Genomic DNA, 56,529 nt, shown 5'->3' with positions numbered 1-56,529 from the left:
CGCTTAAACGCGGTAACGGCGCGGATACCGGACCGGCTTACTCCTGCTTCAGCCGGCCAGCGAATCAAGCTACCAGGCGCCTTCCGGTCTCTCAGCTTAAATGACCTTTCTCTGTCATGAAGCGCCACCTCTTGATCTTGGCTTTGTCACAAAGTATAGCATAATTTTTTCAGCCATTAAAGGGAAACTTGCTCTAAGGCCGCCAGCTCTTCTTTCGTCAAAGGCCGGTAGGAGCCAGCCGCCAAATCAGCCGGCAAAGTCAAGGGACCCATGCTGAGCCTTTTGAGCTTTAAAACCTTCATCCCCTGGGAGGCAAACATCCGCTTGACCTGGTGATATTTGCCTTCCGTAATGGTGATCTCGATTTCTGACTGCTCTTGGTCTCTGTCTTGCCTCAAGATCTTCAGATTGCCCGGCTTTAGCTTTGTTCCGTCTTTTAAAGTGAGGCCTGCCGCAATTGCCTTGGCCGTTTCTTCATCAGCCAGTCCGGCCAAAAGAGCGTAGTAGGTCTTGGCCACATGGTATTCCGGAGCCAGGAGCTGGTGGGCCAATTGCCCGTCATTGGTTAAAAGCAAGAGACCAGTTGTGTCCTTGTCCAAACGGCCAACTGGGGCAATTTTTTGATAGCGGTCCTGGTCTTTTAATAGGTCCAGGACGGTCTTTTGCCGGGAGTCTTCCGTTGCTGACAAGACGCCAGCTGGCTTATTGAGCAAAAAGTAGTGGTACTGCTGGTAGACAATGGCCTGGCCCTTGACCAGGACTTCAGCGTCTTCTTTCACCTTCTGCTTGGCTGACCGGCAGACCTTCCCGTTGACCGTCACCTGGCCAGCTTTAATGATCTCATGAACCTGGGACCTTGATCCCACCTTCATGTTGGCCAAAAATTTGTCCAGGCGCAGCATTAAAGCAGGTCCGCGTCTTCTTCAGCCAGGTCATCCAGGAAGCTTTGGCCTGGGTAGATCGGAGTGACCTTGACTCCGGCCAAGGCCCGCTCAATCAAGCCGTCAACGTCCAGGCGGCTTTCGTATTCCCGGGCCTTGTCGATCTTCGGCTTGGTCTTTGGCCGCGGCGGGGCAAAAATGGTGCAGCAGTCTTCAAATGGCTGGATGGACAGGTCAAAAGTCCCGATTTCTTCAGCCTTGGCGATAATTTCGGTCTTGTCCATGGTGGCAACTGGCCGCAATACAGGAGTGGTCGTCACGTCATTGATAGCTGCCATGGATTCCAAGGTCTGGGAAGCAACTTGGCCAACTGATTCCCCGTTGAAGATGGCCAAAGCATGCCGCTTTTCTCTGATGATGTCAGCCAGCCGCAGCATGAAGCGGCGCTGAACGGTCATCAAGTAGCCCTCTGGCAGCTTTTCCTTGATCGTTTCCTGGATTTCAGCAAAAGGCACTTCGATAAAATTGATCCGGCCGCTGTACTTGGCCAAAATGCTGGTCAATTCCTTGGCCTTGGCCAGGGCCTTTTCAGAAGTGTATGGCGGTGAGAAGAAGTGGACCATTTCAATGTTCACGCCCCGCTTCATGGCCAGGTAGGAAGCTACCGGGGAGTCGATCCCGCCGGACAGCATCATCACTGCCTTGCCGGCCGTGCCAACCGGCATCCCGCCTGCCCCATGCAAGAGCTGGTTGGAGATGTAGGCCCCGTCCTGGCGGATTTCCAAAAGCAGGACCATGTCCGGGTGCTTCATTTCCGCCTGCAGGCCTTCCATGTGGTTGTAAAGGTAGTCGGCCACCATTTGGTTCAGCTGATTGGTGTCGTAGATAAACTTGTGGTCGCTTCTTCTGGTGTTGACCTTGAAGGTCATGCCTGGCTTGTAAGTTGCCTGCATCAGTTCCAGGGCAGTTTTTTCAATGGCTTCCAGGCTCTTTTCAGTCTTGATGACTGGTGAGTAGGTCTGGATCCCGAAAACGACCTTCAAGCGGTCATTTACTGGTTCAAAAGGCGTCCCGTTCAAAAGGATGTGCATCCGGTCGTGGTGGGTCTGGATCTTCAAGTCCGGGAAGTCGCGGAGCACCTTTTGGACATTGCTGGCCAGGCGGTTGATAAAGTCCTTCCGGTTCTTGCCCTTAGTGGACAGTTCGCCGTAGCGAATCATGATTTCTGTGTATTGCAAATTTTATTCTCCTAAGTGGTTGATCTTGGCAAAGTGCTGGTAAATCTTGTCAAAAGCCGCGATGAATTCGTCTGCTTCTTCTAAAGTATTGCTTTCATCAAAGCTGAGGCGGACGGCGCTGGTCGCGATTTCATCTGGCGTCTTCATCGCCACCAAAGTGCTGGCTTCGTCCGCCTTTTTTGAGGCGCAGGCGGAAGTGGTGGAAATAAAGATGTCTTGGTCTTCCAAAGTGTGGACCAAAGTCTCGCCCCGGATCCCTTCCAAGGCAAAGCAAAGGATGTGGGGAGCGAAGTCAGCCTGCAAAGGAGAGAAGATGTGGATGCCCGGCTTATCTGCCAGGTACTTGCTGATCTTCTCCTTAATGGCGTATTCTCTGTCAGCCTTTTCCTTTTCATCTGTCAAAAGCAGGCGGGTGGCCTTGGCCATGGCCGCGATGGCCGCCAGGTTTTCCGTCCCGCTTCTTAAGCCTTTTTCCTGGCCGCCGCCTTCACACAAAGGCATCAGCATCCGGCCCCGCTTTTTGTACAAAATACCGATGCCGCGTGGACCATGGAATTTGTGGGAAGAGAAGCTCATCATGTCGACCCGGGAGGTGAAGACCTGGTCCCAGATCCCCTTGCCCAGGGCCTGGACATTGTCGACGTGGAAGTGAACGTTCGGGTAGTCTTCCAGGATTTCAGAAATTTCCTTGATCGGCTGGATAGTCCCGATTTCGTTGTTGACGCCCATGATAGAAACCAAAGTCGTGTCCTTGTCCAGAGCGGCCTTTAAGTCTTCTGGATTGACCCGGCCTTCCTTGTCAACTGGCAGGCGGGTAACCCGGAAGCCCAGGTTTTCCAGTTCGGTGAAGGTATTGGCCACTGAGGCATGCTCAACGGATGAGGTGATGATGTGCTTGCCGAATTCCCGCTTGGCCCAGGCCGTCCCCTTGATGGCCGTGTTGTTGGATTCCGTCCCGCCGGAAGTAAAGTAGATTTCATCGGTATTTACTCCCAGCAAATCCGCGATCTGCTTACGGGAAGCTTCCAGCAAGCCGTGGGCCCGGTCGCCTAACTTGTGCAGGCTGGAAGGGTTGCCCCAGATTTTGGTCACGACCTGGCTGTAGGTCTCTAATGCTTCAGGTGCCATTTTCGTCGTGGCACTGTTGTCAAAATAAATCACTCTTCTTGCTCCTTGAAAAAAGCGGCCATTTAAATGACCGCTTAGTTTTAAATGATATTTTATTTTAGTCCAAAAGCCGCTTGACTTCAATCAATCAGCTCTTTTTGTTCTTGATAGTAGGAATTTTCAATCCGCTGGTAGCTGCCTGGTTCAACCCGCTCCACCGCCGTAGCGATCGTGTCCAGGGCATCCTTGTAGTTGTAGTCCCTGTCATACAGCTTCATAGCGTTTCTGCGGGCCCGTACTACGCCTTCATTGTCCAGGAACTTGTTAGAGTACTGCATGGTCAGCTCAAAAAGATTGGCTGAGCTGATAATATCTTCTGCTTCTCTTTGCAGGCGGTCAACGTCATCTGAGATCTGCACCAGTTCTTCAGAGATCTTTTCCATATTGATCCGGACTTGGTTGAGTTCCCCGCTGGTCTTGCTGATTTCATTGATGACCAGAGTGTACATTTGCAAAAAGCCTTCCGGAATCCCCGGCAGATTCTGCCGGCTGAGGTGGCGGTAGACCAGGGAGACCTGCTGCTTGAATTCCTTGATTGACCGCTGGGCAACTTCTTCAGCCTCGTAAAGGCCGTCAACCGCTTCAGAGAGCTCTTGCTGGCGCTTGCCGATTTCCTGCAGGCGGCCAAGAATTCTGATCCAGTCATCCTGGACTTCAGAGTAAACCGCCCGGCCATCAGCGATCCGCTGGCTGGCCCGGATGTAGTCAGAATCCATCTTATGGACTTCTCTTTCCAGCTCCCGGCTTTCGTCCAGTTCCCCGTGGGTCAGCTCATAGCTTTCGTCGATGTGGCGCAATTTCTTGATCAGCTGCTGGCTGACGGTCTGCTGGTGGGTCAAGAGCCGCTGCAGCTTGTCCTGGTTCTTTTCAACAAAAGGCCGGGCCTTGTATTCCTTCTCCAGGATCCCGTAAAGGGTCTTGATCTCCTTTTCGACCTTCTTCATCCCCTTGCTGGTTTCTTCCAAATCCAGCTGGGCCAAAGAAGCCAGGGACCGGTCAATCTGGTCGTTGCTCTGCTTGATTTCCAGCAAGACGTCCAGGCTGCCGAAACCGTACTTGGCATCCCGCATCTGCTTGTAGCCAGCCGCGATTTCGTCCAGCTGTTCGGCAAAAACGGTCTGCAGGTTGTGCTGGTCTTCCTTAACTTCAGGCAGCTTGGTCTTCAAGGCCGTCAGATCGTCGCGTATTTTCGCCAAAACCCGCTTGGCTTCAACATGGTCGCCTTGAGCCGACAGATTCTTGGCCTGGGCAAAGTCTTCTTCCATGGCGGACAAGTGGTTTTCTATCTCTTCTAACGCCACGCTGTAGTCAAAAGAATCAGCCAGGATTTCCTTGCGGATTTCCCGGTAGCTCTGCATCAATTCGTCATATTGGGCCTTGTTTTCCCGGTTCGACTCCAAAAGTTGGGTAAAGACATCCGATGAATTCTTGACGTCTTCAGAGATGGAGTCGACTAATTCTCTGGCCTGCTTGATGCTTTGGTGGGATTTGACCAGGCGGTAGCGGGCATTTTCGTCTGCCCCGTCTTCAATCAAGCGCTGGATTTCAGGAAAAAGTTCCGCTGCCTTCTGGTAGCTCTTCTTCCAGGTATTGAGGGTGGCCAGGCTTTCCCCGGCCAGTTCCATCTGGTCCAGTTTGCCGATAGCGCGCTCTAAGTGCAAGTCTTCCATATTGCCCAGTTCATTGTCGAGCTCTTCGATCTCGCGCAATTGCCGGCGGTTGATCAAAAGCATGGCCATGACCAGGACGATGATCGTGATAATTAAAGTGATGAGTAGTAGAGATTGTGTTGATGACATATCTTTCTCCTCCGAACTAAAGTTAATTATACCAAACTAGCCTCTGAAATATTTCGACTTTGTCAGACTTTCTGCGTTTTTTTCTTGCTTTCCGGGCCCAAAGCCCTTATAATGGTCAACGTGTAAAATATTTGCAGCCATAAGCGACAAGAACGTCAACATCCCGGGACGTTTAGTGAACGAGTAACCCACGCTGCACGGGCGAAAATGTAAACTCGGGATGCACGAATGTTGAGCCTATATTGTGATTATTTTACTCCAACAATTTTTATTATTTTTATTGGAGGAATTTTAATATGTCAAGATACACTGGTCCAAGTTGGAAGCGGTCAAGAAGATTGGGTATTTCTTTGTCAGGCACTGGCAAGGAACTTGCTCGTCGTTCATACGCTCCAGGTCAACACGGTCCTAACCAACGCGGCCGTCTTTCAGAATACGGCATGCAATTGCACGAAAAGCAAAAGCTGCGCTGGATGTTCGGCTTGAACGAACGCCAATTCCGTACTTTGTTTGCCCGCGCTGGTAAGATCCGTGAAGGCCAACACGGTACCAACTTCATGATCTTGCTTGAACGTCGTTTGGACAACGTTGTTTACCGTCTCGGCTTGGCTACTACCCGTGAACAAGCCCGTCAATTGGTAAACCACGGCCACATCACTGTTGATGGCAAGCGCGTTGACATTCCTTCATACGAAGTTAAGGTTGGTCAAACCATTAGCTTGAAGGAAAAGTCAAAGAACCTGCAACAAGTTAAGGACGCTTTGGAAGCTGTTGCTTCACGTCCATCATTTGTTTCATTTGACGAAGACAAGATGGAAGGTCAATTGGTTCGTTTCCCAGAACGTGACGAAATGGAACCAGAAATTGACGAAGCCTTGGTTGTTGAATACTACAACAAGTTGCTGTAATATCAATTCGGCTTCAAAGTCTTTCCCAGTTTTGGGAAAGGCTTTTTTCTTGCCCAAAAAGTTCAGTTATAATATGCTTTAGACCCAGAAAAAGACAGTTTTAATTTTTAGAAAGGACGAAGCCATGACTGAAGATTTAGCCAAAAGAGTCGAAAATGCTGCTAGCGGCATTACTCCGCAGACCAGACCTGACGAGCGGCGGCGCTTCTTGGGCTCTTTGAGGGAGCGGGTTTTCGTGCGCATGACCATCAAAGACTGTGAAGACGACAAGTTAACCAAGCTTTTCTTGGATCACTTTGCTGACTACAAGGGCTACACCATTTTGATCAACGCCAACACCCCCAACCCGACCTTTGTCGGCCAGATTGAAAGCCGGGCCAGCAAGGAGCAGGTTTCCTTCCGTCTGGTCAATGACGAAACTGCCAGAAAAGGCGATGACGATTCCGCCATTCTGGTCGTCAGCAAGGAAGCCATCAACCGGATGCGGATCGAATTAACCCAGGTCTACGCCCCGCCCCTGCCGGCGGAAGAATTGCCGGTGCCAAAGAAAAAGGGCTTTTTGGCCAGATTCTTTGGGGGCGATAAATGAAGCCCTTAGCCTACCGGATGCGGCCCCAGTCCATCGACCAGGTCGTCGGCCAGCAGCACCTGGTCGGCCCTAAAAAGATCATCCGCCGCATGGTTGAAGCCAAGCAGCTCTCTTCCATGATTCTGTATGGACCGCCGGGCATTGGCAAAACCAGCATCGCCAGCGCGATCGCCGGCAGCAGCAAGTATGCCTTCCGCCAGCTCAACGCGGCTACCGACGGGCAAAAAGAGCTCTCCCAGGTCGCCGCTGAAGGCAAGATGAGCGGGACGGTCGTCCTTTTGCTGGATGAAATCCACCGGCTCAACAAGGTCAAGCAGGACTTCCTTTTGCCGCTGCTGGAATCCGGCCAGGTGATCATGATCGGGGCCACCACGGAAAATCCCTACCTGGCCATCTCCCCGGCCATCCGGTCCCGCTGCCAGATTTTTGAACTGAAGCCTTTGACTGAAGACGAGATTTTGACAGCTGTCAACCGGGCCTTAACCGATGAAGAAAGAGGCCTGGGCAAGTACCATGCCAAGCTGACGGATGAAGCGGGGAAATTTTTGGCCCAGAAAGGCAACGGGGACCTGCGGGCCACTTTAAACAGCCTGGAACTGGCGGTTTTGTCGACCAAGCAGGAACTGGAAGCTGAAGGCAAAGACGCCTCCTCTTTCACGGTTACCTTGGACGACATGGCCGATTCCCTGCAGCTGAAAATCCAGAACTTTGATGCCGACGGGGACGGCCACTATGACCTCTTGTCCGCCTTTCAAAAGTCCATCCGGGGCTCTGACACTGATGCGGGCCTGCACTACCTGGGCCGGCTTCTCGAATCCGGTGACCTGGTTTCAATCTGCCGCCGGCTCAGCGTAATTGCCTATGAAGATATCGGCCTGGCCAATCCGCCGGCCTGTGAGCGGGCTATTTTAGCCGTACAGACCGCCCAGCAGCTGGGCCTGCCAGAAGCCCGGATCCCCCTGGCCAACGCCGTCATCGAGCTCTGCTTGTCTCCTAAGAGCAATTCTGCTATGACAGCTATCGACGCGGCTTTAGCCGATATCCGCCAGACTAATGTCGGCCAGATTCCCGACCAGTTGAAAGACGCCCACTATCAAGGTGCCGGCAAGCTGGGCCACGGAACTGGCTATCTTTACCCCCATGACTACCCGGGCGACTGGGTGGCCCAGGCCTATCTGCCTGACCGCCTGCAGGGCAAGCAGTACTTTGCCCCTAAGGGCGAGAGCAAGTTTGAAGCAGCTTTTAAGAGCCAGTACCAGCGCCTGCATGACCTGCAAAAAGAGGGTCTTAAGAGGAAGTGAAAGCGCTACGATTTTACTTGACAAAGGCTGCCGGGTTCTATATTATAATAAGTGATCTGAGTTGATCGTCAGAAAGCTTATTTGTAAATTAGTTGACCGATCAAACTTAAGGACGTGGTGGCCTGTCAGTAACTACTGAATCGGAATGCTGCTTACGCAGAATCCATATTCACTGCGCGATGGGCCGGATTTTGTGATTTTTTTACGGGATCAACAAGCGCCATTTATGCTTTGGTCAACTCGGATTTTCTTAGACAATAACAGCGGTCCTTCGGGCCGCTTTTTTGTTTATTCCTGCCCCTAGATTACTCAGTGTGTTTTCAGCCCTTTTGAAAACTAGAAAGTTCATTCGATGCTCTACATCCGTATTTTCATGATTATTTTTATCGCCTGCATGCTGCTGACCGCCTGGTACCTCTGGCACCGGAGAAACGGCGCCTTCCTGGTCTTTGACGTTTCCAGCTCCCCGGAGCTTCACAGCTTGATGACCATCTGCGCCTGGACGCTTCTCGCGATCAGCGTTTTGGGGATCATTTTGCTCTTCTTTGACAACAAGTATCTCAACTTGATCACCCTCTTTTTGGGCTCAGCGACGATTTTTATCTTCGCCCTCCTGCTTTCGCAAAACAATCAGTAAATTTATTAAAATGCTTTCATTTTTTTGGTAAAATAGAGACAGGAAGAGGTGGCAAAAATGACTAAACAATACCAATACAAACATATCCAAGTAGCTGTTGACGGTTCCAAGGAAGCTGACCTGGCTTTCAAGAAGGCCGTTACGGTTGCCAAGCACATGAACGCCAGCCTGGAAATTCTCCACGTTATCGACACGCGGTCCTTCCAGAACGTTTCCAGCTTTGACTCAGCCATGGTTGAGCAGGTTTCCAACGACGCCAAGAAGAAGATGGAAAAGTACTACCAGTCTGCCTTAGACAGCGGCGTCAAGGAAGTCCACTACTCTATCGAATTCGGCTCACCAAAGGCCATCATCAGCCGGGAATTCCCGAAGAAGCACGACATCGACTTGATCGTTGTCGGCGCGACCGGTTTGAACGCCGTTGAGCGTTTGCTCATCGGCAGCGTGACTGAATACGTCACCAGAACTGCTGACTGCGACATCCTGGTCGTTCGGCACAACAAGGCTGCTTTGGACTAAGTCCAGCTGAATATCATAAAACCGCCCCGGTCGATTGACCGAGGCGGTTTTCATATGCTCTCAAAAATTCAGTTAAAAGTCGCCAGCCGTGCTGAACATGTAGTCCTTGTTGTGCCACTTCATCGAGAGGATCAAGCCGATCCCGATCATGTTCCCGATCAAGGCAGACCCACCCTGTGAAACAAATGGCAGGGGCACCCCGGTAAGGGGCAGTAAATCAATGCTCATGCCGATATTTTCAAAGACGTGGAACAAAATCATCATGATAATCCCTGTGGACACATATGAATAGAAGGCGTTCTTGGTCGAGAAGGTGATCTTGACCATCTGCACGATCAAGACGAAGTAAATCCCGATCAAGGCCACGCCGCCGACAAAGCCGAAGCTTTCCCCGACCACGGAGAAGATCATGTCTGAGTTCCGGACTGGCACGTAGACTTTAATATTGTTAAAGCCATTGCCAAAAATCTGCCCGGACCCGATGGCCTTCATGCTCTGCCAGAGCTGGTAGGCGCTGTTGGAGTTGTCACCTGAAGGGTCACTCCAGGACTTGATTCTTTCCAGCTGGTAGGTCTTGAAGTAATGGCGCAAAATCGTCTGCCCTTCACTGGTAAAGACCAGGAGGATGACGCCGACGCCAACCACTACCATCAGGATAAAGACAGGAATGATGATTTTCCAGGAGATCCCTGAAACCAGAAGGATCCCCGCGGTAATCGCTACAAAGACCAGGGTGGTCCCGAAGTCAGGCTGCAGCATAAGGAGCATGGCTACTGGCAAAAACCAGGCCATGACCTTGCCGATCAAGAGCCAGTCATTTCTGAGGTTGTGGGAGTAACGCTCATTGTGCTCTCTGACTACTCTGGCAAGCTGCAGGATAAAGGCCGGCTTCATGACTTCCGAAGGCTGGAAGCTGACGGGCCCAACGACAAACCAACTCTTGGCCCCGCTGCTGGCGGCCGTTGTCCGGTCATACAGGAAAAGGACCGCGATCAGCAGGAGGATCCCCAGCCCATACAGGTAGGGGGCCAGCTTGAAGATCTGCTCGGCGTCAAAGCGGACGATGAAGGCTACCATCAGCCAGGAAACCGTGTACCAAACAATCTGCATGGCCACGGTTCTGGTTGGCGTCCCATAGGTCGAGTCGTTAACCGACGCGTTGTAAATTGAATAAAAACTGACGAATGACAGCAACACCACGGGAATTACGACTCCCCAGGCAATGCGGTCATACCATTTGCTTTCTTCTTGAACTTTTGCCATTAACTATCACTTTATTCGTTAAAATTATTTTTCGTGCAAGGTGAAGTAGGCCAGCAGGTCGTTGATGCCGGCATCAAGGCTCTTGGCAAACATCACGTTCTTGGACTTGCTGCTGGTTACCCTGAACTTGCCGTCAACCTGTTCGATCAAGCCGATCTGGCGCTTCTTCGGAATTACTACTTCCCAAGTCGGTACCCGGCGGCCAGACAGTTCGTTGACCTCGATCCCGATGTTTTCTTGATTTCTTGACATATTCCCTCCTCGTTAGTGACTGTGGAATTTTCTGGCAATAATTTCGTCTTCATATTCTTCTGGGTGTGGGTTGCGCAATAGGGTAAACTTGTCCGGCACCGGATCCACCCCGCCGCGGTTAAATGGATTGCAGCGCAGGATCCTTGCCAGACCCATCAGCAGTCCCAAAAGCGGACCATGCTTTTCCAAAGCGGTGATCATATAGCTGGAGCAGGTCGGGTAGAAACGGCAACTGTCCGGCAAAATCGGTGAAATTGCCCGCTGGTAAAAGCGGACTAGAAGAATCATTATTTGACGCATTATTAGTGACGTTCGTGCTTTTCAATATGCTGCAGCAGGATGCCAGTGCCCAGGGCAACTGATTCAAGCGGTGAATCAGCGATCAAAACCGGAACCTGCAGACTGTCGGCAATCAGCTTGTCGATGTTCTTCAGCAGGGCGCCACCACCAGTAATCATGATCCCCCGGTCAATGATGTCGGCAGACAATTCTGGCGGCGTTTCCTGCAGAACCTGCTTGGTAGCATCAATGATGCTTTGCAGGCCATCTTGCAGGGCTTCCGTTACTTCAGAGCTACTTACCTTGATTTGCTTTGGCAAACCGTCAATGGTATCCCGGCCGCGGACATTCATGCTTGCGTCCGGGTCTGGGTCAGTAGCGGCACCAATTTCGATCTTGATGGCTTCAGCCGTCCGCATCCCGATCAAGAGCTGGTGGTTGGCCTTGATGTAGTTGACGATCGCCTGGTTCATCCGGTCACCGGCATAGCGCAGGGACTTGGAAGTCACGATTTCACCCATGGACAGGATGGCGATGTCAGTCGTCCCCCCACCGATGTCGATAACCATATTCCCTTGCGGCTTGAAAATGTCCAGGCCGGCCCCAACAGCTGCTACCTTAGGCTCGTAGTCCAGGTAGACCTTGCCGCCGCCAGACTTTTCCGCGGCTTGGATGATTGCCTTTTGCTCGATTGAAGTTACTCCAGTCGGGGTGCAGACCAGAATGTTCGGCTTGCTCATGAAGCCCTTTACGTTCAGCTTCTCAATAAAGTAGCTCAGCATGGCTTCAGTAATGTCAAAATCAGCAATTACCCCGTCCTTTAAAGGCCGGATAACGCGGATGTTGCCAGGAGTACGGCCAACCATTTCATAAGCTTCAGTGCCGACAGCGACCACCTTGTTGGTGTTCGTATCCACGGCAACCACGGATGGCTCGTCGATCACAATGCCCTTGCCGGAAACGTTGATCAAAACGTTCGCGGTCCCCAAATCAATACCAATATCTTTTGACACGTCTATTTCCTCCATAACATATTAATTTTAATTGTACCATAAAAGCCCTCTGTATAGCGGATTCCGCCTAGCTTTAACCGATTCTTTAAAAGAGATTAGAGAGCTGCAATGAAGTATCTATCAAGGCGATCAAAAATTGGCCGACTGTATAGCCCAGGGCAATCGCCGTGAAAATTAAGAAGACCTGGGCCTCAAAGACCCGGTTAGACCGAATGATTTTCTCGATTCTGACGGCTTTGATCGCCTGAAAGGCTAAGGCAATGCAAACAAAGTAGATCACCAAGCTGATGATTGCGTGAATTCCAAGTTGTCTCATATAAAATCTACCATAAAAAAAGAGCGGAATAAATCCGCTCTTTTCCCTTATTTGTGCAGCGCGTCGTAAACGTGAATCCGGTTTACAGCCCGCCGCAAAGCAATTTGAGCCCGTTCCAATGACTGCTCGTCGTGCTTTTCCTTGGCTTCCTTGATGTGCGCCTCGGCCCGCTGCTTGGCAGCTTCAGCCCGACTGAGGTCAATGTTGCGCGCGCGTTCTGCGTTGTCGGCAATAATCGTCGCCACATTGTCGGCGAATTCGATGATCCCCCCGCTGACGGCGATGTGATCAACCTTGTGGTCGACATCGGCGCCGCGTTGGACCCTGACTTCACCAATCGTGAGCGGAGTTAAAATCGGCAGGTGGTTGTACAAGATCTGCCGGTCGCCGTCAATAGCCCGCATTGAGACGGAGCTGCCACGGTGAGAATAGATTAACCCGTTTGGCGTAACGATATTGATCTTAAACAGTTTCTCTGCTTCTGCCATGATGCATCAACCTACTTTTCTAATAAGGCTTTTGCTTCCGGATCGCTTGGGGTAACCCCCATCTTTTGCGCCTTCTTCAAAACGTCTTCGATCGGACCAACGCCTCTGAAGGCATCTTCAGGCAAGTCGTCAAGATGGCCGTCGAGGATCATCTTGAAGCCCTTGATCGTTTCCTTGATTGGAACGTATGAGCCTGGAACGCCGGTAAAGACTTCGGCAACGAAGAAGTTTTGTGACAGGAAGAACTGAATCTTACGTGCCCGGGCAACGATCAGCTTTTCTTCGTCTGACAATTCATCCATACCCAAAACTGAGATGATGTCTTGCAGTTCGCGGTAGCGTTGCAGAATGTGCTGAACCCGGGTAGCAACGTCGTAGTGTTCCTGGCCGACAATTTCTGGGTCCAGGGCACTGGAAGTTGATTCAAGCGGGTCAACGGCAGGGTAAATACCTTGTTCAACCAAGCTACGTTCCAAGTTGGTCGTCGCGTCCAAGTGGGCGAAAGTAGTCGCTGGCGCTGGGTCAGTGTAGTCGTCGGCTGGCACGTAAACGGCTTGGATAGAGGTAATTGACCCCTTCTTGGTGGAAGTGATTCTTTCTTGCAATTGACCCATTTCCGTTGCCAAAGTTGGCTGGTAACCAACGGCACTCGGAATCCGGCCCAGCAAGGCGGAAACTTCGGAACCGGCCTGGGTAAACCGGAAGATGTTGTCGATGAAGAGCAACACGTCCTGGCCTTCAACGTCTCTGAAGTATTCAGCGATCGTCAAACCGGTCAAAGCGACCCGCATTCTGGCACCAGGCGGCTCGTTCATCTGCCCGAAGACCATGGCAGTCTTTTCCAAAACGCCGGATGCCTTCATTTCGAAGTAAAGGTCGTTACCTTCACGGGTTCTTTCCCCGACACCAGTGAAGACGGAAATACCGTTGTGTTCCTGGGCAATGTTGTGAATCAATTCCTGGATGATCGTGGTCTTGCCGACCCCGGCACCACCAAACAGACCGACCTTACCACCACGCAGATATGGTTCCAGCAAGTCGATAACCTTAATACCAGTTTCCAGGATTTCACGGCTAGTAGTTAATTCATCATACTTAGGTGCTTCTTTGTGGATCCCGGAGCGAGGGTGGTCAGCTGGAAATTCTGGACCACCATCAATCGGTTGACCTAAAACGTTGAAGACCCGGCCCAAGGTATCCGGACCAACTGGTACGGAAATTGAGCTCCCAGTGTCTTCAACCTTCATCCCACGACGAAGGCCATCGGTAGATTCCATCGCGATGCAGCGCAAAACGCCATCGCCTTGTTCAAGAGTAACTTCAAGGATAATCGATTCGTCGTCTGACTTGATGACCTTCAAGGCATTGTTGATGTCTGGCAGGTCTTTGCCAATAGGAAACTTGACGTCGACAACAGGGCCGATTACTTGAACGATTTCACCTTGACTCAAACTTCTACCTCCTTTTCTCTTATTCAAGTGCATTCGCACCACTGACGATTTCAGTCAATTCAGTAGTGATTTGTGCTTGTCTTGCACGGTTCATTTGCAAACTAAGACTAGAAACAAGGTCCTTGGCATTGTCCGTGGCACTCTTCATGGCTGTCATAGAACTTGCGTGTTCGGCAGTCTTGGCGTCCAAAATGGCACCATAGATTTCCGCCCGCGCGAATTGCGGCAGCAAGGTTGCCAAAACGCTATCAATGTCAGGGGCAACTTCAAATTCAATCTTCTTGCTTTCCTTGGCTTCCGCGGTGTCGATGTCAAGGTCGACGATCGGCAGCATCTTTTCGGCCCGGAAGGCTGAAGACAAAGAATTCACGTGGTGGGTGTAGCAAACGTACAGTTCATCATAAACGCCGTTCAAGTACATCTTGATCGCCGTTGAAACGATTGGCAGGGTTTCCTTGAAAGTCGGCACGTCTGAAACGCCGTCTTTTTCATAGACAACGTTCAAGTTGTTCTTCTTGAAGAACTGGGAGCCGACGCTGCCGATTGACAGGATCTTGGACTCTCTGCCCTGCAGCTTGTCGTCGGCTACCAGGCCCATCATCTGCTTAATGACTGAGCTGTTGTAGGAGCCGACCAGACCACGGTCACCGGTAACTACCAGGTAGCCAACGGAATGAACTTCAGCCCGTGGCTTGATCATGTCAGAAATGATCCCCATCCCAAAGACGTCATCGTAGTCGATGGAGTCAATGTTGTCTTGCGTCAGGCGGTAGTTGGCCTTATTCAAGTGATTGATCACGCTGGCACTCATCAGCCGCGACACGGTTTGGTGGAGCAGCTGGTTGTATTCCTGGTAGCCCTTGTCTCTTTTTTCAGTCTGATTCAGTTTAGCTGCTGAAACCATGTGCATGGCTTCAGTAATCTTACTCGTTTGCTTGACAGAAGCAATTCTCTTCTTCAATTCAAGTAAAGATGCAGGCATAGTCTACCTCCTATTTGTTACTTGATGAAAAGCTGGATGCAAATTGTTGAATAGCTTCTTGAAGCTTGTTTTCATCTGGCAATTTGCCAGTTGACTTGATTTCAGCTAACAGATCAGCATGGTTGGCGTCAAAGTCGGTGTAAAGTTCTTGTTCAAAGCGAGCAATATCATCGACTGGTACCGCGTCCATAAAGCCATGCGTCAAAGCGTAAAGCAGGACAACCTGCTTTTCAACGGCAACCGGCTTGTGCAGCGGCTGCTTCAAAACTTCGACGGTCCGCCGGCCGCGGGCCAGCTTGGCTTGCGTTGCTTGGTCCAGGTCACTGCCGAACTGGGCAAAGCTTTCCAGTTCCCGGTATGAAGCCAGGTCGGTCCGCAAAGTACCGGCAACCTTCTTCATGGCTGGGATCTGCGCGGCCCCGCCGACACGGGAAACAGAAGCCCCGGCGTCGATGGCTGGGCGCGTGCCTGAGAAGAACAGGTCACTTTGCAAGAAGATCTGTCCGTCAGTGATGGAAATAACGTTGGTTGGAATGTAGGCGGAGATGTCCCCGGCTTCAGTCTGAATGAATGGCAGAGCAGTCAGTGAGCCACCGCCCAGTTCCTTGCTCAATTTAGCACTCCGTTCCAACAAACGTGAGTGCAGGTAGAAGACGTCACCTGGGTAGGCTTCACGGCCAGGCGGCCGACGAAGCAGCAGGGAAAGTTCACGGTAGGCAACAGCCTGCTTGGACAAGTCGTCGAAGACAACCAGGACGTCCTTGCCGGCGTACATAAATTCTTCACCCATCGCGGTCCCGGAATATGGCGCAATGTAAAGCATTGGCGCTGGTTCTGACGGACCAGCTTCAACGACGATGGTGTAGTCCATCGCCCCCAGCTCCTTCAAGGTTTCAACTTGTGCTCTGACAGTTGATTCCTTTTGACCAATTGAGACGTAAATACAAATTACGTCTTGCCCTTTTTGGTTCAAAATGGTGTCGATCGCTAAACTGGTCTTACCAGTCTTACGGTCACCGATAACCAGCTCACGCTGACCACGGCCAATTGGCACCAGCGCATCAATTGCCTTGATACCAGTTTGCAAAGGCTGGTTGACTGACTGCCGCTGCATAACGCCTGGCGCCTTGGACTCGATCGGCCGAGTCTTGTCAGTCTTAATTTCACCTAAGCCGTCAACTGGCTGGCCCAGTGGATTCACAACCCGTCCAATCAAAGCATCCCCAACTGGAACTTCCATAATCCGGCCAGTTCGCTTGACGCGGTCGCCTTCGCGGATGTCGTCAAACTTGCCCAGAATGATGATACCAACATCATTGCTTTCCAAGTTTTGGGCGATACCGTAGGCACCATTGTCGAACTGCAAAAGCTCACTTGACAAGACATTGTTCAAGCCGTGAGCGCGGGCGATACCATCGCCGACGTAAGTTACGACACCGACTTCATCGATGTCCAGCTTATCGTCGTAGTGTTCAAGTTGCTGCTTGATTAAAGAGCTGATTTCTTCCGCTTTAATGCTCAATGGTTTCACCTCTTTATAATACTTACTTTGTTAATACGGCGCGGATTTTCTCCAATCGATGCTTTACTGAGCCATCGATCACGCGGCCTTCAACCTCAAGGACCACGCCGCCGATAATTTCTGGATCAACTTCATTTTCAAGATGAAGTGCCTGCAAGCCATACTTCTTGGCATAGCTGTCTGCAAGGCGCTGCAGCTGATCTTCATCTAGCTTCACTGCAGTCTTAGCGACACCCGTTCCGATGTGGTTGGCAACATTGTACAGGTGAATGTAGTAATCAATGATGTCAACCAAGTTGTCAAAACGATCATAGCTAAGCAAGAAGTTCAGAACTTCTTGAAGCTCTGCAGAAAAGCCCTGTTCAACCGCCGTCAAAAGATTCTTCTTTTGCTTAGCGTCCAAAACAGGATTGCTCAGAACCTGGACAAAACGGGGCTCTGCTTGAACTGCCCGCTTTAATTCAGTCAGTTCGCTGAACATGAGCTCTGTCTTGCCGCTGTCTTTGGCAAAATCAAAGATCGCCGTTCCGTAGCGTCTTGCCGTTTCTTCTCTACTTAAGGCCATTAATCGTTCAACCCCTTAATGAACTGATCAACTAAATCTTTTTGATCAGCAGCAGATAAGTTCTTAGCAATTACCTTTTCCGCAATCGTCACAGAAAGATCAGCAACTTCGTCGCGGGCTTCGTTCAAGGCGTCAGTCTTCGCTTGAGCTGCATCAGCCTTGGCCTTTTCCCGGATAGCGGAAGCTTCATCGTTTGCTTCGCTGACGATTTGCTTGCCGGTCTTTTGCGCATTACTCTTGGCATCGGAGAGAATCTGGGTTGCTTCTTGTCTTGAATTCTTCAAGGCTGCTTCCCGTTCATTGGCCAAAGTTTCAGCCTTCTTACGGTCGCTGGCAGCTTGATCCAAGTCATCAATGACTTTCTGACGGCGCTTCTCCATCATGTCCTTTACCGGGCCCCAGGCATAGTGCTTGACGGCCAGCAAAAGGATGCTGAATACGATTAAATACCAAAGGGTATTAATGATTGAGATTTCAGCGCCGGCGAATACTGGTTGAAATTCCATCGACAATCCTTCTCTCTCAATTTAGTAACTAATGTAAATTAACGTCTGATTAATTAAGGAACAAAATCAAGAAAGCGATAACGATAGCCAGGATTGGAACGGCTTCGATCAAACCAACACCGATGAACATGGTTGATCTCAAGTTACCAGCACTTTCTGGTTGGCGGGCGATGCTTTCGATCGTCTTTGAGATAACCTTACCGTTCCCCCATGAAGCAGCCAAAGCAGCGATACCAGCAACAAGTGCAGCAGCTAAATCCTTTAAACCTGTAGTCATAATAAAACCTCCGAAAAATTATTCTTGTGTAACCTTCTTGCCAATATAAACCATAGAAAGAGTTACAAAAACATACGCCTGGATAGAGCCAATGAAGACAGAGAAACCTTGCCAGATCATTGCGAGCGGCGCAGCCAGGATTCTGGTTACAATCCCCATGCTTGGCCCCAGCTGGTTCCCGATCAGAGTCAGCAGGACTTCACCCGCAAAGATATTACCGTAGAGACGCAGTGATAACGTCAAGAAGTTGGTAAATTCTTCAATGATGTTAATTGGCAAAAGGAAACCAACAGGACGTGCATAGTTCTGCAGGTAGCCCTTAGTGCCAAATTTCTGAATCCCGAAGGTAAATGACAGAAGCAAGGTCATCATCGCGAACGACATCGTCGTCACTGGATCAGCAGTTGGTGATTTGATGACCATATAGTCACCGACTTTCACTTCCAAGAACAACCCTAGTTGATTCATGCAGAAGATGAAAAGGAACAAAACAAAGGCGTAAAGAGACAGATGTTTTTGCGCAGCCGGGTCTTCGACGTTGTCCTTGACAATCCCGTCGGTAAAATCGATCAGGTATTCCAGGACATTTTGTTTCTTGTTCGGTTTCATTTCAACTTTACGTGAAAGAGCGTAACAAATGGCAAAAACCACAATTGCCATCAAGGTCGAACCGATAATGCCAACCATGTCGACATTCAGTCCGGTACCGTTAATATTGAAGACAAGTGATTTCTCCAATTCTTCGTGACCTCCCTTCTTGTGTTGAATTCTTCGAACACGTCATTTATTGTACACCAATAAAAATGAATTGGAACTTTTGCAATCGCTTTTATTGGCGATTTTTTAATTATTTAGTCCCGAAGATCCGGTCACCTGCATCCCCCAGGCCTGGGAAGATGTAGCCATTTGGCAGCAGCTTGTCGTCAAGGGCAGCCGCATAGATGTCAACGTCCGGGTGCTCGTCTTGCACGGCCTTGACGCCTTCTGGAGCAGCAACCAGGACAGCCAGCTTGATGTCAGTCACGCCCCGCTTCTTCAAGGCTTCGATGGCCAGGTTGGCGGAACCGCCAGTAGCCAGCATCGGGTCAACGACCAGGCATTCACGTTCCGTAACGTCCTTAGGAACCTTGAAGAAGTATTCTACCGGCTTCAAGGTTTCTTCATCGCGGTACATGCCAACGACGCCGACCTTGGCTGACGGAATCATTTCCAAAACCCCGTTGACCATGCCCATGCCGGCCCGCAGGATTGGCACGATGGTCAATTTCTTGCCGGCCAGTTCCTTTTGCACCGTCTTGCCCATTGGCGTTTCGATTTCAACGTCTTGCAAAGGCAGGTCGCGGGTGATTTCGTAGGTCATCAGACCGGCGATTTCGCCAACGATTCTCCGAAATTCATTTGATCCAGTTTCCTTGCGGCGAATAATCGTCAGCTTGTGCTGGATCAATGGATGGTTTAACACAGTGAACTTTCCCATATAGTTCCTCCATTCAAAAATACCATGTCATCTCTATTATAAATAAAAAAAGAAATGGTTTAAAGCCATTTCTTTTTTAAAAGCCGTGAATTGTACAGGTTAGACATGATGGCCGCCAGCAGCCTTGTTTAACCGGTTCATGTAGGCCAGGCTTTCCTCTCCTTGTTCAAAGCCCTCTACATAAATAGTTTTAATTTCTGACCGGTCGTCAAAATAGCGGAGGCCGGCAAATAGGTTGTGGTCAGCCTCGGTCAGATTTTTGCCTAAATTGAATTTATTTTCTGCAGGCAGGGGCAATTCCTCTAAAAGGTCACTGCTTGCCATAACCCCGCAAGAAGCATCCAGGTCCAGCTTGGCAAAAGTTTCCGCCTGGTCAACCACGTAAACCTGGGCACTTGGCGCGTAGTGGCGGTATTTCATCCCCGGCGCCTTCGGCACTTCCTTGTCGCTTACCTGGCCCCGGTTGATCAAGACTTCTTCGCCTAAGACCTGGCTGATTTCTTCTGGGGTAATCTTGCCCGGCCGCAAAACGACCGCTGGGGTAACTGACAAGTCAACGATAGTTGATTCCAGGCCCACTTCAGTCTCGCCCCCATCGACGATCCCGGCAATCTTGCCCTTTAAGTCATGATAAACATGCTGAGCAGTAGTCGGGCTCGGCTTGGTTGAAGTATTGGCCGAAGGCCCGACGATCGGGTAGCCAAGCTTGGCAATCAAGTCATGGGTCAGCTGGTCGTCCGGGCAGCGGAAGGCAACCGTTGGCAGGCCCCCGGTTACAGATTCCGGCAGGGCCCCTTCTTTAGCTAAAAGCAGGATAGTCAAGGGACCTGGCCAGAAGTGCTTGATCAGCTTCTCTGCCCGCTCTGGCACTTCCTTAGCGTAAGGCCGCATCATGGCTTCGTCAGCTACGGTCACGATCAAGGGGTTGTCACTGGGCCGGCCCTTGGCCGCGTAGACCTTCTTGACTGAATCATCCCGGGTGGCCAAAGCCCCCAGACCGTAGACAGTTTCGGTTGGAAAGGCAACTAGCTCCCCTTGGCTGAGCAGGCGGGCTGCTTCATCCAATTGTTCCCGTTTAAAAATCTTGGTTTCCATCATTTCTGCCACTCCCCAAACAGCATCCGCGGCTTGCCGGCCATGTCGCGGCGGAATTCCACCTTGAAGTCCGGCAATTTTTCGGCAAACAGAGCTTTCAGCTCATCTTCCTCGCTGAAGCCAAATTCCATGAAAAAGCGGCCGCCTGGATTCAAGTGGTCTCTGACTTCTTCAGCAAACTTCCGGTAAAAGGCCAGGCCGTCCTGGCCGCCAAACAGGGCTTCTTCCGGCTCATTGGCCAGAACGCTCTTGTCCATCACGTTCTTTTCACTCGGCTTGATGTAAGGCGGGTTGGAAATGATCAGGTCAAACTTGCCCAGGCCCAGCAAAACGTTGGCCTTGCGGGTGGTTACGTCCAGGCCGTAGTCCAAAAAGTTCTCTTCGCTGATTCTAAGAGGCGTGTCCTTAATGTCGCTGGCGTAAAAATGCAGGTCCTTAATCCCCTTGCCTTCGGCTTCTTTAGCCAGGGCCACGGTAATATTGCCTGACCCGGTTCCCAGGTCCAGAACGGTGTCGCCGTCTTTTAAGTGCTCCAGGGCCCATTCAACCAGTTCTTCAGTTTCAAAGCGGGGAATGAGCACGCCTTTAGCGACCTGCAGGCGGTAGCCTAAAAACCAGGCATAGCCCAGGATGTACTGGGGCGAATCCCCTTTAGCCAGGCGCTTCATGTCTTTTCTGACCTGCTTGACTTCAGCGTCAGTCAATTCCCGGTCCTGCTTAAGTTGGTATTCGCTCGGCGTCATCCCCAGCCGCTCAGCCAGCAGAAAGTCGATTTCCTCGCTCCGGGCGCTTTCGGCCAGTTCACTGGCCTCAATCCGCATTTCTCGTAAACTTTTAGGCATTTTCAGCCAGCTCCTCTAATTGCTTGGTTTGGTAGTAAACCGTCAAAGCATCGATGATTTCGTCCAGCTCCCCGTTCATGATCCGGTCCAGCTTGTTCAAAGTCAGACCGATCCGGTGATCAGTCACCCGGTTTTGCGGGTAGTTGTAGGTTCTGATTCTTTCCGACCGGTCACCAGTGCCGACGGCGTTCTTGCGCTTGGCGTCGTACTTGTCCCGGTTCTGGCTTTCGTAGTAGTCGTAAACCCGGGATTTCAGGATTTCCATGGCCTTGGCCCGGTTTTGCTGCTGGGACCGCTGGTCTTGCATGGCCACCACGATGCCAGTTGGCAGGTGGGTCATTCTGACGGCACTGGAAGTCTTGTTGATGTGCTGGCCGCCGGCACCGGATGACCGGTAGACGTCTACCCGGATGTCCTTTGGATCAAGGTCGATGTCAACTTGTTCATATTCTGGCATGACGGCAACAGTGGCGGTTGAAGTGTGCACCCGGCCGGCTGATTCGGTTACTGGGATCCGTTGCACCCGGTGGGCCCCGTTTTCATACTTCAGCTTGGAGTAGACCTTGCTGCCGGTAATCATAATGGCTACCCGCTTGTAGCCGCCAACTTCAGTTTGTTCGCTATCGACAATAGAGACGTTCCAGCCTTGGTTTTCAGCGTACTTTTCATACATTCTTAAAAGGTCGCCCGCGAACAGGGAAGCTTCATCCCCGCCGGCTGCCCCCCGGATTTCCATGATGATGTCCTTGTCGTCGTTAGGGTCCTTTGGCAGCATCAAGATCTTGATTTCGTCTTCCAGCTTGCTGATTTCGTCTTCCAGCTCAGAGTTTTCCATCTTGGCCATCTCAACCAGCTCAGCGTCTGAACCGTCAGCGATGATTTCCTTGTTGCCGGCGATTTCTTCTTTGTCGGCCTTGAACTTGCGGAACTTCTGCACGACTTCCCGCATGTCAGCTTCTTCCTTGGTAATTTCCATGTAGCGCTTGGTGTCAGCGATGACTTCCGGGTCCGCCATCATTTCCTGAATTTCTTCATAGCGCACTTCCAAGCTTTCCAGCTGTGCCATTACATTGTCCATTTAATCAATCCTTCCAATAAAAACTAGTCTCTTGCCTGATCGGGGTGGAAATAGTGGAAGCGGCAGACCGGGTAGTAAGCCTCGTCGCCGCCAATCTGCACCTGCTCGCCCTCATAGACGGGCAAACCGTCCTTGTAGCGCAGGGCCATGGTTGCCTTGTGCCCGCAAAAGTGGCAAATCGTCTTCATCTCTTCTATTTTATCAGCATAAAGCAAAAGATACTCGCTGCCTTCAAAAAGATGATTCTGAAAATCATTCTTTAGGCCAAAAGCCATCACCGGGATGTGCAAGTCATCAACAACCTTGGCGCACTGGATGACCTGGTCCTTTTTTAAAAACTGGGCCTCATCAATCAAGACCGCCGCCAAAGGATGGCCGTCCGCTTCCTGCTCTTGCTGGTTCAAAGCCGCGATGTATTCAAAGAGGTCCAGGTCCGGCTCAATTGGCCGGGCGCTGCGGCTGAGCCCGATCCGGGAGGCCACCACGCCGCGGCCGGACCGGGTGTCAACGCTGCTGGTCAATAAAGCCACCTTGCGTCCTTGAATCTCGTAGTTGTGGGCAACCTTCAAGATTTCAATCGTTTTGCCGCTGCCCATCGCTCCGTATTCGAAAAAAAACTGTGCCATATTCTCCACCTTTGTATTAATCTCGCTCAAATAAGTATAGTGTATTTTGCAAAAGTTTAAAAGCGTCGCATTTTAGCCGCTAAACTTTCCATCTTATGGTAAGATTTATCATAGTTTTAATGCAGAATAGGAAGTTAATCATGAGTTTTAAATCCAACATCGCAACTTTTGCCGGCAAGTCCTCTTACTGGTTCCTGCACAATGTCTTAAAGGGCGGGACCAGTTTCCCCGGCAAGCTGGCCATGAAGCTTGACCCAAACGTCCTTGAGCAGCTGGGCAGGGACTACGAAACTATCATCGTCACCGGCACCAACGGCAAGACCATGACCACGGCCCTTATCACCCAGACTTTGAAGGAAAAATACGGCGACATTTTAACCAACCCGTCCGGCTCCAACATGGCCCAGGGGATCGTAACCGCCTTTTTGGCCCATGGCCAGAAAAAAGTCAGCCGGAAACTTGCAGTTTTGGAAGTTGACGAAGCCAACGTCAAGGCCGTAACCCAGTTGGTCCACCCCAAGGCCTTTGTCTTGACCAACATTTTCAGAGACCAGATGGACCGCTACGGGGAAATCTACACGACCTATGAAAAGATCGTCGACGGCATCAAGCTGGCACCTGAGGCCACCATCATCGCTAATGGTGACGCCAGCATCTTCTCTTCGGTCGACCTGCCGAATCCAAAAGTCTTCTTTGGCTTTGAAACTGACCAGGACCAGCCGCAAAACGACCTCAAGGCCGCCGTCAACACTGACGGGGTCCTCTGCCCTAAGTGCAATCAGATCCTGCACTACCACGCCATTTCCTATGCCAACTTAGGCGACTTCTTCTGTCCGAACTGCGGCTACAAGCGGCCGGACTTGACCTACAAGCTGGAAAAGATCAGTGAGCAGACCCCAAGCCGGATCAAGTTCACCATCGAAGGCAAGGAATTCGCCATCAACATCGGCGGCACCTACAACATCTACAACGCCCTGGCTGCCTTTGCCTGTGCCAGAGAATTCGGCGTTTCCGCCAATGAAATCGCGGCGGCTTTTGCCAAAAACAAGCGCATCTTCGGCCGCCAGGAACTGATCCACTACCAGGGCAAGCAGATCAACATCATCCTGGTCAAGAACCCGGTTGGCTTAAACGAAGTCCTCAGCCTGCTGGATACGGAAAAGGACCACTACAGCCTGGCTGCCCTCTTAAACGCCCACCACGCTGACGGCATCGACACCAGCTGGATCTGGGACGGGAACTTTGAAAGCCTGGACCGGTCCAAGATCGACCAGGTCATCGTCGGCGGCGAGCGGCATAAGGACATGGCCTTCCGCCTGGAAGTTGCCGGCTTTGACCCGGACAAGCTGGTCATTGAAAGTGACTTTGACCAGCTGCCGGCCGCTTTTGAAAAGGCGCCGACCGACAAGATCTACATTCTTTCAACCTACACGGCCATGCTGCACCTGCGGCAGGTCTTCGCTGAAAAAGGCGTCTTAAAGAGAAGAATCAACTAGCATAAACAAGACAAGTAAGGCAAAAAAGAAAAAGACAAAAGAATAAAAAAGCAAATTAAAAATCCCGCGGTCAGCCGCGGGATTTTTTAGATTGCCGTAGTCAAGACGGCGACTACATTGATCAAGGCAACCAAGCCGGCAAAAAAGGCCACCGCCTTGTAGGTCGCGTTTTTGCTGAAGGCAAAAAGCAGACCTTCGATTAGGGCTACGGCGAATGCCGCGATCGCGGTGATGGCATAATAGGGCGACATCCGGCTGTTCACGCGGCCCAGGATGATGATAACCAGGCCGTAAACGGCTAAAAGCAGCCAGCCCTTTTGCTTATTGCTCAATTTCATGTATTGGTCCTCTTTCTAGCGGTTTTCCTGCAAAAAAGCGTTGATGATCCGGCTGCGCATGGTCAAAAAGATCTGGTTGTGCCGGGAGGGGTGGACCCGGTTGGTCAAAAGAATCAAGCCGGACTGCTTGACCTGGTCAAACAAGACCAAGGTGCCGGTAAAACCGGTATGGTAGATGATGGGATAGTTTTCCTTAGGGTCAAAGACCAGGTTCCAGCCCCAGGACCGGGCTTTCAGGCCAGCCGGCGTCTTAACCTGGTAGAGGTCCTGGATTGTCTCTTTCTTTAATGGCAAAAGGTCACTGACCCCCATGTAGCCCTGCCCCATTTTGACCAGGTCGCTGACGGTGCTGAAAAGGCCAGCTGACCCGCACCGCCGGCCTAATTGCTGGCCCTTGGGGTCATGGACGAAGCCCTGAATGACCTGGCCGTCAACTAATTCCGTTGGCACGCACTCGTCTTTTGGCGGGGCAAAGGTCGTCTCAGTTAAGCCAGCTGGCTGAAAAATCCGCTCACTGGCCAAATCCTGGACCGCTTTGCCCGTAATCCGCTCTAAAACCAGTCCTAAGAGGACAAAATTGGTGTCAGCGTAGCGGACGACCCGGTTAAATTCGCTGGTCACCGGCAAGCCCACGATCGCCTTCATCAAGTCCGGACCGGACAAGGCATTCCGGTTTTCAATCCAGCCCCGGATGCCGGATGTGTGGGTCAAAAGGTGGCTGAGGCGGACCCGGCTGTCCTTGAATTCCGGCACGTATTTTTGCAAAGGGTCAGCAAAGTCAACCTTTCCCTCTTCTCTCAGCTGCAAAAAAGCGGCGGTCGTGGCCAAAACCTTGGTGCAGCTGGCTAAATCATAGTAGGCAAAGGGGCTCAGCTGGCTTTTGGCGGGATAGATGCTGGCAAAGCCCAAAGTCGAGGCAAAAACCTGGTCCCCTTTTAAGAGGGCGTAGTTGACTCCGGGAACAATTCTTTCAGAAACCAGGCTTTCAATCAGCAACTGGGTTTTAGGAAAATTAAGCAAGCGGCGACTCCTTTCTAAAAGGCCCGTGCGGGCAATTAGCTCTATTATACGGCAGTTTTCACCCTTTCCAAGCCAGCTTGAAAATATTTAAGACTTTTTTTGCTGGAAGCCTTGACTTTTTCTTGCAAAGAAAGCATAATAATGAATGTCGGTAATTCGAACACAAACTTCGCCCGTTGGTCAAGTGGTTAAGACGCTACCCTCTCAAGGTGGAGTCATGAGTTCAATTCTCGTACGGGTGATTTACTGCGATGTAGCCAAATTGGTAAGGCAGTGGACTCTGAATCCATAATGTTCCGGTTCGAGCCCGGACATCGCAATAATACCGAAAGGCAAGTTCCTCTGGAGCTTGCCTTTTTTTGTCCTTTTCAGAGCAAATGAAAAAGTGCTAGATCTGTCTAGCACTTTTTTACCTGTTCAATTTTCGTTACTTAGTCACGTAGGCTTCCTTGAAATTCCACTCGCTCCGCTTGCAGATCCAGCCCTTGGCGTTTGACCGGATCAGCCAGGCATCGTCTTCGTAGTAAAGCGGGATGACGCCGGCATCATCAAGCAGGATGCTTTCAGCTTCGCTCATGTCCTTAAGCCGTTTTTCCTGGTCATTGGTGTTCTTGGAAGCCGCGATCAGCTTGTCATACTGGCCGTTTTTCCAGGAGCCGTAATTAGAGCTGTTCTTGCTGGTCAAAAGTTCCAGGAAGGAAATCGGGTCACCGAAGTCAGCGATCCAGTCTGACCCGCAGATCTGGAACTGGCCGGATTCCCGCCGGGCCAAACGGGTCTTAAACGGAACACTGGTAACCGTCAATTTCAGCCCTGGCAGCTGGGTTTCCAGCATGCTCTGCAGGGCTTCGCCAGTCTTCTTGCCCCCGTCGCTGTCACTAGTCAAAAGGTTCAAGGTCAAGCTGGACTTGCCAAGCTCACTCAAGCCCTTTTGCCAATATTCCTTGGCCTTGCTTGGCTGGTACTTGTAGAGGTCTTTGGCAGATGAAGAAATCATGCTGGTGTAGTCTTCCCCGTCATATTCAGTCAAGCCCTTGGCCGTGTAGGTATTGGCCACCTGGTTGTTGCCGCCCAGGATCCGGATCAAGTTCTCCCGGTTGATGGCCAGGGAGATGGCCTTGCGGATGTTGCTGTTGGCCAGGACCTGGTTCTTTTCGTTAAGCTCCAGGTAGTAGGTCCCCCCATTAGAGAGGCTGTAGTAGTTCTTCTTGCCTTTGAACTGCTTGGTCAAATTAGAGTCCAGTCCCAAGGCATCGATCTTGTTTGACTCGTAGAGGTTGTAGGCGGTAGTCGCCGTCTTGTTGACCGTGAAGCTGATCTGGTCAAGCTTAACGCTCTGCTTGTCCCAGTAGTCCGGGTTCTTGACCAGTTTCCAGGACAGGTTGGATCCTGTCCAGCCCTTTTGGACAAAAGGCCCGTTATAAGCCATGTACTTGGAAGCCGTCCCGTACTTGTCCCCGTATTTTTTGACAGCTTTTTCTTCCTGCGGGAAAAAGACCGGGAAGGCCATGAGGTCCTTGAAATAGGCCATCCGCTTCTCTAAAGTGACGACCAGCTTATATTTGCCCTCAGCCTTAATACCGAGGCTGGAAACCGGCTTTTTGCCGTTTTGAATGGCATCAGCATTCTTGATCCCGGAGAAAAGATAAGAATACTCAGCCTCGGTCTTGGGATTGACGGTCCGCCGCCAGGAATAGACAAAGTCCTGGGCAGTTACAGGCGTGCCGTCATTCCACTGGGATTTGCGCAGCTTGAAAGTGTAAGTCAAACCGTCCTTGGAGACCTGGGCGCTGGTGGCCAGGCCCGGGCTCTGCCCGTCCTTGCTGTTTCTGTAGAGTCCTTCCATGGAGTTGATCATCTGGCTGAAACTGACCACGTCCGTGGCCTTGGACGGGTCCATCGTAGTGATTTCCCCGCCGACTGACCAGTTCAGATCCTGCTTCTTCTGACTGCTTTCCTGCTTGCTGCAAGCTGTTAACGTTAAAGCAGCTAAAGCAAGTCCAGTCAAGGCAATTTTTCTTGATGACATCTTCCTTTACCCCCTCTTACTAAAACGGTAACATAAGCAATACTCTGCTTGCTCCCCTTAAATTGTAGCACTTAATGTGCTTCTTTTATTATTTTGAGGCAAAAAAAGGTCAAATTGAATAAAAAAAGAACAAGATCCGCGGATCTTGTTCTTCTTAATTTCATTTGTGAAAAATTACAGGCGGCTTGCCAATTCGTCGTGCAAGTCTTCGTAGCCTGGCTTGTTCAAAAGGCCGAACATGTTGCGCTTGTAAGCTTCAACGCCTGGCTGGTTGAATGGGTTGATCCCGTTCAGGTAGCCGGAAATGGCAACTGACAATTCGAACCAGTAGATCAAGTAGCCCAAAGTGTGTTCGCTCTGGTCAGCGATGTTGACAGTCATAACTGGAACCCCGCCGTCAGTGTGGGCCAAAACAACGCCTTCGTAAGCGCGGTCGTTGACATAGTTCATAGTCTTGCCGGCCAGGAAGTTCAGTTGGTCCAGGTTGCTTTCGTCGTTTGGAATTTCCACGTCAGCCCGTGGGCCAGCAACGCGGACAACAGTTTCCATCAAGTTCCGGCGGCCTTCTTGGATGTATTGGCCAAGTGAGTGCAGGTCGGTCGTGAAGTTGGCGCTTGACGGGTAGATGCCCTTTTGGTCCTTGCCTTCTGATTCACCCATCAATTGCTTCCACCATTCGCCAAACATTCTGATGCTTGGTTCGTAGTTTTCCAAAAGTTCAGTAGTGAAGCCCTTGCGGTAAAGGATGTTTCTCAAGGCAGCGTATTGGTAAGGAGAGTCCTTGCTTACGTCAGGGTCAGTGTAAGCAGCCCGGGCGTCAGCGGCACCTTGCATCAAGGCGTCGATGTCGCAGCCGGCAGCAGCGATTGGCAAAAGGCCAACAGCTGACAAAACGCTGAAACGACCACCAACATCATCTGGAACTACGAATTCTTCGTAGCCTTCAGCGTCAGCTTCAGTCTTCAAGGCACCCTTTTGGCGGTCAGTGGTTGCGTAGATACGCTTGGCTGCTTCTTCCTTGCCGTACTTTTCAATCAGCTTGGCCTTCAAAACCCGGAAGGCAACTGAAGGTTCAGTGGTGGTACCTGACTTGGAAATGATGTTCAAGGAGAAGTCCTTGTCGCCCAGCCAGTTGATCAAGTCTGACAAGTAAGTGCCTGACAGACTGTTGCCGCAGAAGACAACCTTAGGATAGTCGCTCTTTTCAGCCATGTAGAATGATGAGTTCAAGAATTCAATGGCTGCTTGGGCACCCAAGTATGAGCCACCGATCCCGATCCCGATCAAAACGTCGGAGTCGCTTTGGATCTTCTTGGCTGCTTTCTTGATACGGGCAAATTCGTCCTTGTCATAGTCAACCGGCAGATCCAGCCAGCCGCGGAAGTCGTTGCCGGCACCAGTGCCTTCGCGCAATTCCTTGTCAGCGGCGTTAACCATTGCTTGCATTTCCTTCAGTTCGTTTTCGTGAACGAAAGGAGTCAATTTACTACTGTCAAAACTTACTACACTATTCATTGATTTATGCTTCCTCACTAGAAAATGTTAAATAAATCATTCACAAGATAATAATATCATTGTTGCCCTTTCATTGCTAGCTTTTATTGCGTTTTTTTACACAAATTTGACCTAGCAAAAAATAGAGCCCATAGCCCAGCAGGACCCCGCAAGCATTGAAGAAGACGTCGTCAATGTCGCTGACCCCTGTCATGAGCAAAAACTGCAGGATCTCGATCGTCACCGACGCCAGGACCCCCAGGAAAAAGACCCGGCCAAAGCAGTGCTTGACTTGGAGCAAATTGGGCAAAAGGGCCCCGAAAGGCACGAAGGCCAGGATATTGCCCAGGGAGTTATAGTAAAAGTCGACCTTGCTCTGGGCATAAACCAGTTTCCAGGTATTCTTCATGAAGACCAGGTTGATGTTGCTGAGAGGCCGGTCCCAGTGAAAATTCAGTTCCCAAGGGAAATATGAAGACCTGAAGGTCGTCAGCATCAGCACCAGGAGAAAGTAAAAGACGAAAAGCCAGAGGCCAAATTCCGACCAGAGCCCGCGCCTTTTACGGACAGCCAAGAGCCAGATGACCCGGACCAGAGCAAAGAGCAAGAAGTAAAAAATCGTCTTGTCCAGGCCCTGCAGGGTTAACTTGATCAAGGCAAAGTGATTGATCCTGGTGGCGTACTGGCTGGCTAAATAATTGTATAAAGGTGCTAAAAACAACATGCTCACTGGGTCCAATCTACTAGAGTCTGCTTAAATTATACAAGCTTTTCCGGGGGAAGAATTTTAAGAAAGCAATAACTCTGGAGAAATGTTTGTCTATTTTTGTCACAACCTTTAAAATTAAGACAGTTATTAAAGGAGAACTACAATTGAAACACAGCAAATTTCTCGGCAAATTTCAAAGCCGGACTGGCTTTTTGGCCCTCCTGGTCATCTGCTACTGGCTGAAATACCTCTTTGTCGCCTACTGCGACTTCAATCTGGGCCTGGCCAATCCTCTCCAGCACATCATCATGTGGTTCAGCCCCCTGGGCATGAGCATCATTTTGATCAGTCTAGGCTTTTACTTTTCCAAGCCTCTGGCCTCCTACATCGCCATGCTGGCCCTTGACTTTGCCAACACGGCGCTTTTGTTTGCCAATGTCCTTTACTACCGGCAGTTTACCGACTTCATCACGGTTAAGACCATGGCCAACATCAGCAAGGTCTCCCAGGGCCTAGGCAAGTCCAGCGCGGCTCTTCTTGCCCCCAGCGACATTTTAATCTGGCTGGACCTGATCGTCATCGTCATCCTGCTGGCGGTAAAAGTAATCAAGATCGACCAGCGGTCATACGGCTTTTCCAGGACTTTTGCCATTACGTCCTTCGGCTTCTTCGTTTTGGGCCTCAACATGATGGTGGCTGAATGCAACCGGCCCCGCCTGCTCAAGAACACTTTTGACCGGACTTACGTGGTCAAGTACCTGGGCATTGACGTCTTTACGGTTTATGATGCCGTTAAGAACGAATCCAGCTCCACCGTGACCAAGAATGCCTCAACCAGCGAATTGAACAAGATCATCAACTTTACCCAGCAGAACTATGCTCCAGCTAATTCCGCGTACTTTGGGGCAGAAAAAGGGAAAAACGTGATCATCATCCACCTGGAGAGCTTCCAGCAGTTTTTGATCGGCTTAAAGATCAACGGCAAGGAAGTCACCCCCTTCCTTAATTCCCTGTATAAAAACAAGCACACCCTGTCTTACAGCAACTTCTACCACCAGGTGGGCCTAGGCAGAACCAGTGACGCGGAAAACATGCTGGAAACCAGCACCTATGGGATTTCCGACGGGTCACTCTTCACTTCTTTGGGCTCCAGCAACACCTTCCAAGCTGCCCCGCAGATCTTGCGGTCAAACAGCAACTACACTTCCGCTGTTTTCCACGGCAATGTCGGCAGCTTTTGGAACCGGAACGACGTTTACAAGAACATGGGCTACAACTACTTCTTTGACAAGAACTACTTCAGCCAGGAAAGCGGGGACAGTGCCGGCTATGGGCTGAAAGACAAGCTTCTCTTCGCTGAAAGCGTCAAGTACCTGGAAAGAATGCAGCAGCCTTTTTACGCCAAGTTCATTACGGTTACCAACCACACGCCTTTTGAACTGGATACAGCTGACCAAGACCCGGACTTCAAGACCAGCTCAACCAGCGACGCGACGATCAACAACTACTTTTTGACCGCCCACTACCTGGACCAGGCCTTGAAGGAATTTTTCAGCTACTTGAAAAAATCCGGCCTCTACAATAAGTCGATGATCGTCATCTACGGGGACCACTACGGCTTGAGCAATGAAGAGTACACCACCCTTGCGCCTTTGATTGGCAAGGATCCAAAGAACTGGTCCAGCTACAACACTGCTCAGATGCAGAAGGTGCCTTTCATGATCCATGCTTCAAACTTAAAGGGCGGGATCAAGTCAACCCTGGCTGGTGAAATCGACGTCCTGCCAACCATCCTCCACCTGCTGGGCATTTCCAGCAAGCAATACATCCAGTTCGGCACGGACATTCTGTCGGCTAAACACAAACAGATCGTCGTCTTCAGAAACGGGACGGTCATCAGTCCAAAATATGTCTTGATCGGGGGCAAGACCAGCAAAGGCAATGTCTATGACGCCAGCGGCAAGCTTTTGACCAAGCTGACTAAAAAGCAAAAGGCCGAAGTCAAGAAACTGGCTGCTTATGGCAAAAAGTCCCTGTCTTATTCCGATACCCTCAACAACAAGAACCTGCTCCGCTATTACACGCCAAAGGGGTTCAGCCCGGTTATCCCAAGCGATTACAACTACAGCACTAATTACCAGCAGATGATGGACCTGATTGCGCAGCTGGGCAAGCAGTCAACAGCCCTCATCAGCCAAAAGGGCGACACCAGCAAGCTCTACAAGACTGATGCCAGTGAACTGGCCAAGCGGCAAAGCGAGATTACCCAGATCCCGGAAAGCGTTCTGTCCTCGTCCAGCTCCGCGAATGAGAGCATGACTTCTAGTTCATCCAGCTCAAGCTCAAGTTCCAGCTCAAGTAAATCCAGCAACAAGGAAACTAAATAGAGCAAAAACAGAACAAGCAAAAAGCTTACCGGCAGCAGCCGGTAAGCTTTTTAGTCGCTATTCTTTATCTTTGGACTCTTTCTTGTCCTTTTTATCGTAGTGCTTCTCATGCCCCTCATCAAAGAGAGTGATCGTAAAGGTCGAACCTTCATGCGGCTTGGAAGTCACCTTGATTTCCCCGCCATGCTGCCGGACCAGGGAAAGAACGATCGACAAACCCAGGCCGGATTCACCGGTGCCGCCGTAGCGGGCCCGGGCCGGATCAGCCTTGTAGAAGCGTTCAAAGATGTACTTGCTTTGCTCCTGGGTCATCCCAATCCCAGTATCCTGGACGCTAAAGGTTGCCCCATGCTGGAAGCGCCGGCCCCTAAGCGTGATCGTACCGTCATTGGTAAACTGGATCGCGTTTTGGGTCAAGTTTACCAGCATCTGCTTGAAGCGGTCCTGGTCAGCATAAACAGGCAGGTCTTCCGGAGCATCGAGGATGATCTTGTCCCCGTTCTTAGCCGCGTTCTGGCTCAATTGCTGCTGAACGTCATTCATAATCGTCCGGGCATTGAACTGGGACTTCATCATCTGGATCTTACCGCTTCTGATCTTCTCGTAGTCCAGGTTCTCGTTGACCAGGCGGATCAAGCGCTTGGTTTCCCGGCTCATGAGGTCAATGGACTCCGGAATTGATTCTTCTGGAATGGCGTCGTACTTCATCCCTTCCAAAAGGCCATTGATCGTGGTCAGAGGCGTCCGCATTTCGTGAGCCACGTCCTGCATGAACTGGTCCCTTCGCTCTTCCTGGGCCTTGACTTCTTCATTCGAGGCCTTCAAGGACTGAACCATTTCATTGAAGTTTTCGGCCAGGTCGTCGATTTCATCAGCGTGGCGGTGGTCAACTTGCACATCGAGATCACCGTCAGCGACCTTGCGGGCAGCCAAGGAAAGCTTCTTGATCCGGCCGGTTTGGTAGTAGGCCAGAACAAAGCTCAAGATCAGGCTGACCGCGAAGGTGATCACCAGGGCCCTGGCCAGGTTAGCCTTGGCCTGGCTGACGGTCTGCAGGACGTCCTTGACCCGGGAACCAATCATGATGGCTCCGACCACCTTCTTGTTTGACCCTGATCCTTGGATCTGGGGAACCACGACCCAGGTATAGCTTTCAGCGGCGAAAAGGCGGTTGCTCCGCTTTCTTAAGCCGTCCCGCTTTACCCGGCCCTGGATTTTCGGGGCAAGATCCCGCTGCTCGCTGCTGTGGTCGTCCTTGATCCGGACAACCTGCCCCTTTTTCAGCATCGATTTAGCTGACTTCTTTAAAATGTCATAGCCGCCAAGGGGATATGTCGTCTTAAAGTTCTTGTCCATCAAAAACAGTTTAAGATTTTCATCCCGCATGACGAAGGAAAACTTTTGCAAGAAATCCGCGGAAAAAACCGGCGGTGAATTCTTGCTTTGTGTCTTTTTAGAGTACAGCTGCAGGGTTGAAAGATTTTCGGCATAACTTTCCAAGCGCGTGTAGTTGCTTTGATAGGCTTGTTCCTTCTGGTAATTGATCGTTGAAAAGCCAATGATCATGACCGAAGTCAAGATAACTATCAAAAAACTCAGAATATGCTGATAAATCAGTTTCATGCGTTAACCTGTGAATCGTCAAACTTGTAGCCCACGCCCCAGACAGTTTGAATGATCTGCGGGCCAGACTTTTCCAGCTTCTGGCGCAGCTTCTTGATGTGGGCGTCGACAGTTCTTTCTTCACCGAAGTACTCGTAGCCCCAGACAAGTTCCAGGAGCTGTTCCCGGGAGAAGACCTGCTTTGGCTTTTGGGCCATGGTGTAGAGCAGGTCGAATTCCTTTGGCGTCAAGCCTTCAACCCGGTTTTCGTCGAAGTAGACTTCCCGCCGGCTCTTGGAGATCCGGATGTGGTTGGTTTCCAGGTCGAAGTCGTTGCTTGGGATGTTCTTCGGCAGGTTTCTTGGCTGCCCTTCCAGCATTACCCGCCGGTGCAAGGCCTTGATTCTGGCAATCAAGGCGATTGGGCTGAACGGCTTGGTTACGTAGTCATCAGCCCCGACGCCCAGGCCCAGAACCTGGTCTGATTCACTGTCGCGGGCCGTCAGCATAATAATCGGCACAGTTTCAGAAATCCGGCGGATTTCCTTGGCTACTTGAATCCCGTCCTTCTTCGGCAAGTTCAAGTCCAGAGTGATGATGTCAAAGTCCCGCGGGTGGGTCTGGAAAATTTCGACCGCTTCTTCACCGTCGTAGGCGGAAACTTGTTCCCAGCCTTCCTTCTTGAAGAACAATTCCATCATTTGTGAAACTGACTTGTCATCTTCTACCATTAAGATCTTCATTTTTTAACCCCTTAGCAAATAATTGTGCGTTCTGCACCATATTTTAATCCTAGCAAAAAAGTATCAAAAGCCGCCAATCATTCTGTGAAAAAATATTGAAAAGCCTCTTCACAAGACCGGACTAATTGCCTTAATTATATGTTTTTTTACTTAAAATCCAAAGTAAAAAAACTGCTGTTAATCGTCCTCGCTTGTCAGGAACTTGTAAACAGCCCAGGCAAAGAGAGCCGTTGGCAGCAAGCCCGGTGAAAGTTCAACCTTGAGCTTAGTCCGGCCATTTTCATTGACTTTCTGGCAGCTATATTCGCCCAGCAAAAATTGTTTGAGTTTCATTGTTGCCCCCCTGCACTCATAGTGTATTAACAGGCAATAACCATTGTCTCTACTCTTTTTATTATACTCTTGATTTGTTTGCAATTTATTGCATCTGTTATTTTATTCTGAAAAAACAGGAAAAGGCGAAAAAAGACGCGTGCATCAAGCACACGCGCCTTCTTTACTTAAACAGATGGAGATGAGGGGAATTGAACCCCTGTCCAAACGCATCCCGTCACTAATCTCTACGATCATAGTCATATTATTTAAGCTTCACCGGGGCAAAACGCCATATGACAGGGCCAAACAGCCACGGCTAACCTGTTAGTCTCTTCTTGCTTATTCAGGTGTGATAAGCAAGCGTATCCCGTAAGGTTGATACCGCAAGACCACCACGGGCAGGCAGTCTATTGGCAGCTGGGCTGAACTAAGCAGCTACAGCGTATGAGTTTTCGTTTGCAGTTAATTTAAACTGTTTAACGTTTTAACGTAGACGTAACCTACGAATCGCAACCAGCGCGGGTCTGCGCCTGTCGAATCCCAAAACATCCCCGAAATAGAGAACATGATCATTTTAGCAAAAAATGACCATGTCCTCAAATATTCTGCTTACGCGTGGTGCTAGTTGAAGAAGTTGAGTCCATATCTCTGTAGGATGTAGCTGATATTGTAAGTTAGTACGATTATCTCGACGGTTTGTTGGAAACCGTCTGTACTTCTTGCAAGAATATTTTCAATTCCGTAGTACTTTAGTACAGAGAACACACTCTCGATCGTTCGGCGAATTGCCATTAGCTCTCTTTTGTTATGCTGCTTAGCACCTTTCATATTTTTCCGGTAAGGTGTCCACAGTATATAGCCGTTTATCTTGAGAGTATCGTGCAGCTGCTTGCCTATATAGCCTTCATCGCCTAAAATAAAGTGCCCTTCGGGATGGGTAGTGAGAATCAGCTCTTCTGCTTCTTTTGCATCGTGTATTGATGCTTGTGTGATTACATAGCCAAGAACATAACCGTCTTGAGCTACGGCAAAGTGGCCTTTAAAGCCGTAATAGTAAAACTGTTTGGTTGAGTTATAGCCAATGTTGGCAATTCCTTCAAACACTTTAGCTCTGCGGTTTCTGATTGGCTGACACAAAGGCATGGGTAGACTGTCAATGATCATGTACTGATCAGACAGATCGACTCTTGAGTTTAGTTCGTTGACGATCTGAACAGTGATGCCAAGAAGCGCTCTAGCTCTGCGATTGAAACGAGATCTGGAGAGCCCACAAAGTCCCCAACAGCGAGCAAATCTGCGCTGAGAAGATATACCTTCCTCAGCTTGCCAGACAAGTAATGCAATAATTTCGTAGTCTGAAACCTTTACCAGACTGGCATTGCGACGGTGAGTTAACCGAGATGGAGCGTACTTGTAATAAAGTTTCTTGCAGATTTTCGACAAAGTTCGAAATTCCACTTGCAAACGGTGACTATAACGTTTAATCTGTAGTTGGTTCAACATTGTAAGGACTCCTTTCTTTTTTCCAACTAGAGTCTACAATGTTGGACCTTTTTTGTTAAGAAATTGAAACTATATTTCAACTAGCACCACGCGTATTCTGCTTAAAAACTTTTACTTAAGCTTGGCCAAACGGACAACGTCGCGTTCGATCATCAATTCTTCGTCAGTCGGAATTACCAAAGCAGCCAGCTTGGAATCTTCCTTGGTGATGAAGCCTTCGTCGCCAGCCTTGTTGGCTTCTTCGTCAAAGTCAACGCCCATAAAGGACAGGGACTTCATCACGTCTTCACGAACTTCATCGTCGTGTTCACCGATCCCGGCAGTGAAGACAACCGCGTCTGCCCCGCCCATTTCAGCAATGTAGGAGCCAACGTAGCGGACTACCCGGTTGATGAAGATCTCATCAGCCAGCTTGGCCCGTTCATCGCTGCTTTCCCGGATGTCGCGCATGTCGCTGGAGATACCAGAAATGCCCAGAAGGCCAGACTTGTGGTTCAAAATGTCAATCATTTCGTTGAAGTCGGTCATGCCTTCCTTCTTCATGATGTACTGCAAAACTGACGGGTCAACGTCACCTGACCGGGTCCCCATGGTTACCCCAGCCAATGGTGAGAAGCCCATGGAAGTGTCGTAACACTTGCCATCCTTAACAGCAGTAACTGAAGCACCTGAACCCAGGTGGCAGACAACCAGCTTGAGGTCCTTCAGGTCCTTGCCCAGCATTTCAGCGGCTCTGCCTGCCACGTAACGGACGGAAGTGCCGTGGGCGCCGTACTTGCGGGCCTTGTACTTCTCGTAGTATTCATATGGCAATGAGTAGAGGTAGTGAACCGCGTCCATTGACTGGTGGAAGGAAGTGTCAAAGACGCCGACTTGCGGCACGCCCGGCAACAGGTTCATGAAGGCTTGAATGCCGCGGCCTTCTGCAGGGTTGTGCAGAGGAGCGTAGTCAGTCAAGTCAAAAATCTTGTGGATGTTGTCCTTGTCGATGATTGCTGAGTCTGGGAACAATTCCCCGCCGTTCACGATCCGGTGGCCAACGCCGACAATTTCCTTGACGTCTTCAATAACGCCGTATTCCTTCAGCCAGTCCAGCAGGGTTTGCACGGCTGCTTCCTGGTTTGGCAGGTCAACTTCTGCTTCATGCTTAGTCCCATCAGCCAACTTCATTGAAAAGCTTGAACCATCGATACCAATTCGGTCGCCCAGGCCGGAAGCTAAGACACTCTCATCAGCTAATGAGAACAGCTTATACTTAAATGAAGATGAACCAGAGTTGATTGCTAAAATCTTATCCATTATTAAAAAACTCCTTTTACTCACTTCACAAACTTAATTATCTTTTTTAGTATACCACTCGTTCAGTTTAATATTAAGGGCTACCAAAGATTCTTCCTTCTTCAGGTTCTCAAGCTTTGTGAGCAAAACTTCCTTCGGCGGCTTGCTTTGGCCGTGGTTTTGGAAGATAAGGATACTTTTTTGATTTATCTTGCTTTGGAATAAGCTGCTTGGCAATTGCACGATCGCCTGCAGGTAGACCTTGCTGGCCAGCCATGGCATAAAGTCGGCCCCAACCGTCCCAGTCAGCATGTTCTGCGGCACTAAAAGAAAGGCAAAACCGTCTTCAGCCAGATTCTTGACGATCTGCTCAACGAAGAGGACGTGCGCGTAAGCGTGCCCTTCCTTGGTCCGGAGGTCAAAGTTCTTGGCGTTGTCGTCGTTCGCGTAAAAGCCGATCGGCAGGTCGCTGACCACTACGTCTGGCTTGACCGGCCAGTCGGTCAAGGCATCTTGGCAGTAAAAGTCGGCCTTAAGTCCCGCCAAGTGGGCGGCCACGTCGGCTAAATTGAGCATTTCTTCATCATTGTCCAGACCAACCAGGTCAAAACGGTCTTCTGAATGGTTCTGGGCCGCCAATTGCTGGTCAACTGAGAAGAGCAGGTTGCCGCTGCCAACTGCCGGGTCCAGCAGGACTTGCTTTTTCTTAGGCAGGAGCTTGTCCATAAACAGGGTCAAGACCGTGGCCAAAAGCGGCGGAGTCGGCATCTGGTTGGCATCCCGCCCGTCGTCATTGATGGCCTTAAGGACCAGGAGGCCATAGACCTGCTCTTTCTGGGCCTTTGACCAGTTCTTGTAGTCTAAAGCCGCGTAGCGCTCTTTAAGCTCAACCACCGTTTTTTGGTCCGGAGCCCCCATTTCCACGCGGATTTCCCCGCTTTCCAGGTTGTCAAAAGTTTCCACCAAGGCATCAGCCAGGGACACGTTCAAGGCTTCTTGCAGACATTCAACTGCCTCTAAAGTCTGCCCAAACAGTTCTTCAATTCTATTCATGACTTAGTCCACCCTTCTTTGCAATACATACCAATTCTAATGATTTACAAGGAAGGGTGCAAGAAATTTCACCCGTCCCATAAGTAATTTGCCAGCAGCTGGTTGATCCGGATAACGTGTTTATAAGCATCCAGATAGCTTTCAATCAGCAGTATGGTCGTGGCTAGCAGCAGCACGCTGGTCAGCAGGGCGCTCCCCTTTTGCCGGCTTAACCTGATCTGTTTTCTTATCTTCAGTCTTTTTCTCAGCCTCCTTGTCTTTTTCCGGTGCCTTGTCGACTTTAAAATACAAAATTGACCTTTTCCCATGTTCATTGATATGAACCTCCATCAAGCCATCTTTGGCCGCGAACGTTGCCCCCCAGATTGGCAGCAGGGTCATGTTGCCGCCATTTATTCCGGATCTTCTGACCCGAAGATTATTTCCGCTATTGTCCATTTCCAGAACATAGCCAACTTTGTCTATTTTTTCTTCTCCCTTCTTGTCATCCTTTTTCTCTTCTTTGATGAACATGATCTTCAAAGGATTGGAATTCTCTAGATCAATATAAGTCCGCTGGCTGTCTTTTTTCAAAAACTTGGACAACTGGACGTAAGAAAAGGCCAGTTCATTGGGGTCGTGCCGGTCTTTTTCAAAGAGGGTAAAAAGCTTAAGGCATGAGGACAAGAGAGATAGGCAAATCACCGTTACCAGGAGGGCGACCATGGTCTCCATTAGGCTAAAAGCCTTACTTTTGGCAAATCTTCCGCTGGGTTTCATCATACAGGTCTCCTTTGCCGGTCAAGACATACTCATGGTCTCTGACCTTGACCCGCTTGACCGGACACTCTTTCAGCATCCGGTAGGCCAGAGCCTGGTTGGCCCGCTGGCTTGACTCTTGCTCCAGCTTTTTAAGCCCGCTGAGGCAGGTAACCGCGGCAGTTAGTGCAATACAGACAATAGCCAAAGCCACTACTGCCTCCAGGGCTAAAAAGCCTGCCTGCTTACTTTTCATTGATCTTCCCCCATGACAGCAAAAAGGTGTATTTTTTAACATACTCTTCTTTCCCCTTATCCATCTTCGTGACTATCAGCGTAAAGGCTTGGCTGGTAATCCCATCACTGTTGACAATCAAGCCAGTTTTTCCACTGTAAGTTGTAACAACCGTAATCCCATCCGGAATCTTGAGGCTCTCATGTTTTCCGTCTTGAATGACTTCGAGTTTGCCCTGGCTATTTTGGTTGTAGATCACGACTCTCTTTCCCGTAATAGCAGCGCTTCTGATTTTCTCTTGAAAAAGCCCCGCCGCCTGCCGGCAGAAGCGGTCAAAATTGATCTTGTCCTCAAAGCCTTGAAAACTCATCTCCCCAATTCCCAGCAGCATCCCCGCGATGGCCAGCGTGATCACCGTCTCCAGCAGGCTGAAGGCCTTCTGCCTCATTCTCCGCTCTTGGCGAAGTCACCGATCGCCAGCTTCTTGTCTTCAGCCTGCTTCTCCTGCTTTTGCGTCAAGTAGTGGGCATCCACCATTTCCTGGAAAGAGACCGGGGTCTTGCCCGTATTTTCCTCATATAGCTCCACCTGGGTTCGGATGGTCGTGGTAAAAGCATCGTTAGTCCGCTTGTCGGCATGGTCCTTTTGGGCTAGCAAATTTGGCGAAATTAAGAGAACCAAGGTCGCGATGATGGCCACCACGATCACCATTTCAATCAGGGTAAAAGCCCGCTGGCGTTTTGGCCAGAATCGTCTTAAATGTTTCATTTGCTTTTTTCCTCCTCAATAACTAAAGCTGCTGCATGCTGTCGTAGATTGGCAAAAGCAGCTTCAAATACATCCCAATAATGCACAGGCCGATCAAGATAAAGCAGACCGGCTGCACGTTGACAATCAGCTTGGAAAGCTTCTGGCGCAGGCGGTTAAACAAAAGCCGGGACAAAAGCAGGCACTGCCGGCTCAGCTCTCCTCGCTCACTGCCCGCTTGCAGCAGCATCAAGAGGTCCTGGCATAAAAATGGCTCCTTCTGGATGACCTCTTCTACTTTCTTGCCCCGCAAAATCGCGTCTCTTGCCCGCCTGCCCACTTCTTCTTGGAGAGACCCCGGCGCCTGCCGGCAGGCAAAGTCGCACATCTGCTGCAGGGAAAAGCCGCTGGCCAAAAGCATGCCCAGGTCATAGGAGATCAAGTACTGGCCATACAAGGCCACCACCGGCCCTAAAAGCGGCCAGGTCAAGAGCTTTTTAAAAGACTGATAGTCCTGCTTTTTCATGTAAGCTGCCGCGATAACGACTAACATGATGACCAAGACCAGCAAAAAGACTAAAACAAGCAAGAGCAGATCCCCCTGCTTGGCGGAACTGCCGGCAAATTCTACCGACAAAAATTTCTGCATGAAGAGCAAAATCAAGGTCATCATCCCCGCCAAAACAAGTGGATAGGCCAGTTCTCCCTGCAATTTCTTGACCTGCTCATTCTTCATCCGCCCCAAAAGGGCCAGCTGGGCCAGGGATTCATCCAGCCGCCCTTGACTAAGTGCCATGTCCAGCTGGGTCACGGTCGTTTTGTTAAAGCCTAGCCCCGCCAGAAGCCGGCCCAGGTCTTCTCCTTGCCGCATCTGTTCATCCAGCCGGGCCAGCTGCTTTTTCCGCTTGGGCCAAAGCAGGGGCAACAGCTGCAGGCTCTTGGTCAAGGAAAAGCCGTTCTTGAGGCAATTGGCCAAAAAAGCCAGCAGCTCCACCTGCTCACTCTGCTTCAGCCTAGCCGCCCTCATATTGCCTTGCCACATCCTCGCTTATCTCTCCTTTCTCCACCAGCTTGCTTAAGTTTTCCTCCCAAACGGCGAAATTCCCTCTGACCGGCTGCGCTAAGGCTGCCAGCAAGTCCTCCTTGCTGGCCAAGTCCAGCAGGCAGGCCGGGCCTTTTTGGCCTGGCAGAAGGCGCTGGTAGGACACCGCCGTCAAGCAGTTGACCAGCTCGTTATTTTTAACTCCCAGGCTCTCCAGACGGGAAATGGTTTGGTAGGTACTTTTGGCATGCACTGTGGCTAAAACCAGGTGGCCGCTTAAAGCCGCGTCAACCGCCAAATGGGCTGTCTCTTCATCGCGGATTTCCCCGATGATCAAGACGTCCGGCCGGTGGCGCAGGGCCGCCTTTAAGAGGCTGGCATAGCTGATCCCGGCACCGGCATTGACCTGGGCTTGAAAGAAGCTCTCCTCATACACTTCCACCGGGTCTTCAATGGTCATCACCATTTTCGTCTGGCTGAGCCTTCTGGCTAATTCATACATGGTCGTGGTCTTCCCCGACCCCGTTGGCCCGCTGGTCACGATCATCCCCCGCCGCCAGCAGAGGTCCACCAGGTCCTTAAACTGGTCCGGGAAAAAGTACCGGCTCTCCCCCAAAGCATAGATGATCCGGATCACCAATGAGTCCTTCCCCCGGTAATCGCCCACGCTAGAAAGGCGGAGCCAGTAGTCCTGCCCCGCCAAATTGACAGCCATGCTGCCAACCTGGGGGCGGCGGTGTTCAGCAATATCCATTTCGGCTTGGTACTTAAACCAGTTGACTAATTCATTGCCCGCTTCCAAGGTTAGGTCCGGCCTTTCTTCCAAGTCCCCAGCCCGCAGGCGCAATTTATATCCGCCCTTCTTGGGCAGGAAAAAGATGTCACTGGCCCGGATCCTAACCGCTTCTTCCAGCATTTGCCGGGCTTTGTCTTCAACTTCCACAAGGTCCTCCTTTCTTTTTCTCTTTTTCCTCCTCCACTTACTAGTACGCCAAAAGTGCCGATTTTTTTCTGAGAAGTCAAAATTTTTCCAAAAAATCGCAAAAGAGCATAAAAAAACACGGCTTTCCGCAGAAAGTCGTGTCTTGTATAGCTTAATTTACAGCTTGAATTATTCTTCGTCGTCAGCTGCAGCGGTGTAAACATTGGAAACGTCATCGTCGTCTTCCAAAGCGTCAACCAGCTTTTCGAATTGTTCCTTCTTGTCGTCTGGAACTGGAGTGGTGTTTTGCGGCACCATGGTCAGTTCGGAAACTGCCAACTTGTAGCCAGCCTTTTCCAAAGCATCGCGGACAGCAGTAAAGCTCTTGGCGTCAGTGTAGATTTCGTAAGCGTCGTCGCTGGTTTGCAGGTCGTCGCCGCCGGCTTCCATGACGTCCATCAGCATTTGGTCTTCATCCGCGTCAGTTGTTGACCGGTCGATTACAATGTAGCCCTTGCGGTCGAACATGTAGGCAACTGACCCAGTAGCACCAAGACTGCCGCCGTTGCGGGTGAAGGCCACGCGGACGGATGAGGCAGTCCGGTTCTTGTTGTCAGTCAAGGCTTCAACCAGGATGGCAACGCCGCCCGGTGCGTAACCTTCGTAAGTTACTTCATCGTAGTGTTCATCTGAGTTGCCTTCAGCCTTCTTGATGGCCCGTTGGATGTTGTCCTTTGGCATGTTGGCAGCACGTGCCTTGTCCATGACCAAACGCAAGCTTGGATTACCTGAAGGGTCAGGACCACCACTCTTTGCAGCCATGTAAATTTCACGGGAGAGCTTTTGGAAAACCTTCCCTCTCTTAGCGTCTTGCGCATTCTTGCGGCCTTGAATATTGTGCCATTTTGAATGTCCTGACATTTAGGATCCTTCTTTCTGTAATTAATATAATCAACTTTTTTATCATAACTCAGGAAAGGCAGAAATTCAACGGTTTCAGCCCTTAAATGGCCGATTTTTTTCGCTCCCGCCCCTGCTTTATTTGATAAAAAATCACCGCCAAAACAATGGCCAAGAGCGCTCCGCTGGCGTCCAGCATCACGTCGTGTACGCTCGGCGTCCGGTCCCCGGTCAAAAACTGGTGGAACTCATCCATGGCCGCGAAGGCAAAGGCGCTGGCCCAGACAAAGAGGGGCCCGGTCCACTTGATGACAAAAACTCGCCGCAGACCTAGGTAGGCAAAGAGGCCGTAGAAGAAGTAGCTGGTAAAATGGGCCAGTTTCCGGACCACGAACTGGGTAAAGCCGGCCGATCCGTCAGTCTTGACATTGTGCCAGACCCCGCCGTAATAAATGTTGAGCCGGTGAATCAAATCTTCCAGCCAGCCCAGATAGGTATGGATAAAACCTGCCTTCATCTTCTGCTCATGGTAGGTCATCGAGCTTGAGATGAAGAGCATGACCAAAACGGCCAGGGCCAGGAGGAGGTAAACTTTTTCTCTTTTACTAAACTTAAAATCATTCATGTCGTTTATTTTACCATCGATCGAATCCTGCTGCTTGACTTTTACGATTTTTTCCCGTATTCTATTATGATTTGCAGGCGAGCTGCAGATCTTGAAAGGAAAAGACATGAAGAAAAAACACAGACAGTTAATCATCTGGCCAATTCTTTTTTTGGCCACTCTCTTTTTAGCCGGCTGCGCAAAAAATGAAAAGACTTCCAGCAGCCAGATCAAGATTGTGACTTCGACCAACATTTACGCCGACATCGCCCAAAATATCGTCGGCAAATACGGGAAAGCTACCGCCTTGATCGCCAACGGCAACTCCGACCCCCACGACTACGAGCCAACGACCAACGCCGCTAAGACGGTAGCTGGGGCCGACATCATTGTCGCCAACGGGATGGGCTATGACAGCTGGATGGACAACCTGGCCGCCTCCAACGACAAGAAGGCCGTCAAGGTCGGGGAAGACTTGCTGCAGCTGGATTCCAGCGCCAACCCCCACATCTGGTACAACTTGTCCATGCCGAAAAAGTACGTCGCCTACCTGGTCAAGGAGCTGAGCAAAATTGACAAGAAGCACGCCAGTTACTACCAGGCCCAGGCCAAAAAGTACCTGAAAAAGATCGACAAGATCGACCAAGTCGCTGACCAGATCAAGGGCGAAAAGGCCAAGCAGGTCTTTGTCAGCGAGCCGGTTTTTGACTACGCCTTAGAGCGGACCGGCTTTAAGATCGGCAACAAGAACTTTGAAGAAGCTACTGAAAAGGAAACTGACCCAAGCGCGGCCGTGATTGCTAAGATGAATGAGGCCATCAAGAAAAAGCAGATTGCCTTCTTTGTCAACAACACCCAAGCCAGCTCAGACATGGTCAAGTCCTTCGTCAAGAAGGCCAAGAAGCAGGGCATCCCGATCCTGGAAGTCCGCGAAACCATGCCAAACAAGGTGGCTTACGCCGACTGGATGCTGGCTAACTACCAGAAGCTGGCCAAATTGGCTGAATAAGGAATAGAATAATAAACGGTGACTGCATCCTCAGTCACCGTTTTTTGTATGTCATCAATCTTGTAAAAATTCCTTCAAGTCCCCAATCTGCCGGCTGGCATCCCTGACGCCGACCTGGTAGACCGCCTTAAGGCGCCTAGGATCTTTCTCCATGGCGCTGACGTCAATATCTTGGCTGGGCCGGAAGACAAAAAGCCTTCCAGCTGCCTCTTCTCTAGCGATATAAGCCAGGCAGTCATTGTATTCCTGGTGCCGCTGCTTGAGGCGCGCCACGACAGCCGGGTACTTCTTCAAGACCCGGTCAACGACTGGCTGCAGGCGTGACGGCTCTTTCTGGTAGCCGGCTGGCTGGGTCAAAATAACCACAGCTTTATCATAGCCTTTCTCCAAAAGAAAGCGGACCGGGATTGAATCGCTGACGCCCCCGTCCCAGTAGGCGTGGCTGCCGATTTTAACCGGCCGGGCAAAGAAAGGAATCGAGGCTGAGGCCCGGATCCAGGCCACGTCCCGCCCCTTGCCAGTGGTCAATTTGTGGTAGGCTGGCTGGGCCGTCTCTACGTCTGTTGCCACGCACCAGAAGTCCATCGGGTTTCTGGCAAAAGCTGCCGTGTCAAAAGGATCCAGGCGCTCTGGCAAAGTGTAGTAGCAAAAGTCCGCCCCGTAGAGGTCACCTGTTTTGAGCCAGGACCGCCAGCTCTTAAACTGGGGCCGGCCGCCGTAGCGGAGGTTGTAGCGCAAGACCCGACCAGGCTGCAGGGACTTATAGTTGCAGCCAAAGGCCACCCCGGCTGAAACGCCAACCGCCCCGTCAAACTTGATCCCATATTTCATAAGGACGTCGGTCACCCCGGCCGTGTACAGGCCCCGCATGGCGCCGCCCTCCATCACTAAACCTTTCTTCATGCCGTCCCCCCTTGTCATCCTTTTACTTGCCCCAGTGCTCCTTGATAAACTGGGCACGTCCTCCGGCTTCTTCAGCCGCGTAGCGGTCCGGATGCTTCAAATAAAATTGCTGGTGGTAGTCTTCAGCTTCATAAAATGGCGCGGCAGGTTCGATCTTGGTCACGATCGGATCATCAAAGCGGCCGCTTTCCGCCAGTTCCTGCTTGGACTTTTCCGCTGCCGCCTTCTGCTCTGGTGAATTGTAAAAAATCACCGGCCGGTAGTTGTCTCCCCGGTCCTGGAACTGGCCGCTGGCGTTAGTCGGATCCGTCACCTGCCAGTAGTAGCCAAGCAGGTCTTCATAAGACATCAGATCCGGGTCAAAAACGATCTTGACCGCTTCCGTGTGGCCAGTCGTGTGGCTGCAAACCTGCTCATAAGTCGGGTTGGGCACATGGCCGCCCGTATAGCCAGCCGTAACGCTCTCGATGCCCGGCAAAGTGTCAAAAGGAGCGACCATGCACCAGAAGCAGCCGCCCGCGAAAATCGCGCTGTCCAATTTTTTCTCCATAAAATCACCTCGTCATTTTTTCACTTAGCTTTAATTGTACTCCAAAGAAAAAAGATAGGAAATCTTCTGCTCAGAAAATATTCGCCCGGGAACCGCTATCATGGCTAAAAGGCTGTTTTTCCCCTTATAAGTAATGTAAAATAGGTTTTGCTTTTAAAAAATTAAGAATTGCTAGATTGGAGATGAAAATGGTATCGCTGAACAAGTCCCCGGGCCAGACTTCTTGTTAGTGAAATTTGCTTAACAGGAAGGATTTTTTATGGACGAATTAGATAAAAAGGGAAATTATATTTCCTGGCAGACTTTAGCCATGATGGCCTTTGTCACGGTCATCGGGCTGGAAGACATCATGTACAACTTCCAAAACCAAGGGATGGCCGTCATCACCTCCTGGGTTTTGATGATGTTCCTTTACGTGGTTCCCTACGCTTTGATCGTTGGCCACCTGGGTTCAGTTTTCAATCATGAAGGCGGCGGCCTCTCCTCTTGGGTCAGAGCCACTGACGGTGAATTTTTAGGCTACTTCACGGCCTGGACCTACTGGGCCGCTTCGATTCCCTACGTGGTCGACACGGCCAACTGCCTCCTGGTCGACGTTGGCTGGGGGCTGACCGGGACTGACGAGTTTGAGGACCCGAAATTCCTTTCAACCGCCATGTTTACGGCCATCACCTTTGTCATCTTTATCCTTTTGACCCTGCTGGAACACAAATTCTCCAAGTCAATGGAAATTCTGTCCAACATCGGGGGCTGGGCCATGTTCATCATGACTATCCTCTTCGTGCTTCTGGCCTTCGCCGGCCTGGCCAAGTCCGGCGGCAAGACTGCGACGCCATTTACCTGGAAGACCATCATCCCCAAGTTTGACCTTAAATACTTCTCAACCGTGGGGATGCTGATCTATGCCGTCAACGGGTCTGAGCTGGTCGCCCCTTACGTGACCCGGATGAAGGACCCTAAGCGGGAATTCCCTAAAGCCATGATCGCTCTGGCCCTCATGACCTGCTTTTTGACCATCTTTGGCTCAATTGCCCTAGGCATCTACATCGATGCCAACCACATGCCAAATGACTTGAAGATGAACGGTGAATACTACGTCTTCGGTGCTATGGGCAAACAGTTTGGCGTGGGCAACCTGTTTGTCTACATCTATGCCTGGGCCTCATTCTTCTACAACGTGGCCCTCTTGTCCGTTTTGCTCGATGCCATGACCAGAATGCTGATCTCCGACACAGGGGACAAGTACATGCCGAAGTTCCTTAAGAAGACCAACAAGGATGGCCTGCCGATCAACGGCTACATTTTAACCGTCTTTTTGAGCGGCTTCATCATGGTTCTGGGGATTTTCCTGCCAGACATGAACGACATCTTTAACTGGCTTTTGAACTTGAACGGGATCATTTCACCGGCAGTTACCTGCTGGATCTTCTACTCCTTCATGAAGGTCCGGGGCAAAAATTCCTCTAAGTACCCGTCAGTTTACCGCTACATTAAAAACGACACCTTTGCCTGGTGGGTCGGCTTTGCCCTCCTGGCTGTCACGGCTATCGCTACGGTCTTAGGCTTTATGCCCCAAGACGTCAAGGAAGGCAGCTGGGTTTGGTGGTATGAACTTTCCATCAACATCGTGGCCTGCCTGGTCCTGATCGGCCTGGGCGGGATCTTCCCGGGCATCCGCAGAAGAGAAGAAGAATATGGCCTGGCCTTTGACCAGCAGCAATGGGCCTGGATGATCACTATTGTCCTGGGCTCAATCGTCTTCAATGTCTGGCTGGGCGGGACCAATATCAAGCTGCGGGCCCTCTACATTGTCATTGAATCAGCCATTGCCCTCTTAGCTGTTTGGCTGATCGGCCGCCGCTTGCCAAAAGGGGCAAAAGTCAGCCGGTAAAGACAAAAAGGACCAAAAAACAATATTGTTAGACAAAAAAAGATCTGCACGAGCGTGCAGATCTTTTCATTTTGCTTAAATTACAATTTCCGTCTTTAGTAAACTGGCCGGACATAACCCGCCGTTTCCGGCTGGGAGATGCCAACGCTGGCGCGGGAGTACTGAGCGGGATCGGCCATGATCTTCAAGACCAGGTCAGCCACGCTGGCTCTTGAAACAGAGGTGCCGACGAATTCGTCATAGCGGCCGGTCAAGGAATACTTGACATCTGGCCAGTCAGTCAAGGCCGGCATTCTGATCAAGGTGTAGTCCAGGTCAGCTTCTTCCAGGCGGTGGGCAGCTTCTCTGGCTGGCAAAAAACGGCCAGAGCCCACCCATTCGTCAACCCAGGTGCCGAATTCCCCGGGAATTTCGTAGTAAAGGCCGGCCAGGCTCAGTTCGATCACCCGGTCAAAGCCGTTTTCCTTGCTGGCCTTGACCAAGTTCCGACTGATCACCGTGAACTTCTTGTCGTCAACCTTGCCTAAAAAGACCAGGTCAGCATCCCTGGTGACTTCCTTGATCTTTTCCAGGTCAGTCGCTGCCCCTTCGGTCAGCTTGATCCGGTCAGCCTTTGCCAAGTCAGCTAAAAGTTCCGGCCGCTGGGTCAAAAGCTCCAGTTCAACATCGCTGAACTGGGGGTCAGCCAGCAAGTGCTTGATGACCAGGCGAGAAATCCGGCCGGTCGGGTGCAAAATGACATACTTTTTCATAAACAAATCCTTACTATTGCCATAAACAATTAAAAATTTTCTTACAACTTACACCCTTAATTGTACTCGCTTTAAGCGTTTTCGTAAAATCCCGGCCTAAAGCTGGTCTAACAGGCCCTGGCAGCCTCGGCTGATGTCCTCGAAAGCCTGGTCAAAGTCATTTGTATACCATGGGTCATCAATATCATCAAAACTGCCGGCAAACTGGAGCAGCTTGTACTGCTTTCTTTCCGGGTCTCCCCCGCAGATCTGGTTCATGGCCATGAAGTTCTCGCTGTCCATAGCAATTAGGTAGTCATACTTGTCATAGTCTTCCCGGGTCAAGAGTTGGGCCCGGTGCTGACTAAAAGGCACCTCGTGCTTGGTCAGTTCCCTTTGGGCCCGGGGGTCCATCGGATTGCCAACCCCGCCAATGATTTCATCGCTCGTCACGGCTGCTGAAGCAACTTCAACCTGGTCAGCCTTGCCGGCCTGCTCAAGCAGCTGCTTCATGATAAATTCGGCCATTGGCGACCGGCAAATATTGCCATGACATAAAAACAAAATTTTCCGCATTATTATCACCTTTCCCTAAAGTGTAAGAAATATTATAGCATGCAGCTTTTTCAATGAAAAAAGAGACGCCTTGGCGTCTCCTTCTTAATCTTGGTTTACAGCCGCGTAGATCTCAGCTTTCTTGTCGCTTAAAGCTTGGTCCAGCTGCTTGGCCGCGTCCAGGATATGTCTTGGGTAGTCGCAGACCTTCCCGGTCCAGATCAGCTTGATCAGGTCTTCTCCGGCTTGCCGGTCCTTGACTTCCTGCAGCTTAGCATTCAGATCTGCTTCGCTGGCTTCTGGCATGACCGCCACGAACTCTTCCCCGCTGATCCGGTAGAGCTGGCGGATATCAAAGCTTTCAGCCAGCCAGTCGGCCGTCTGCTGCAAAAGCAGGTTCCCTTCCTGCGGGCCATGATCGGCATTGTAGTCCCGCAAATTGTAGAGGTCCAGGTAGAGCAAGGCGGCTCTTTGCCGGTCACTCTTCAGCTTCTCAAGTTTTTCCTGGTAAGCTCCGGCCCCGCCAAGGCCGGTCAAGTGGTCGCTGGCTGCCGGATTTGCCAATTGCTGCAAGCGGCTAACTACGCTGAGCTTGGCTGCCAGATAGCGGGAGTATTCGCCCAGCAAGTCCTTGGCATAAGCCAATTGATCTGCATCGAAGTTTTCTACCCCCAAGTAGCCTAAAAGCTTTTTGCCTGTAAAAAGCGGGTAGAGCAGAATGCGGACATTCTTCCGGTTCAAGTCATACAGTTCCCGGTCAAAGCGCAAGCTTTCCATATCGCTGATGTAAAGGTATGGCTTCTGCCCCCGTAGGCGCTCGCAGTAAGATACGATTTTCTCTGACAGAGCATCTGAAATCTTGCCCATAAGGCTGGACTTCTTGCTCCATTCATATTCAAGCTCTGCCTTATCCTTGCCAGCAGAGAACATGTAAACTCTTTCAGGCTTGATCAAGCTGGCCACTTCAACCAAGGAGAAGTTGATTTCAGAAGCATGGTCTTCTGGCCCGTTCAAAGTCCGGGCCAAGGCCGCGCTTTGCGCTGCCAGGCTGCCGGCCCGTTTAAGGGCGGCCAGGCGCGGAGCATTGTCTTCTATCTTGGTAAAGGCCATAGCCACACAAGCCGGCTGGGCAGCCGGCAAAATCGTGAATTCGCACCAGGCCTCCATATGCTTGCTGTAAAGGCGGTGGCTGCTGGCCCGGCCGGTTCTCAGAACTTCCAAAGGCAGGCTGGACCACTGGACTTCCTCGCCTGCCAGGGCTGCCGTCAGCTTTTTACCCAGCAATTCCTCTTTAGGCAGCTGCAAGAGCTGGCTGAAAATCCGGTTGACAGAGACAAATTCACAGTCTGCCTGCTGGCCGTCCTGGTCATAAAATGGCCGGACAACTACATAAGGCAAAGGCAGGTCTTCAAATTTGCCAGAACTTGCCTGCTTTTCCTGGGCCTGGCTGGATAAGAGCAAGACCTTGAATAAAGCATGCCCCTGCAAATTGACTAGCATCTTAAAGCTCAGCTGGTATTCCCGGGCAGAAACCGTTAAGCTGGTCAGCTGTTCATGGGTTGACCGGGCAGCTGCTTTGGCAAAGGCCAACATTTTCTCCTGGCTGGCCTGGTCTTGCCAGGACAAAGAACGGTCAGTAGCCAGAACGACCCCAATTTGCGCCGCAAAAGATCTAAAGGCTGTATTGAGATAGTAGGCGGTAAACTTTTCTGCTTCCCGGTCATAATCGAGAATGGCCAGAGGCTGGTCAACGTTGACGTCAACTAAGCCGGCGGTTTCAAAGTAGGAGTTTTCATCCAGCCCTTCCCATTCAACGCCTAGTTCTTCCAAGCGGTCAACCACTTCCTGGAAGGTATTCGGCTTGCCATAATAGTAACCTTGAACTACTTCACAGCCCACGTCTTTCAAGAAGGCAATCTGTTCCTTGCTCTCCACCCCTTCACACAAGGTGTGGACTCCCAGGCTCTTGGCCATGGAAATTAGCGGCTTGATAACCTTCTTGCTCCGTTCGTCGAACTTCCGCATGAAGATCATGTCCAGCTTGATTTCATCAAAGCCGTACTCTTTCAAGGTGTTCAAGGATGATGCCCCACTGCCGAAGTCGTCCATCAAAACCTCAAAGCCATTGGCGTGGAAACGGTCGATGGCCTTCTTGATCTTGACCGGGTCTTCCGTCAAGATGGTTTCAGTGATTTCCACCCGCAGCATTTCCCGGGGAATATCATACTTTTTAACTAAATCCAGAAGGACCTGGTTAGGGTCGCTGGTCACGAAGTCAGTCCGGGACAGGTTGAAGGAAATCGGCACGATCTTGCCGCCTGTGTCCAGCTGGTGCTTGATCAATTTAGCCGCTTCTTCCAAGACATACAAGTCCAGCTTGTAGGTCAAGTTGCTGGCTTCCAGGACCGGCACGAAGCGGCCTGGTGACATGAAGCCCCTGGTCTGGTCATTCCAGCGGGCCAGGGCTTCCAGGCCGGCCAGCTTGCCGTTCATCAAGTGTACTTGCGGCTGGTAGTAGACCTGGATGTCACCGTTAGCGATCGCTTCATCAATATGGTCGACCACGAACTTAGTGTAGGCTGATTGCTCACTGAATTCTTCAGTGTAGACCCGGTAGCACTTTTCTGCCCCGTCCTTGACCTCGTCGCAGGCGGTCTTGGCATAGTCGCATTCGGTTTCGATGCTCTTGCTGCCATCAGAATAGTAGATCCCGGCCTTTAGGTAAAGCTTAAAGGACAAGTCGATCTGTCCGACCCGGCGGTTGGCTTCTTCGATCCGGTCCATAACCCCGTCATTGTCTTGATCAAAAACGACAAAGTGGTCGTTCCCGAACCGGGCCAGGTTGTCCGGACCAAAAATATCCCGCAGGATTTCCGCGACCTGCTTCAAGCATTCGTCACCTTTTTCGTGGCCATTGATCACGTTGTAAAGCTTGAACTTGGCCAAGTTGATGTAAACGATGGCCGGCATGATTGACGGGTCTTCTTCCCGTTCTTTGGTGATTTTCTGCGTCAAGTAGTACTGGGTATAAAGGCCCGTCAAGCGGTCATAGTTGACCATCTTTATGTAAGTGTCATCCTGGCCCTTTTGCTGCATGTTATCCAGTTCTGACAAGAAGTACTGTCTGAACATCAGAATCTGGCTGAAAAAGAAGCCATAGCGCAAAGCCGCGTAATCATCTATCGCGTGTTTTAGAGCGAGATAACGGTATGCATCTATGCCGATACATACAAGGATGATGACGAAAGTCGCGAAGTAGGACCAGTGAATTAACTGCCTGGTCTTGTAAGCTGCCTTCACTGATTCCTGCTCGGAGTCATTCTCCTTTTCTCTTTTCGCTTCATTTGCCGCCTTATAAGCCTGGTAGATGTCACCTAAAATCATGGCAATCGCGCTGATAAAAGCAGCAATGATCATAATGATCAAAAAGGGGCCGTCGCTGGCGAGGTCTTCCCCTTTGCTCCAAAAGCGCCAAAGAACATAAAACAGATCCAGCATGCTTAAAGCAAAAGCAAAGTTAGTATACAGCTGCTTAGGATATTCCAACTGCTCATTGATCGCCATGATCAGCAGATATGGCATCAAGATCATCACCGGATAGGTAAACAGGCGCCAGACATGATATTGGCCAAAAAGTACCGTCAGCTGCATTTCTTCCTGCATCTGCATGACAGAAAACAGGATTGTGGCAATTGAATAATAGATCAAGCTTCGCTTAAACTTGCTTTCCAAAGGAGCAAAGAAGGCAAAGAGTAAGAGAGTCAGGCCCAAGACAGCTGAGATGATCCCCATGGCCACCCGCAAGGCATTTTTTCTAACATAATTGGCCAAAAAGGCCCCGTCATTGCCCAGACTGCAGGCCGTAAGCTTGCCAACTGGCTGGTAAAAGCCCTTTAAAGTCAAGCGGACCTGCTTGCCGGCTGAACCTGCTGGCAGGCTGATACTGTTGGTAAAACTCTCATAGTGTTCCGTCAAGCTCAGCCAGTCAGCCGCGATCTCCGGGTGGCTGGAATAGATCCTTTTTTGCCCGATATAAGCATCGATCTGCTTGATATATCTGGAGAAAAAAATGATCTTGTCCTGGCTTTTCACCTTTTTAGGCAGGCGGTAGTAGATCGTCAGCGTCCCATCTTTGCCGGGTTTAAGTTCCCTGGCGTCAACTGCTTTACCGTTCTTATCAGTCCATTTCTGCTCAATGTCAGTCAAGGGGGCCGTTGAGTAAATGCCTTTAAAATTTCCCTGGCCCCGGCCCCAGAAACTGACGATGCCCAGGGCCAGCACGATTATGGCCATGATCAGCGAATAGAAAATGGCATGATTATTTCTCTTCATCACTAAACCTCATTTCTCTTTGCTCCCAGGCGGTATCAGCGGTAGCGCTTGTGCGACTTATAGAAGTCGTTCTTCTGCCGCTGCATCTTCCGGTCGGCTCTCTCGACCGATTCTTGCAGGTAGTGAGAGTCTGGACACCATTCGGCTCCAATTGAGATTGACGGTGTCCCTGGCACGGTCATGCTCTTTTCAAAAGCCGCGCAGTGGGCTTCAAATTCCATCCGGCTGCTCTGGTCATCCAAAACCACGAACTCATCCCCGCCGACCCGGTAAACATGGTCGCGGCCAAAAGCCTGGCTGATAATCTGGCCCGCCGAAATCAGCAGTTCATCCCCGGCATCGTGGCCTAGCTCGTCATTGGCTTCTTTCAGTCCATTCAAGTCCATAAAAGCCACGCCAACGGTTCTTGAGGCTTGCGATTTTTTGTAGTAGTTCAGCTTGGCCAGGTAAGGGTGGCGGTCATTCAGCTTGGTCAAAACGTCAGTATCTCTTTGCTGTACCAAGTTCAAGCCCATGACCTTGGCCCCAACGAAGTCAGCCGCCAGTTCAATCAAGTTGTGAAAGTCCATGTTTAAGCCGGCATCGAGGTTTTCCACCACAACAGTGCCGCGAATCCGGCCACGCTCATAAAACGGCGCCAAAAGAACATTCTTTAACTGGTAATCATCATCATAGGTCGCAACAATTCCTGGAAAGCGCAGACTAATTTCAGCTTGATCAGCCAAAAACATGCTGTCTTGACCAACCAGCTCTTGCAGCTGGCTATCCAGATCTGGCAAGTTGATCTGCTGCTGTCTCTTTTGTGCAGATTTCAAGCCTGGCCGATTCCAGCAATAAGTATTTTTGACAAGGTCATTTTCGCCTTCCATTACGACAACCCGGTCTGCCCCAAGGTCCAGACCCAGCTTGGCCAGCCCCTTGTTGATAGCTGTTTCCATCTGGTCATTTTCAACGTTCAGGATTTCTGAGAGCTGAACGATTTCATTGGTGGTATTCTGCTTTTGCTGAATCTCCCGCTCGCTGCGCTTTTGCTCGTCAATATTGATCATGACCAGAGAACGTGTACCAGGAACCGAAGCCTTGGCTGTAATGTATTCATACCAGTGTCCTGTCTTTGAGTGGAAGATGCCCTTCCGGATCTGTCCAGCATCGCCAGCAAAAATCTCCTTAATCCAGAAATCTAGCTTCAGCTTGACGAAATTAGACATCTTGTTGCCCAGCAGCTTTTCCCGGCTCTGGTCCATGATTTCAGCGTAGGCCTGGTTGACGTAGATGTACTGCATGTCAACGACCTTCTTTTCCCGGTAGATTGGGGACAAAATGATGAAAGGAATCGGCATGTCCCGATACTGGTCGGCATTCAAGCTGAAGTTGGCCGTTACCCCTAGATCGCCCCTGGCGGGGTCATGGTAAACCTGGTTGGCATTATAAGAGGTCAGAACATCAATCAAGGCATAAGCGTCCGTGTGGGGATTGTATGACAGAATCCGCTGGTAGCCCTCAACGTAAAGGTTGTTGGGATAGCTGTGCACGCTGTAGTGCCACTCAGTCTTGTGGCTTTTCCAGTATTCTTCATCAATCCAGCCCTTAAGGTCCTTGAAAAATTGGGGGCCAACTGATTTGAGCTCAGTCGCGAAGGGGTGCTCTTCCATTTCTTCTTTGGTCACTGACCCGCAACTGATCAAGTAGTGGGTATAGCCTTCATTTCCTCTTAAGTAATAGAGCTTGCCGTCCCTGTATTCCAAAAAGCCCAGCGGGGTCCCCTTAAAGTAGCGGTCCAAAACTGGGTCTGGATCATCAAAGGTCAAGTCGCTGTTGTATCTTTCCTGCATGAAGTGGGGCCGCTCCAGGCTCATCATGCCCACGCTGTTGTAGTAGTCTGATTCGCTAAAGCGTTCCATGTTGGCTTCCGGACCCTCGATCCACTTCTTTACCGCCTGGTCAAAAGGCAGTGGCTGGCCGAAATAGTAGCCTTGGGCCGCGGCGCAGCCGATTTCCCTTAAGGCCAGCAATTGATCGGCATTTTCCACCCCTTCGACAATCGTATCGATACTCAGCTCTTCAGCCAGCTCAACCATTTTCTTCAAAACGGTTTTTGACCGCTTTTGGTCGGGATCCTTGATAAAGCTTGCATCAAACTTAATGCAGGAAACAGGAGAATTGTCCTTGATCAAGCCAATTGAGGAGTAGCCTTCACCAAAATTGTCAACCCAGACGGAAAAACCTTTTTCCTTAAACAAGTAGATCTGTTCCCGGATCTTGTCAGCATTGAGATTGCGGGTGTCATTGCTGATCTCAATGACAATGAATTCCGGTGACAAGCCGCTTGCTT

56 protein-coding genes, 2 tRNA genes and 1 other RNA gene (1 of these 59 only partly in view) are annotated in these 56,529 nt (G+C 50.6%); 11 read left to right on the top strand and 48 right to left on the bottom strand.

Annotation, left to right across the window (positions count from 1 at the left end; genetic code table 11):
* Positions 1-176 precede the first annotated feature (176 nt).
* From ACYVUT_RS03625 to ezrA, 4 genes are all read right to left on the bottom strand, one after another.
* The gene (locus ACYVUT_RS03625) at positions 177-902 is read right to left on the bottom strand and encodes a pseudouridine synthase (protein ID WP_484501473.1); all 726 of its coding nucleotides are present in this window, start codon (positions 900-902) and stop codon (positions 177-179) included.
* The gene (gene thiI / locus ACYVUT_RS03620; RefSeq protein ID WP_484499970.1) at positions 902-2,119 is read right to left on the bottom strand and encodes a tRNA uracil 4-sulfurtransferase ThiI; all 1,218 of its coding nucleotides are present in this window, start codon (positions 2,117-2,119) and stop codon (positions 902-904) included. Before thiI ends, ACYVUT_RS03625 begins: the two co-directional genes overlap by 1 nt.
* Before the next feature lie 3 nt (positions 2,120-2,122).
* Positions 2,123-3,280: a cysteine desulfurase family protein gene (locus tag ACYVUT_RS03615; RefSeq protein ID WP_484499969.1), complete on the bottom strand. Its 1,158-nt coding sequence runs from the start codon at positions 3,278-3,280 to the stop codon at positions 2,123-2,125.
* 86 nt (positions 3,281-3,366) lie between these two features.
* On the bottom strand, positions 3,367-5,085 hold the full coding sequence (gene ezrA, locus ACYVUT_RS03610; RefSeq protein WP_439774675.1) for a septation ring formation regulator EzrA: 1,719 nt from the start codon (positions 5,083-5,085) through the stop codon (positions 3,367-3,369).
* Between the two features lie 296 nt (positions 5,086-5,381).
* Here ezrA and rpsD point away from each other — a divergent pair, with 296 nt between their 5' ends.
* From rpsD to ACYVUT_RS03585, 5 genes are all read left to right on the top strand, one after another.
* The gene (gene rpsD / locus ACYVUT_RS03605) at positions 5,382-5,993 is read left to right on the top strand and encodes a 30S ribosomal protein S4 (protein ID WP_201331551.1); all 612 of its coding nucleotides are present in this window, start codon (positions 5,382-5,384) and stop codon (positions 5,991-5,993) included.
* A gap of 124 nt (positions 5,994-6,117) precedes the next feature.
* A complete protein-coding gene (locus tag ACYVUT_RS03600) occupies positions 6,118-6,582 on the top strand; it encodes a YueI family protein (protein ID WP_484499968.1) in 465 nt (154 codons plus the stop codon).
* Entirely contained in the window at positions 6,579-7,883 is a 1,305-nt protein-coding gene (locus ACYVUT_RS03595; protein ID WP_439774677.1) for a replication-associated recombination protein A, read from the top strand. Before ACYVUT_RS03600 ends, ACYVUT_RS03595 begins: the two co-directional genes overlap by 4 nt.
* Before the next feature lie 352 nt (positions 7,884-8,235).
* Positions 8,236-8,520, top strand: coding sequence for a hypothetical protein (locus tag ACYVUT_RS03590; RefSeq protein ID WP_484499967.1), 285 nt, complete (start codon positions 8,236-8,238; stop codon positions 8,518-8,520).
* Positions 8,521-8,577: 57 nt separating this feature from the next.
* On the top strand, positions 8,578-9,039 hold the full coding sequence (locus ACYVUT_RS03585; RefSeq protein WP_439774679.1) for a universal stress protein: 462 nt from the start codon (positions 8,578-8,580) through the stop codon (positions 9,037-9,039).
* Between the two features lie 72 nt (positions 9,040-9,111).
* On the opposite strand, the gene ACYVUT_RS03580 is transcribed toward ACYVUT_RS03585, so the two are convergent.
* The 18 genes from ACYVUT_RS03580 to ACYVUT_RS03495 form a co-directional block, all read right to left on the bottom strand.
* The gene (locus ACYVUT_RS03580; RefSeq protein WP_484499966.1) at positions 9,112-10,302 is read right to left on the bottom strand and encodes an FtsW/RodA/SpoVE family cell cycle protein; all 1,191 of its coding nucleotides are present in this window, start codon (positions 10,300-10,302) and stop codon (positions 9,112-9,114) included.
* 24 nt (positions 10,303-10,326) lie between these two features.
* Positions 10,327-10,554, bottom strand: a complete 228-nt coding sequence (locus ACYVUT_RS03575; protein WP_002880076.1) for a DUF2969 domain-containing protein — start codon at positions 10,552-10,554, stop codon at positions 10,327-10,329.
* 12 nt (positions 10,555-10,566) lie between these two features.
* Positions 10,567-10,854 (bottom strand): membrane protein insertion efficiency factor YidD, encoded by a 288-nt coding sequence (yidD, locus tag ACYVUT_RS03570; RefSeq protein WP_003617406.1) that lies wholly within the window; start codon positions 10,852-10,854, stop codon positions 10,567-10,569.
* Positions 10,855-10,856: 2 nt separating this feature from the next.
* Positions 10,857-11,846: a rod shape-determining protein MreB gene (gene mreB, locus ACYVUT_RS03565; RefSeq protein ID WP_484499965.1), complete on the bottom strand. Its 990-nt coding sequence runs from the start codon at positions 11,844-11,846 to the stop codon at positions 10,857-10,859.
* 85 nt (positions 11,847-11,931) lie between these two features.
* Positions 11,932-12,162, bottom strand: coding sequence for a DUF1146 family protein (locus ACYVUT_RS03560; RefSeq protein WP_439775772.1), 231 nt, complete (start codon positions 12,160-12,162; stop codon positions 11,932-11,934).
* Positions 12,163-12,209: 47 nt separating this feature from the next.
* Positions 12,210-12,650, bottom strand: coding sequence for a F0F1 ATP synthase subunit epsilon (locus ACYVUT_RS03555; RefSeq protein WP_296228114.1), 441 nt, complete (start codon positions 12,648-12,650; stop codon positions 12,210-12,212).
* A gap of 11 nt (positions 12,651-12,661) precedes the next feature.
* The gene (atpD, locus tag ACYVUT_RS03550) at positions 12,662-14,101 is read right to left on the bottom strand and encodes a F0F1 ATP synthase subunit beta (RefSeq protein ID WP_439775773.1); all 1,440 of its coding nucleotides are present in this window, start codon (positions 14,099-14,101) and stop codon (positions 12,662-12,664) included.
* A gap of 19 nt (positions 14,102-14,120) precedes the next feature.
* Positions 14,121-15,083: a F0F1 ATP synthase subunit gamma gene (locus tag ACYVUT_RS03545; RefSeq protein ID WP_439775774.1), complete on the bottom strand. Its 963-nt coding sequence runs from the start codon at positions 15,081-15,083 to the stop codon at positions 14,121-14,123.
* Between the two features lie 10 nt (positions 15,084-15,093).
* Complete coding sequence (gene atpA / locus ACYVUT_RS03540; protein ID WP_484499964.1) at positions 15,094-16,605, bottom strand: F0F1 ATP synthase subunit alpha; 1,512 nt, start codon at positions 16,603-16,605, stop codon at positions 15,094-15,096.
* 22 nt (positions 16,606-16,627) lie between these two features.
* Positions 16,628-17,170: an ATP synthase F1 subunit delta gene (gene atpH, locus ACYVUT_RS03535; protein ID WP_484499963.1), complete on the bottom strand. Its 543-nt coding sequence runs from the start codon at positions 17,168-17,170 to the stop codon at positions 16,628-16,630.
* Entirely contained in the window at positions 17,170-17,676 is a 507-nt protein-coding gene (gene atpF, locus ACYVUT_RS03530) for a F0F1 ATP synthase subunit B (protein ID WP_439775777.1), read from the bottom strand. The genes atpH and atpF overlap by 1 nt, the downstream gene beginning before the upstream one ends.
* Positions 17,677-17,725: 49 nt before the next feature.
* The gene (gene atpE / locus ACYVUT_RS03525; RefSeq protein ID WP_412135881.1) at positions 17,726-17,953 is read right to left on the bottom strand and encodes a F0F1 ATP synthase subunit C; all 228 of its coding nucleotides are present in this window, start codon (positions 17,951-17,953) and stop codon (positions 17,726-17,728) included.
* Positions 17,954-17,971: 18 nt separating this feature from the next.
* Positions 17,972-18,691, bottom strand: coding sequence for a F0F1 ATP synthase subunit A (atpB, locus tag ACYVUT_RS03520; protein ID WP_270448249.1), 720 nt, complete (start codon positions 18,689-18,691; stop codon positions 17,972-17,974).
* A 109-nt stretch (positions 18,692-18,800) separates the two neighbouring features.
* Positions 18,801-19,430: a uracil phosphoribosyltransferase gene (gene upp, locus ACYVUT_RS03515; protein WP_002880062.1), complete on the bottom strand. Its 630-nt coding sequence runs from the start codon at positions 19,428-19,430 to the stop codon at positions 18,801-18,803.
* Between the two features lie 99 nt (positions 19,431-19,529).
* Positions 19,530-20,525, bottom strand: a complete 996-nt coding sequence (locus ACYVUT_RS03510) for an L-threonylcarbamoyladenylate synthase (protein ID WP_439775791.1) — start codon at positions 20,523-20,525, stop codon at positions 19,530-19,532.
* A complete protein-coding gene (gene prmC, locus ACYVUT_RS03505) occupies positions 20,525-21,367 on the bottom strand; it encodes a peptide chain release factor N(5)-glutamine methyltransferase (RefSeq protein WP_484499962.1) in 843 nt (280 codons plus the stop codon). The genes ACYVUT_RS03510 and prmC overlap by 1 nt, the downstream gene beginning before the upstream one ends.
* Positions 21,360-22,445: a peptide chain release factor 1 gene (gene prfA / locus ACYVUT_RS03500; RefSeq protein ID WP_439775779.1), complete on the bottom strand. Its 1,086-nt coding sequence runs from the start codon at positions 22,443-22,445 to the stop codon at positions 21,360-21,362. The genes prmC and prfA overlap by 8 nt, the downstream gene beginning before the upstream one ends.
* A 23-nt stretch (positions 22,446-22,468) precedes the next feature.
* Entirely contained in the window at positions 22,469-23,071 is a 603-nt protein-coding gene (locus tag ACYVUT_RS03495) for a thymidine kinase (protein WP_439775780.1), read from the bottom strand.
* A 140-nt stretch (positions 23,072-23,211) separates the two neighbouring features.
* On the opposite strand from ACYVUT_RS03495, the gene ACYVUT_RS03490 reads away from it, so the two are divergent.
* Positions 23,212-24,567 carry a MurT ligase domain-containing protein gene (locus tag ACYVUT_RS03490; protein WP_484499961.1) on the top strand — a complete coding sequence of 452 codons (1,356 nt, stop codon included), beginning with the start codon at positions 23,212-23,214 and terminating at the stop codon, positions 24,565-24,567.
* Positions 24,568-24,653: 86 nt separating this feature from the next.
* Here the strand turns inward: ACYVUT_RS03490 and ACYVUT_RS03485 are convergent, their stop codons facing one another.
* On the bottom strand, positions 24,654-24,905 hold the full coding sequence (locus tag ACYVUT_RS03485; protein WP_484499960.1) for a hypothetical protein: 252 nt from the start codon (positions 24,903-24,905) through the stop codon (positions 24,654-24,656).
* 15 nt (positions 24,906-24,920) lie between these two features.
* Complete coding sequence (locus ACYVUT_RS03480; RefSeq protein ID WP_484499959.1) at positions 24,921-25,925, bottom strand: serine hydrolase domain-containing protein; 1,005 nt, start codon at positions 25,923-25,925, stop codon at positions 24,921-24,923.
* A 170-nt stretch (positions 25,926-26,095) separates the two neighbouring features.
* On the opposite strand from ACYVUT_RS03480, the gene ACYVUT_RS03475 reads away from it, so the two are divergent.
* Positions 26,096-26,167 (top strand) — tRNA-Glu (locus ACYVUT_RS03475).
* Between the two features lie 5 nt (positions 26,168-26,172).
* Positions 26,173-26,245 (top strand) — tRNA-Gln (locus tag ACYVUT_RS03470).
* A 107-nt stretch (positions 26,246-26,352) separates the two neighbouring features.
* Here ACYVUT_RS03470 and ACYVUT_RS03465 read toward each other — a convergent pair.
* The 3 genes from ACYVUT_RS03465 to ACYVUT_RS03455 form a co-directional block, all read right to left on the bottom strand.
* On the bottom strand, positions 26,353-27,954 hold the full coding sequence (locus ACYVUT_RS03465) for a peptide ABC transporter substrate-binding protein (RefSeq protein ID WP_484499958.1): 1,602 nt from the start codon (positions 27,952-27,954) through the stop codon (positions 26,353-26,355).
* 174 nt (positions 27,955-28,128) lie between these two features.
* A complete protein-coding gene (locus ACYVUT_RS03460; protein WP_439775785.1) occupies positions 28,129-29,469 on the bottom strand; it encodes a glucose-6-phosphate isomerase in 1,341 nt (446 codons plus the stop codon).
* 76 nt (positions 29,470-29,545) lie between these two features.
* Positions 29,546-30,172: a VanZ family protein gene (locus tag ACYVUT_RS03455; RefSeq protein WP_439775786.1), complete on the bottom strand. Its 627-nt coding sequence runs from the start codon at positions 30,170-30,172 to the stop codon at positions 29,546-29,548.
* 149 nt (positions 30,173-30,321) lie between these two features.
* On the opposite strand from ACYVUT_RS03455, the gene ACYVUT_RS03450 reads away from it, so the two are divergent.
* Positions 30,322-32,544: an LTA synthase family protein gene (locus ACYVUT_RS03450; protein WP_484499957.1), complete on the top strand. Its 2,223-nt coding sequence runs from the start codon at positions 30,322-30,324 to the stop codon at positions 32,542-32,544.
* A gap of 57 nt (positions 32,545-32,601) precedes the next feature.
* On the opposite strand, the gene ACYVUT_RS03445 is transcribed toward ACYVUT_RS03450, so the two are convergent.
* From ACYVUT_RS03445 to ACYVUT_RS03375, 15 genes are all read right to left on the bottom strand, one after another.
* Positions 32,602-34,167, bottom strand: coding sequence for a sensor histidine kinase (locus ACYVUT_RS03445; RefSeq protein ID WP_439775788.1), 1,566 nt, complete (start codon positions 34,165-34,167; stop codon positions 32,602-32,604).
* On the bottom strand, positions 34,164-34,889 hold the full coding sequence (locus ACYVUT_RS03440; RefSeq protein ID WP_003613569.1) for a response regulator transcription factor: 726 nt from the start codon (positions 34,887-34,889) through the stop codon (positions 34,164-34,166). Before ACYVUT_RS03440 ends, ACYVUT_RS03445 begins: the two co-directional genes overlap by 4 nt.
* Before the next feature lie 177 nt (positions 34,890-35,066).
* On the bottom strand, positions 35,067-35,222 hold the full coding sequence (locus tag ACYVUT_RS03435) for a hypothetical protein (RefSeq protein WP_439775790.1): 156 nt from the start codon (positions 35,220-35,222) through the stop codon (positions 35,067-35,069).
* Between the two features lie 173 nt (positions 35,223-35,395).
* Positions 35,396-35,757: a transfer-messenger RNA gene (gene ssrA, locus ACYVUT_RS03430) on the bottom strand.
* A 68-nt stretch (positions 35,758-35,825) separates the two neighbouring features.
* Positions 35,826-36,704, bottom strand: coding sequence for an IS982 family transposase (locus ACYVUT_RS03425; RefSeq protein ID WP_484502041.1), 879 nt, complete (start codon positions 36,702-36,704; stop codon positions 35,826-35,828).
* Between the two features lie 114 nt (positions 36,705-36,818).
* Entirely contained in the window at positions 36,819-38,006 is a 1,188-nt protein-coding gene (locus ACYVUT_RS03420) for an acetate/propionate family kinase (RefSeq protein ID WP_439776420.1), read from the bottom strand.
* 33 nt (positions 38,007-38,039) lie between these two features.
* On the bottom strand, positions 38,040-39,038 hold the full coding sequence (locus tag ACYVUT_RS03415; protein WP_484499956.1) for a class I SAM-dependent methyltransferase: 999 nt from the start codon (positions 39,036-39,038) through the stop codon (positions 38,040-38,042).
* Positions 39,039-39,179: 141 nt separating this feature from the next.
* Positions 39,180-39,797, bottom strand: a complete 618-nt coding sequence (locus tag ACYVUT_RS03410) for a type IV pilus modification PilV family protein (protein ID WP_484500880.1) — start codon at positions 39,795-39,797, stop codon at positions 39,180-39,182.
* Complete coding sequence (locus ACYVUT_RS03405; protein WP_484499955.1) at positions 39,766-40,032, bottom strand: type IV pilus modification PilV family protein; 267 nt, start codon at positions 40,030-40,032, stop codon at positions 39,766-39,768. Before ACYVUT_RS03405 ends, ACYVUT_RS03410 begins: the two co-directional genes overlap by 32 nt.
* Positions 40,022-40,459 (bottom strand): pilus assembly FimT family protein, encoded by a 438-nt coding sequence (locus ACYVUT_RS03400; RefSeq protein ID WP_484499954.1) that lies wholly within the window; start codon positions 40,457-40,459, stop codon positions 40,022-40,024. The genes ACYVUT_RS03405 and ACYVUT_RS03400 overlap by 11 nt, the downstream gene beginning before the upstream one ends.
* Positions 40,456-40,779, bottom strand: coding sequence for a competence type IV pilus major pilin ComGC (comGC, locus tag ACYVUT_RS03395; protein WP_484499953.1), 324 nt, complete (start codon positions 40,777-40,779; stop codon positions 40,456-40,458). Before comGC ends, ACYVUT_RS03400 begins: the two co-directional genes overlap by 4 nt.
* Positions 40,780-40,801: 22 nt before the next feature.
* Positions 40,802-41,800, bottom strand: a complete 999-nt coding sequence (locus ACYVUT_RS03390) for a type II secretion system F family protein (RefSeq protein WP_484499952.1) — start codon at positions 41,798-41,800, stop codon at positions 40,802-40,804.
* A complete protein-coding gene (comGA, locus tag ACYVUT_RS03385) occupies positions 41,772-42,743 on the bottom strand; it encodes a competence type IV pilus ATPase ComGA (RefSeq protein WP_484499951.1) in 972 nt (323 codons plus the stop codon). The genes ACYVUT_RS03390 and comGA overlap by 29 nt, the downstream gene beginning before the upstream one ends.
* A 168-nt stretch (positions 42,744-42,911) precedes the next feature.
* Positions 42,912-43,643 carry a YebC/PmpR family DNA-binding transcriptional regulator gene (locus ACYVUT_RS03380; RefSeq protein ID WP_484499950.1) on the bottom strand — a complete coding sequence of 244 codons (732 nt, stop codon included), beginning with the start codon at positions 43,641-43,643 and terminating at the stop codon, positions 42,912-42,914.
* Positions 43,644-43,725: 82 nt separating this feature from the next.
* Positions 43,726-44,247: a VanZ family protein gene (locus ACYVUT_RS03375; RefSeq protein WP_484499949.1), complete on the bottom strand. Its 522-nt coding sequence runs from the start codon at positions 44,245-44,247 to the stop codon at positions 43,726-43,728.
* A 106-nt stretch (positions 44,248-44,353) separates the two neighbouring features.
* Between ACYVUT_RS03375 and ACYVUT_RS03370 the strand changes: the two genes are divergently transcribed.
* Positions 44,354-45,235 (top strand): metal ABC transporter solute-binding protein, Zn/Mn family, encoded by an 882-nt coding sequence (locus ACYVUT_RS03370; protein ID WP_439775329.1) that lies wholly within the window; start codon positions 44,354-44,356, stop codon positions 45,233-45,235.
* A gap of 54 nt (positions 45,236-45,289) precedes the next feature.
* Here ACYVUT_RS03370 and ACYVUT_RS03365 read toward each other — a convergent pair whose 3' ends face one another.
* Both ACYVUT_RS03365 and msrA read right to left on the bottom strand, forming a co-directional pair.
* On the bottom strand, positions 45,290-46,138 hold the full coding sequence (locus ACYVUT_RS03365; protein WP_484499948.1) for a patatin-like phospholipase family protein: 849 nt from the start codon (positions 46,136-46,138) through the stop codon (positions 45,290-45,292).
* A gap of 22 nt (positions 46,139-46,160) precedes the next feature.
* A complete protein-coding gene (gene msrA, locus ACYVUT_RS03360) occupies positions 46,161-46,688 on the bottom strand; it encodes a peptide-methionine (S)-S-oxide reductase MsrA (RefSeq protein WP_484499947.1) in 528 nt (175 codons plus the stop codon).
* 259 nt (positions 46,689-46,947) lie between these two features.
* On the opposite strand from msrA, the gene ACYVUT_RS03355 reads away from it, so the two are divergent.
* Positions 46,948-48,579, top strand: coding sequence for an APC family permease (locus ACYVUT_RS03355; RefSeq protein ID WP_484499946.1), 1,632 nt, complete (start codon positions 46,948-46,950; stop codon positions 48,577-48,579).
* A gap of 95 nt (positions 48,580-48,674) precedes the next feature.
* Here the strand turns inward: ACYVUT_RS03355 and ACYVUT_RS03350 are convergent, their stop codons facing one another.
* From ACYVUT_RS03350 to ACYVUT_RS03335, 4 genes are all read right to left on the bottom strand, one after another.
* The gene (locus tag ACYVUT_RS03350) at positions 48,675-49,331 is read right to left on the bottom strand and encodes an NAD(P)H-binding protein (protein WP_484499945.1); all 657 of its coding nucleotides are present in this window, start codon (positions 49,329-49,331) and stop codon (positions 48,675-48,677) included.
* A 96-nt stretch (positions 49,332-49,427) separates the two neighbouring features.
* Entirely contained in the window at positions 49,428-49,886 is a 459-nt protein-coding gene (locus ACYVUT_RS03345) for a low molecular weight protein-tyrosine-phosphatase (protein WP_484499944.1), read from the bottom strand.
* Between the two features lie 84 nt (positions 49,887-49,970).
* Positions 49,971-54,197 (bottom strand): EAL domain-containing protein, encoded by a 4,227-nt coding sequence (locus ACYVUT_RS03340; protein WP_484499943.1) that lies wholly within the window; start codon positions 54,195-54,197, stop codon positions 49,971-49,973.
* Positions 54,198-54,232: 35 nt separating this feature from the next.
* Positions 54,233-56,529 carry the 3' portion of an EAL domain-containing protein gene (locus ACYVUT_RS03335; RefSeq protein ID WP_484499942.1) on the bottom strand. The gene runs 1,279 nt beyond the window's last position, so 2,297 of the gene's 3,576 nt are visible here — the last part of the coding sequence; its start codon lies beyond the right edge, outside the window; its stop codon occupies positions 54,233-54,235.

The sequence above is a fragment of the Lactobacillus sp. WILCCON 0059 genome (genome assembly GCF_057197985.1).
This window is presented reverse-complemented; position numbering and strand designations above follow the sequence as displayed.

Coding starts and splice junctions, on each gene's coding strand:
- ACYVUT_RS03490 (WP_484499961.1), top strand. CDS start 23,212: ATGAGTTTTAAATCCAACATCGCAACTTTTGCCGGCAAGTCCTCTTAC.
- ACYVUT_RS03575 (WP_002880076.1), bottom strand. CDS start 10,554: ATGTCAAGAAATCAAGAAAACATCGGGATCGAGGTCAACGAACTGTCT.
- ACYVUT_RS03585 (WP_439774679.1), top strand. CDS start 8,578: ATGACTAAACAATACCAATACAAACATATCCAAGTAGCTGTTGACGGT.
- ACYVUT_RS03545 (WP_439775774.1), bottom strand. CDS start 15,083: ATGCCTGCATCTTTACTTGAATTGAAGAAGAGAATTGCTTCTGTCAAG.
- ACYVUT_RS03625 (WP_484501473.1), bottom strand. CDS start 902: ATGCTGCGCCTGGACAAATTTTTGGCCAACATGAAGGTGGGATCAAGG.
- ACYVUT_RS03595 (WP_439774677.1), top strand. CDS start 6,579: ATGAAGCCCTTAGCCTACCGGATGCGGCCCCAGTCCATCGACCAGGTC.
- ACYVUT_RS03355 (WP_484499946.1), top strand. CDS start 46,948: ATGGACGAATTAGATAAAAAGGGAAATTATATTTCCTGGCAGACTTTA.
- ACYVUT_RS03400 (WP_484499954.1), bottom strand. CDS start 40,459: ATGAGGCAGAAGGCCTTCAGCCTGCTGGAGACGGTGATCACGCTGGCC.
- ACYVUT_RS03340 (WP_484499943.1), bottom strand. CDS start 54,197: ATGAAGAGAAATAATCATGCCATTTTCTATTCGCTGATCATGGCCATA.
- ACYVUT_RS03460 (WP_439775785.1), bottom strand. CDS start 29,469: ATGAATAGTGTAGTAAGTTTTGACAGTAGTAAATTGACTCCTTTCGTT.
- ACYVUT_RS03510 (WP_439775791.1), bottom strand. CDS start 20,525: ATGGAAACCAAGATTTTTAAACGGGAACAATTGGATGAAGCAGCCCGC.
- ACYVUT_RS03420 (WP_439776420.1), bottom strand. CDS start 38,006: ATGGATAAGATTTTAGCAATCAACTCTGGTTCATCTTCATTTAAGTAT.
- rpsD (WP_201331551.1), top strand. CDS start 5,382: ATGTCAAGATACACTGGTCCAAGTTGGAAGCGGTCAAGAAGATTGGGT.
- ACYVUT_RS03440 (WP_003613569.1), bottom strand. CDS start 34,889: ATGAAGATCTTAATGGTAGAAGATGACAAGTCAGTTTCACAAATGATG.
- ACYVUT_RS03560 (WP_439775772.1), bottom strand. CDS start 12,162: ATGAGACAACTTGGAATTCACGCAATCATCAGCTTGGTGATCTACTTT.
- ACYVUT_RS03375 (WP_484499949.1), bottom strand. CDS start 44,247: ATGAATGATTTTAAGTTTAGTAAAAGAGAAAAAGTTTACCTCCTCCTG.
- ACYVUT_RS03370 (WP_439775329.1), top strand. CDS start 44,354: ATGAAGAAAAAACACAGACAGTTAATCATCTGGCCAATTCTTTTTTTG.
- ACYVUT_RS03495 (WP_439775780.1), bottom strand. CDS start 23,071: ATGGCACAGTTTTTTTTCGAATACGGAGCGATGGGCAGCGGCAAAACG.
- ACYVUT_RS03600 (WP_484499968.1), top strand. CDS start 6,118: ATGACTGAAGATTTAGCCAAAAGAGTCGAAAATGCTGCTAGCGGCATT.
- ACYVUT_RS03435 (WP_439775790.1), bottom strand. CDS start 35,222: ATGAAACTCAAACAATTTTTGCTGGGCGAATATAGCTGCCAGAAAGTC.
- ACYVUT_RS03405 (WP_484499955.1), bottom strand. CDS start 40,032: ATGAAAAGTAAGCAGGCAGGCTTTTTAGCCCTGGAGGCAGTAGTGGCT.
- yidD (WP_003617406.1), bottom strand. CDS start 10,854: ATGCGTCAAATAATGATTCTTCTAGTCCGCTTTTACCAGCGGGCAATT.
- ACYVUT_RS03455 (WP_439775786.1), bottom strand. CDS start 30,172: ATGTTGTTTTTAGCACCTTTATACAATTATTTAGCCAGCCAGTACGCC.
- ACYVUT_RS03380 (WP_484499950.1), bottom strand. CDS start 43,643: ATGTCAGGACATTCAAAATGGCACAATATTCAAGGCCGCAAGAATGCG.
- ACYVUT_RS03415 (WP_484499956.1), bottom strand. CDS start 39,038: ATGAATAGAATTGAAGAACTGTTTGGGCAGACTTTAGAGGCAGTTGAA.
- atpH (WP_484499963.1), bottom strand. CDS start 17,170: ATGGCCTTAAGTAGAGAAGAAACGGCAAGACGCTACGGAACGGCGATC.
- prfA (WP_439775779.1), bottom strand. CDS start 22,445: ATGGACAATGTAATGGCACAGCTGGAAAGCTTGGAAGTGCGCTATGAA.
- comGC (WP_484499953.1), bottom strand. CDS start 40,779: ATGAAACATTTAAGACGATTCTGGCCAAAACGCCAGCGGGCTTTTACC.
- upp (WP_002880062.1), bottom strand. CDS start 19,430: ATGGGAAAGTTCACTGTGTTAAACCATCCATTGATCCAGCACAAGCTG.
- ACYVUT_RS03445 (WP_439775788.1), bottom strand. CDS start 34,167: ATGAAACTGATTTATCAGCATATTCTGAGTTTTTTGATAGTTATCTTG.
- ACYVUT_RS03580 (WP_484499966.1), bottom strand. CDS start 10,302: ATGGCAAAAGTTCAAGAAGAAAGCAAATGGTATGACCGCATTGCCTGG.
- atpE (WP_412135881.1), bottom strand. CDS start 17,953: ATGACTACAGGTTTAAAGGATTTAGCTGCTGCACTTGTTGCTGGTATC.
- ACYVUT_RS03485 (WP_484499960.1), bottom strand. CDS start 24,905: ATGAAATTGAGCAATAAGCAAAAGGGCTGGCTGCTTTTAGCCGTTTAC.
- atpF (WP_439775777.1), bottom strand. CDS start 17,676: ATGGAATTTCAACCAGTATTCGCCGGCGCTGAAATCTCAATCATTAAT.
- ezrA (WP_439774675.1), bottom strand. CDS start 5,085: ATGTCATCAACACAATCTCTACTACTCATCACTTTAATTATCACGATC.
- ACYVUT_RS03410 (WP_484500880.1), bottom strand. CDS start 39,797: ATGAAACCCAGCGGAAGATTTGCCAAAAGTAAGGCTTTTAGCCTAATG.
- prmC (WP_484499962.1), bottom strand. CDS start 21,367: ATGCCTAAAAGTTTACGAGAAATGCGGATTGAGGCCAGTGAACTGGCC.
- msrA (WP_484499947.1), bottom strand. CDS start 46,688: ATGGAGAAAAAATTGGACAGCGCGATTTTCGCGGGCGGCTGCTTCTGG.
- ACYVUT_RS03590 (WP_484499967.1), top strand. CDS start 8,236: ATGCTCTACATCCGTATTTTCATGATTATTTTTATCGCCTGCATGCTG.
- ACYVUT_RS03555 (WP_296228114.1), bottom strand. CDS start 12,650: ATGGCAGAAGCAGAGAAACTGTTTAAGATCAATATCGTTACGCCAAAC.
- ACYVUT_RS03350 (WP_484499945.1), bottom strand. CDS start 49,331: ATGAAAAAGTATGTCATTTTGCACCCGACCGGCCGGATTTCTCGCCTG.
- ACYVUT_RS03365 (WP_484499948.1), bottom strand. CDS start 46,138: ATGAAGAAAGGTTTAGTGATGGAGGGCGGCGCCATGCGGGGCCTGTAC.
- ACYVUT_RS03345 (WP_484499944.1), bottom strand. CDS start 49,886: ATGCGGAAAATTTTGTTTTTATGTCATGGCAATATTTGCCGGTCGCCA.
- ACYVUT_RS03465 (WP_484499958.1), bottom strand. CDS start 27,954: ATGTCATCAAGAAAAATTGCCTTGACTGGACTTGCTTTAGCTGCTTTA.
- ACYVUT_RS03390 (WP_484499952.1), bottom strand. CDS start 41,800: ATGTGGCAAGGCAATATGAGGGCGGCTAGGCTGAAGCAGAGTGAGCAG.